This window comes from Rhizobium mongolense USDA 1844 (genome assembly GCF_000419765.1).
In the GTDB taxonomy this organism is placed as follows: Bacteria; Pseudomonadota; Alphaproteobacteria; order Rhizobiales; family Rhizobiaceae; genus Rhizobium; species Rhizobium mongolense.
Window position 1 is genome coordinate 1 of record NZ_ATTQ01000026.1, and the last position, 56,771, is coordinate 56,771.

A 56,771-nucleotide genomic window follows, 5' to 3' on the forward strand; every position below is an offset into this window, starting at 1 on the left:
GGCGCCGGGGGACTACTTGCCGGGCTGGGCCTTTTGGCCATTCCAGGCGTCGGGCCTGTCGTCGCAGCCGGTTGGCTCGCCGCGACCGCGGCTGGCGCCGCCGCTGGCGCAGTTGCTGGCGGAGTTACAGGCGGCCTGATTGGAGCGCTCACCAGTTCGGGAGTCTCGGAAGAGGATGCTCACCTCTATGCGGAGGGCGTGCGTCGGGGCGGGACGCTCGTGACTGCAAGGGTGGAAGAGGGTCGGGTCGCTGAAGCCGAAGCCATCCTCCAGCGCTCCAACTGGGTGGATCCGAGCGAACGCCGCCGTGCCTATATGGAGGAGGGCTGGACACGGTTCGACGACAGTCTCGATCCCTATAGCCCCGAGCAGATCGAACAGGAGCGGAACCGCTACCGCCGTAACGCACTCTAAAGAAAGGGCCAGATCGAGCACACCATTGACTTGGTGACCGCTCTGCTCATGGTGTCCCGCGATTGCGTTAAGCGGGACGCCTTTTCGAGGCCCTGGCTACCCGCGTTGCTGTTTGGGACGACCGCGCCAAGACAGCCAGTGTCATGAACCTTCATTCATTCGGATGCAGCCGTCGACGAAGAGATGGGCGCATGCGCGGGCTCTGGCTATAATCTCGTCGTCGGAGATGTCGGAGACCTGTCCCAGCATGACAGCGCGCTGGGGTTCCATGGCCATCATTCCCCGCAGCATACCGGTCGCCAGCGGGACGTCGTCGAGACGGACAGCCTTCAGCTCCACCTGTCTTGTCAGCCAGTCTTCCATCGCCTTGCTGGTGCGCTTGATCGCTTGTTCGTAGAACACGGACGCGATCTCCGGAAAGCGATCGGACTCACTGAGGACAAGCCTCGTGATGATGATCGTTTCGGACGACAGGGTGAGCCGTCCGTAGGCGGCCAGAAGACGTTCCAATCCTTCCTGAAGAGATAGTCCAGACAGGCTCTGGGAGTCGAGTCCGAGAAAATACCTGCTGATCTTCGTCGAGATGACGTCGGAGAACAGGTCCGCCTTGGCGGGGAACAGCCTATAGAGCGTCTTGGTCGAGACGCCCGCGGTCTGAGCGATCGTGCTAATGCTGGCGGACGCATATCCAGCTTTCTTGAACTGGTCGTTCGCCGCGTCGATGATGACGCGTCTCGTCTCCTCGTCGGACCGGACCTGCGGTCTGCCGCGCGAACGTTTCTCTACCTGGGCATTTTGCTGCATCTTCAATTCCAATGTTGCCGTTGGCACACCATAGTCATAATTTAGGAAAATATCAAGTTTCCTAAATTGTCGAATGTTCGATGCGAGGGCAATCCATGTCGGTATCGTTTCCAGGCGGCTGGAAAGCCGTCAGCACCGAGCGGGATCGTAAAACGACGGCCGGCCGGAACCCAAGGCGCTGCCATGGCTGCTGCTAGTGAAGCCGACCGCCGATGTCTGGATACTGATGATGATTTGCCTGTTTGCTATCCCTAGTGGCGTTACCCTGGGCTGGCGGCTTCACGGCATGTTGGACAAGAGTCAGATCTATCGCGCTTGCTACGGATTGTTAACTTTAACGGCGGTGAAATTGCTGTGGGACGGCGTTTCCGGATTTTTCGCGTGAGCGCGAATGCCATAAGGAGATCCAGGCCTCGTTCCTTCCTCCAGATTGGATCGGATCCTTGGGTCTCCTGATCGGAAGTCCCGATCGGAATGCCGATGCTAAAACCCGGCGCCGGAGCCACAGTTTCGGGCCGTGCGAGCGACCAAGCGAAGGCCCACCAGCGCTTTCGAGCCGAAGGCTATGCCTGAGCCGTGCTCGCGATCGCACCCATTTCCTGTCCGGCCATCCGGGACTGCGGACGGTCACTTTTATTTTGGAACATGATAATTTTCCAAATTCTTCTTGACATCGCAAAGATAGCGCATATTTTGGAAAATAGAAATTTTCCTTAATGGGACCAAGCGGCTGCGGCCCAAGCGACGGCAACCGAAAATCAGGAGTGATCTCAATGGACGAGAACGTTATCGCACTGACTGGCAAGCCCGACCGCAAGGCTACCGTATCCGAAATACCGGCACAGCCTGCAACTGCGGAAGCCGCGCAGCCGGCTATCGCGACACCGGTTGCCGCGCCGACTGCTTTGATCGACGCCAAGAAAAAGGGCGGCGGCATCAAGAAGCTCGCAATGAGCGTCTCGCTCTTCGCAGTCATCGCAGGCGCTGCCTACTACGGCCACAACTACTGGACGGTCGGACGCTTCGAAGTCGCGACCGACGACGCTTATATCAAGGCCGACAACAGCGCGATCGCGCCCAAGATTTCGGGTTACCTTGCCAAGGTTCTCGTCGGCGACAACCAGACCGTCGAAGCCGGGCAGGTCCTTGCGACGATCGACGATCGCGACTACGCGACGGCGCTCGAGCAGGCGAGGGCGGACGTCGATGCGGCGCGCGCCACGGTCGACGCCAAGAAGGCTGCGCTCGAAACACAGCAGTCCGTGATTGCGGCTGCACAGGCGTCCGTCGAAGTCGACCGCGCCAACGAGACCTTCGCCGAGCAGAACGACAAGCGCTATTCGCGGCTTGCCACCAACGGCTATGCTCCGGTCCAGACGGCGCAGCAGGCGTCGGCCCAGATCGCTGCCAACCGAGCCACCACGGCTCGCGACGTTGCGGCGCTCGAAGGAGCGATGAAGCAGGTTGACATCCTCAAGGCCGAACTGGCCCAGGCGGCCGCTGCGCTGGCACGCGATCAGGCGATCCAGCATCAGGCCGAACTCAATCTTTCATACTCGAATGTCGTTGCTCCGATCGATGGCGTCGTCGGCAACCGCACTCTTCGCGTCGGCCAGTACGTCCAGGCAGGCACGCAGCTCATGACGGTTGTCCCGACAAAGGCCGCGTATGTCATCGCGAACTACAAGGAAACGCAGTTGACGGACGTGCACCCCGGACAGCCGGTCGACATCGACGTCGACATGTTCCCCGGTCATATCTATCACGGTCGCGTCGAAAGCCTGGCCCCTGCCAGTGGGCAGGAATTCGCTCTCCTTCCTCCGGACAACGCGACGGGCAACTTCACAAAGGTCGTGCAGCGCATTCCGGTGCGCATCGTGCTCGACGTGGAAAGTGCAGCCTCGGGCGATCTCCGCCCCGGCATGTCCGTCACCCCAACCATCGATACCAAGACCGGCAACGAATAGCCGCCCGGGGAACCGACAAGGATCCAGGAGGATCAAGTCATGACTAACGTCACAGCGTTGCCGACATCAGCCGCAATACCGGTATCGGCCGGCTCGCAGAAGGCCGGCGCCAAGGAATGGATCGCCGTTCTCGCAGGAATGATCGGTGCCTTCATGGCAATTCTCAACATCCAGATCACAAACGCCTCGCTTCTCGACATCGAAGGCGGTATCGGGACGGGAGTCGACAACGGAGCTTGGATCTCGACCTCGTATCTGATCGGCGAGATTATCGTCATTCCACTGACGGCATACTTCAGCAGCGTGTTCTCATTCCGCAGATACATTCTGGTGAACACGATCCTGTTCCCGCTTTTCTCGATGGCGTGCGCCTTCACCCACGACCTTAATTCCATGATCGCGATGCGTGGCCTCCAAGGATTCGCCGGTGGCATCCTCATTCCCATGGCATTCACCATGGTCCTGACGAAACTGCCGAAGCCGCAGCAGCCGATCGGCCTTGCGATCTTCGCACTGTCGGTCACCTTTGCACCTGCGATCGGCCCGACGATCGGTGGCTACCTGACCGAGAACTACGGGTGGCAGACGATCTTCTTCATCAACACGATCCCCAGCGCGATTATGGCGGTCGCGCTCGCCGCGACCCTCGACAAGCAGCCCATGCGTCTCGACCTTCTACGCGAAGGCGACTGGGCGGGCATCTTCACCATGGCAATCGGTCTGGCCGCACTGCAGACGGTACTCGAGGAGGGCAACAAGGACGACTGGTTCTCGTCGCCGTTCATTCTGAAGCTCAGCGTCGTGGCGTTCGTATTCCTCGCAGCGTTCATCTGGATCGAACTGACTGTCGAAAAGCCACTCGTGAAGCTGCGGCTGCTCAAGCAGCGGAACTTCGGTATCGGCGTTGCAGTCAACGTGCTCGTCGGCGTCGCTCTATTCGGCACAGTCTACATCCTTCCCCAATATCTTGGGCAGGTGCAGCGCTACAACGCGCAGGAAATCGGCAACGTCCTGGCATGGACAGGCCTGCCGCAACTGCTGCTTATTCCGCTGGTTCCGATCATGATGAAGCGTTTCGACGCCCGCTATATCGGCTTCCTTGGCATCAGCATCTTTGCGATTAGCTGCTTCATGAACGTCATGCTTTCGCCGGACAATGGGGGCGATCAGTTCTGGATCCCGAACATCGTGCGAGCCATCGGCCAGGCACTCGTGCTGACGCCGATCACCGCGATCACGACGGGCAGCATCGCCCAGGCGGACGCTGCTGCGGCTTCAGGTCTGACGAACATGCTGAGAAACCTCGGCGGCGCCGTCGGCACGGCCACTCTGGGAACCGTCCTCACAAAACGCGAACAGTTCCATTCGAACATCATTGGCCAGTCCATCACGGCCAGCCGAGACGAGGTCAGGCAGCGCCTCGACCAGCTTACGGGCTACTTCCAGGCCCACGGTGTCTCGGACCACGCCAAGGCTACGGGCCAGGCGGTGGTCACTTTGGGCAGGATCGTCAAGCGCCAGGCCCTCATCATGGGCTTCAGCGACACGTTCGCGGTCATCGGCGTCGTCCTGGCGATCGCAGCGGTCGCGCTTCTGCTTACTAAGCGTACGAGTGGCGGCGGCGCCGGAGCGCACTGAGGCCGCCACCCGCTATACCTCTGCATATTGTGATGGCACGGGAGATGGTCGCTCTTCGGATTGGACCTGCCGTCTCCTGGGCTGGCCTGGCCGGACCGAGGGAACAAAGAAATCTATCGGCTGGCGCTCTTTCAGACGGGATGCGCGACGACGGGCCCATGATCTTGGACGCAAACGCAAACCGAACGCAACGCTGACTCTCGTATCTTCTTCATATCCGATCTCCGATCGGCTGCAACCCAGAATAATTTACAGCTGCTCAAGGCACCTACAACTCCATGCCGTCATTGGGACGGAGTGAGGCTTGTCGCGCGACGCCCTGTCGTGGGCGCGAATTGTACTTCTATTGCGCGCGGTGATTTTTGTGTATGACGGTTTTGCGACAGAAACTGTCGCGATGATCCTTGGAGGGAAGAGGGAACGTGAGCGAAAAACGGAAACGAGTTTACGAAGCGCTTTTGGATGGCGCCACAGAAGGTCTTTCCAGCAAGGCGCTCTACGATTTCGTGCTGCGCCGCTGTCCTAAAGCCACCAGCAAGAAGATTGTGCGTGCCTCGCTTCTTGCTCTTTCGGATCCTCACGTGAGGGATAGGAATGTTCTGCATACCATTTACGCGCTTGCGATAGCGCACCGAATGGATGAGGTCGGGTCGGCGAGTGATCCCGATGATGAGGAAGATCCTGCGGAAAAGAGCCCGGTTCTGCGCAAGCTGAAGAAGAAGGCCCCCTCCGCTTCGGCGCCTCGTGAAGCAACTCCGAATTGAACTTGGCACCTTGATCGTCCAGCACCAAGAACAAGGTATTCACCAATAGCTGCTATATTCGGGAGGACTGATCATTCTCCTCGCCAATTTCAAGCTATAAGCAACAATCACTGTTTCATTTCGGGAAGCGACCCGGAACTGTCACGGTAACCGAATACAGTGCTTACATCTGGTTGGGCGTTTTTCCCCCTTGACCAGACCGCTCTCTTGCCCGCCGTCGGCGGGCTTTTTTCACCATTCAACGCCAGAACCGTTTTGCATCCACGACGTCGTCGAGCGCGGTCTGTGCTTCATCGATCAAGTCTTGCTTGTCGGCATGCGAGATGACCGAGCTCGCAGCCGGATGATCTTCCAGACCATGCTTCTTCAAGACGCTTGGCCCTGTTGCGAGGTCGTTCAGAGCGCCAAGGTGATCCTGCAGGTCGCCCATCGCCGAAATGAACCGCTTGTGGCGGCGCACGCCGCGTTTGTCGGGAAAGAGCGAGCCGAAGAACTCGGCTGCATACCTCAGTTTCTTAGCATCCTTACGAGCCTCGTGACGTTGTTCGTCGTCAACCTTTGCAAGGGCACGGCCATGCTTCTTGAGCTTCTTGCGCATCCGGTCGAGCGCCTGACAGGCGAAATCGACGGCCGTCCCATTGGGATCATCGACGGTCTCCGGCCGGTCGAGGTACTCACCGCAGTGAAGCCATTCGTTGAAGTCGAGCATCAGGGAACGGGCGCGCGAGGACTGAAGGGCGTCGATGACGTTGTCATAGGCGGCGTTGCGTGCACTCTTCAGCCGGTCATGCATGTCGGCATCCTTGGCCTTGACGAGGAGAACGTCCAGGTTTCGGGCGTCGCCTAGTGTTCCCGCCAGCCATCGGAGCTCATCCTTCAGGCGCTCTGCTTCTGCATCAGCAAGCAGCGGCTTGTAGAGTGAAAAGGCAGAGCGGAGGCGTCTGAGCGCCACGCGTGACTGATGGAGAGCCTCCGCATACCTTCGGCAAAGGAGGACATCCTCATTCAGCCTGAATTGCCGGAAGCAGGATTGAGCGATGGCTTGAAAGGATCTGACCGCGTTCATGTTCCGGTCCAGATCGACGGGTTCCGCCTTGAACATGAACTGCTGCGGCCCGATGAGCTGATAACCACGGCCCGCCTTGGACTGAACGCCGAAACGAACGGGCGCAACGGCTTCGATCCGTCTTGCGAGAACGAACAGATTTTGGCTGTCACCGTCCTTCAGCTCAAGCTCGACCTCGCAGATTGGTGTTCTTCGCTCTCCCGAAATCACGGTTCCCTGGTCCACGACCACCTCGATCTGTGATCCGTTCTCGATTGGGTTCCAGACCCGTCTGTCAACCTGGACAGCGAACTGGGGAGCGACGTCAAGGTCAGGTCCGAACTCGGTCTGCAGCGGACTGGAATGATCTAACTGGGGCGTGTTCGCGGTCAAAGGAGTCTCCCACTCCGACCGTGCGAAGAGCGAGGCGCTTGATCCTGTCGCCTTTACCGTCTGCATCAAGGCCTCGCCGGTGCGGCGGATACGCAGGGTGAAGCCTGCCTTGAAGAGTTGATGATCGGGCGTGTCGAAGTATGTCGAGTGCTGGCTGAGGACGTCTTCGGGCTCTCCGAGAAAATCGGAAGCGAGCAGCTCTTTGACTGCTTCAGGTGACAGCTCGAGTTTCAATTCGATTTCGGCAGCCAAGGATGATCTCCAAGGTTCGTTCGAAGCCAGCAGATAGTTCAGCCGTGTCACGGTATCATGAGGGCGAGATGTGAGCATGTCATTGTAGTGGAAAAGATCGATCTTGCCGAGGCTGGATTCGAGTTGACCCGTTCACCAGGGTGCCGTCCGCTTGACGAGCATGCGCCCATCGAAGGACGACGATGCTACAGGATCGATCGCTATCGCAGCCGGCCCGGATTGCAAAAGCTGCTCCAAAAACTTCGATGATGCGCAACAATGGTGCTTCGCGGCCAGAAATCAGCCAGAAGTATAAGTCACGTTCAATCATGCTTTGATTTCAATGAAGGACGCCACTTTTTCTTCGGGCTTCCTGAACGCGCGACCAGCGGCACAGAATGTGATCTCGGTCGAGGACCAGAGAACGCGACTTATGCCTGTTGGTCATCCCGAGCGAGGCAGGATTTTCGTACAAATGAAACCACTGCCGACTGATCGTCGCCGGGACACCAGCAGCCTCCAATTGTTTTCCCAGAACGAGGGAGAGCTAATGCGGATTTTGGTCCTGCGTTTCAAAGATCGCACGTCGGTATTTTGCGAGACGCGCCACACTTTGCGGACATCAATAGGTCAAGGTCGGTGGAGGATGGTCCGAACTTCTCATAGAGGCGCTTTGCCTCTTGCTCATCGAGCCGGTATTTCCTGGCAAATTCGTTCACACTGTACGGACGGCCGCGCATAACCTTTCGCAGCGGCTTCTCCGCATTCAAGACATTGGTCATGATGTCCTCCTCTGACATCCCCGAGGGTGCGCATATCGGCGGTGAAAGAGTTGACTGACGCCAATGCCAGCCTGAACTTCACCTACGGGATGAAGTCACCAACGCATTCGCTGACTGATTGTTTCGTCTCATGCGTTTAAGGCCGCCTTGGAATCTGCCCTTCTCCGCGACTTCATTCAGGGCGTTCTTCTGCAAACTGACGACCTTGTGCATTGCAACAAGCCGCACAGATGTTTCTGTCGTTAGGCGGCGAGCCTTTGGACATCAATGCGTCGATCGTCGGCGGAAACGGTGATCTCGAAGTGGTCGGCCTGCACAACGTTGCGAATGTTCCGCGGCCGGTGTGCGACAATGTTCACGCCGGCTCTGCGCCGCAGGCTGTCATAAAGGATGCCGGCCGCGCCGTTCGAACGCACGTGCTCACCAAGCGCTTGCGACGCGGCGTAGCAGGTGCCGTCATAGATCTCGGGCCGCAGCATCTGCTCTCCACGAATGTCGAGGTAATCTCCAAGCAGGATGGCCGTGTAGCTTCGATAGGTGCGCGTCATCGTTGCCACACTCCGCGCAACAGCTTCGCGCCGAAGATGATGGCCAACCTCGGCTGCGGCTGTGCGGAGATCGTCGGCGGCATACCATGCGCCGAGATCGGGGCCGTTAAACCGCATTCCTCCCGGCGCAACATGGAGAAATGCCGCCATCACAATACTGGAATTGGGAGTGCCGTAGACCCATTCCCCCTGGGGGAGTCGTTGGATGCGGTCGGCAACAAGACGGTCATTGGTCCAGCCGGCAAGCTCCATCACGGCTTCGAGATCGGCCGCCGTCGCAACGGTATCAAACAGCCCGATTGGCGGAAATCGTGATGGGATCAGCCGGTACGAAGGATGCGGCGCCTGAGCAAAACGATCAGTCACCGGAAGACGACGTCCCCGTCTTCGTAAGGTGTGAACGTTTCGTCCAGGATGTTCGGATGCATGTAGATGCCACCCCTTGCCGCATCGAGAAATCGTCGAATCGTCATCAGGCCGTCCTGCGTTCCGCTCGTCAGGACGTCGAGCGGGGGCTGGCCGCCGAAAACAAGCGCTTCATGCGGCCTCCGCAGCCACGCGACGCCGAGGCGTTCATCGGGAAACAGGATCCCGAGCGCCTGATGAATCCCGAGCACGGCCGAGATCCGAATGAGGGTGTCGACGTCAAGCGTGAAGGCACCATGTTCGCGCGCTTGCTTGGCCCAGTTGTGATAAGTGGACCGGGACGGGTAACCTAGCACAAGCAAGCGCTGCTCTTCGCTCAGGCCCCACAGATCGGCGATCGCCAGAAAGGTTCGCAGAGCCGGGGCACTCAACCTTTTGCGGGTTGCCGGAGCAAACCGGTCGGTTTCCAGGCGCTCCGGCTGATGCCTGTCCTGTCGCTCGGTGCGTCGTGCGTGCGGCATTATAGCCTCCAGTCTTGAACTAGACATAGCCCAAATCTGGACATACGGCAAGGTCCATTTGGAGCGTCGGTCCGATGAATGCCTGCCCGACGATATTGGCGTTGAGGAAGTCGCCATCACCTTCGGCCCTTCCGACGGCGCGCGCCCAACGGGCGGCAGCCGGGTCGACTAGGTTCACACAGCCCAGGCGAACTGATGCCGAGGAAGAACACGCGCCTAACAGGCCTATCCGCAAAGCTGCCTTTTAATTCGGGGGTTGCAAAGTTATGTATTTCCCAATTGGATATGCAGGAGATGCACCCTGACCAGCTCCACGGTTTTCATCAGTAATCGCAGCCAGCCGGTCCGGCTTCCCAAAGCCGTCGCCTTTCCCGAAAACGTGCATCAGGTCGATATTTTCAAGATCGGCCGCAGCCGGGTAATCGTGCCGCAAGGCAAGCGGTGGGACGATCTGTTTCTGAGCGGGGCCGCGCGTCAGCGAGGATTTCCTGAGCGAACGTAAGCAACCGGCAGCGGAAGAACGTGAGCCTTTCTGATGCTCACCTACACTACATGCTCGACACCAATCTCTACATCTAGGTGATGAAAAACCACCCGCTGGCGCTTCGGCAAAAATCCAACACGCTGGCCGAACAGCTTTGATATCGAGCATCACGCTCGCAGAACTGCATTACCGGGCGGAAAAATCGGCTGGCCGGGGGATAGCCTGCGATAGCGGCGGGAACCGCGAAGATCACGGCGATGGCAAAGCGCAGGATCGGTGAGCGCAGCGCAGCATAGAGGTAGGCAACGAAGCCTTACGACGTCACGCCAGCGAGAAGCCCGACAATGCCCGCGCCGACTATTTGGCTCAGGCGACAAAGGCGAATCAGTTGCTCTTAATTAAGGCGCTATAAGTCGCCAGCGATGTCACCTTGGCCAGGATCCTAACTCCCCTGGAAGCTGCGAATTTTCTCCAGGATCTCTGGGGCGATCTCAAACCGTCGCGCCTTGCCGCGCCCCATCGAGTTCTTCACGAAGCTCTCCGTCAGGAGACCGCGCCCGACCAACGGGTCTACCGTTTCGGTTACGCCGGTGCGCGTCAAACCCGTAGTTTCGACGATATTTGAAAGCGTTAGCGGCTGATGCCCCTGGTGCATGATGTAGAGGACACTCATCATGCCGATCTGCTTCAACCGCGACTGAGGCGTTTCATCCTCCAGCGGATTGTCAAAAATCTCGTGGAAGATGAAGGCTGAAAAGGCAAGGTTGTGCCATTGAACGTTGAGGGCTCTTGTCATCTGTTTAACTGCATAATATAAGGCTGTATAAGTTTCCAGACGACACAGACGCCGGCGGGCATCGTTGGCGTGTTGATTTTGGAGGGACGGCTCATGAAAAACCTTCTGATCAGGACGTTCGTGGCTCTTCTCAATGCCTCGCCATCATATCTCATTTCAGGGAGTCATGCGCGGGCAGATGATTGGGGATGCGAGGTTATCCTATGCCTTTCCAATCCCGGCGGCGCAACGCAATTTACCGAATGCCGCCCGCCGATTGAGAAACTATGGCGAGAACTTGCAAAGGGGCACGCATTCCCGAGCTGTAACGGCCTTGGTTTTACGGCATCTGCGCCCGGTTACGCCCCTTACTATTGCGACAAAGGCTACCGCTTAACGACGCGATATAGTGATCGCGGACGGCAGGTAAGCTGCATCTCGACCACACCGCAGACTGTCTCAAACAATGAATGTTACTCAGACAGCGATCGAGGAGTTCATTCATCCGCCTGGCACTGGAACGACGGGCAGCGACAGTGCCGGCGCTACGTGACAATGCAGCCGCATATGCGCGCGAGGCCGCACTACGTCGACGTCACCATTGACGGGATCGGCAACCAAAGGGTGTGGTACTAAGCAATGCCAGTCGCCTTCGTAGATCTTGCGCAGGCATGCGCTCCCAACATTGCGATCGAGACGATCGCTGCAGTTGTTAGCCTGGAGAGCAGTTTTCATCCCTATGCCATCCGCATCAACAGTGGCCCGCCGCTTTCGGATCAACCGGCATCGAAGGCGGAGGCAATTGAGCTCGCCACTTCGCTCGTTGCGGCTCACCAGGACATCCAGATCGGTCTTGGCGGTCTCGGCTTGGAGGAACTGCACAAGCTGAAGCTTTCCATATCGGATGCGTTCGATCCCTGCCTTAACCTCAAGGCCACCGCCACTCTTCTCCATGGGTACTATCGCCTTGCCTTGCGCGTAGGCGCCGATGCGGCACAAGCGGAAAACATCATGCTTCAGTCTCACTACGGCCGAGACGATCCGTCGTTGGGCAAACTGGTGCGATATGACGAGCAGGTCCGCGAGGAAATGGTCCGGCTGTCCCCCAAAGTGGCGTCGCTTTCCATTGCCGAGCCGCGCATGGAAGCGCGCTTCGAGAAGCCCGCAGACATTCAGGACGTGTCAGCGGTCGCAAAACGCCTTCCCCAAGCTGATGAGACCGCCTCATGGGACGTCTTCAATTCCTGGCGGCGGTCTTCGGTTCTCGTGTTTCAGAATGATCGATCGGAGCAAAGTGAATGACTTCAAAATCCAGCCTTCGCCCTGTCGCTGCCTCTGCCTTGATGGCCGCAACTATCGTTGCCTGCATGGTCGAACCGGCCTTCGCCCAGGCCGCAGGCATCGAAACCGTCCTGCAGAACATCGTCGATATGCTGACCGGCAACATCGCCCGCCTGCTTGCGGTCATCGCCGTGATCATCATCTGCATCGCCTGGATGTTCGGCTACATGGATCTGCGCCGTGCCGGCTACTGGATCATCGGCATCGGGGGGATCTTCGGCGCCACCGAACTGGTGAACACCATCGTCGGGAGCTGAGCGACATGGCGACAGCTCCCGACATCGAAGAAGACACCCTGTTTCTTGCCTGTACCCGGCCGGCGATGATTGCCGGTGTGACCATGGAGGCGATGGGCTTGAACATCATGCTGACGACGATCCTCTACATCATGGCGGGATCGATTGCCTATGCGCTTGTCGGCGTCGTCTTCCATTTCTTGTTCCGAACGCTCGTCAGGCACGACCATAACATGTTCCGGATCCTGGTTTCCTGGATCGAGACCCGCGGTCGATCGCGCAACACCTCCTATTGGGGCGGGGCCACGCTCTCGCCGCTCAAGCTCACCAGATACCATGACGAAAGGGACCTAAGCCTTGCCTAGGAACGCAACGCTTCGATCCCGCGAACTCGGGCCGGAGACCTTTATTCCTTATGTGCGCCATATCGACGAGACGACGATCGCGTTCGGTACCAGAGCGCTGATGGTGATGATCGTGCTCGAAGGCGTCTCCTTTGAAACAGCGGACGTCGTCGACCTCAACAGCCTGTACCGCAACCTCAACACGCTCTACCGGAATATCGCCGATGAGCGCCTCGCACTTTGGACACATGTCATTCGCCGTCGCGACAACGGCTATCCGGAAGGACAATTTGCCAATCCTTTCTCCGATGCACTGAATTCAAGATACCGCGCGCGCATGATCGATGAGGATCTGTTTCGCAACGATCTCTATCTTTCACTCGTCTGGCATCCCGCACGCGATCCCGCCGAAAGGGCCGTGAACCTTCTTTCGCGCCTGCGCAGGGCACGCAAGAGCGATGTTGAGCTCGACGAAACTGCGCTAAAGCATCTGCGCAGCAAGCTATCCGACATCACCGCAGGCCTGAAACGCTTCGAGCCTCGGGTGCTGTCCCTTTACGAGCAGGACGGCATCCTGTTTTCCGAGCCCAGCGAAGTCCTCCACCAAATCGTGGGTGGCCGGCGCGAGCCAATTCCGTTGACTGAAGGAAGGATTTCATCGGCGATCTATTCGGATCGGGTGATATTCGGCCGCGAGACCATCGAGATCCGTCACGAGGCCGAAAGCCGCTATGCCGGGATGTTCGGGTTCAAGGAATATCCGGCAACGACGCGCAGCGGCATGCTCGACGGCATCCTGACGGCCCCGTTCGAGCTCATCCTCGCACAATCCTTCGCCTTCACCTCGAAAGCGGATGCGCGCATCATCATGGGGCGCAAGCAGAACCAGATGGTGAGTGCCGGCGACAAGGCGTCGTCCCAGGTCGAAGAACTCGACGCTGCGATGGACGATCTCGAATCCAACCGCTTCGTACTCGGCGAGCATCACCTCACTCTTTCAGTCTTCGCTTCCTCGGTCAAAGCGCTCACTGACGATCTGGCGGAGGCCCGCTCGCACCTGACCAATGGCGGCGCGGTCGTCGCGCGCGAGGATCTCGGGCTTGAAGCGGCCTGGTGGGCACAACTGCCCGGCAACTTTCGCTACCGCGCGCGGTCTGGCGCCATCACATCCCGGAATTTTGCAGCACTTTCGCCTTTCCATTCCTATCCAACCGGGCAGAAGGACGGAAATGAATGGGGACCAGCCGTTGCCCTGCTGAAGACCGCGTCCGGCTCGCCTTTCTACTTCAACTTCCACCACCGCGACCTTGGCAACACCTTCATCTGCGGCCCGTCGGGTGCCGGCAAGACCGTCCTTTTGAACTTCATGCTTTCCCAACTCGAAAAGCACGATCCCCATATGGTCTTTTTCGACAAGGATCGTGGGTCGGACCTTTTCGTTCGGGCGGCGGGTGGTGCTTACCTGCCGGTGAGGAATGGCGTTGCCACCGGCTGCGCGCCGCTGAAGGCACTTGAGCTGACTGCGGAAAACAAGGTGTTTTTAACGCGGTGGGTTGGCAAGCTCGTCGGATCGGCGAAACGTGAACTGACGGTCACGGAGCTGCGCGACATCGCCTTGGCCGTCGACGGCCTGGCGGACCTTCCGGTCGAACGGCGTTCCATCGGCGCCTTGCGCACTTTCCTCAACAACACCGACCCGGAGGGTATCGCCTCGCGGTTACGGCGGTGGGAAAGGGGAGGGCCGCTTGGCTGGGTATTCGACAACGAGGCCGACGAGATCGGGATCGGCGCCAAATTCATCGGATTCGACATGACAGATTTCCTCGACAACGAAGAAATCCGCACGCCGTTGATGGCCTATCTATTCTTCCGCATCGAGCAGCTGATCGACGGGCGCCGCATCATCATCGTGATCGATGAATTCTGGAAGGCCTTGCAGGACGAAGGTTTTCGCGACCTCGCCGAAAACAAGCTCAAGACGATCCGCAAACAGAACGGGCTCATGCTGTTTGCGACCCAAAGCCCGCGCGATGCTATTGTCTCGCCGATCGCCCACACGATCATCGAGCAGTGCCCGACGCAGATCTTCCTTCCCAATCCGCGTGGCGATCGTGCCGACTATGTCGATGGTTTCAAACTCACCGAACGGGAGTTCGAGCTTGTCGCTCGCGACCTGTCGGCCGAAAGCCGCCGCTTCATCGTCAAGCAGGGACACAACAGCGTCGTCGCAGAACTGAACCTCAAAGGCTTCGATGACGAGCTCGACATATTGTCCGGCCGCACCGCCAACGTGGAACTCGCCGAGGCGATCAGGGCAGACGTCGGTGACCGGCGAGAGGACTGGCTGGCGGTATTTTGGCAAAGAAGGAGAGCGGGATGATCCAAAGAAAAAGCGCAGGGTTTGCTCTTATGGCAGCAGCCTTGCTGTCGGCCGCAATGGCATCCGCACAGGGCATTCCGGTCATCGACCGGACGGCGATCGTAAAGCAGATCGAGAGCATCACACAGCTGAAGTCGCAGCTGGACACGCTGAACCAGCAGCTCCAGCAAGCCCAGCAGCTTTATGGGTCGTTGAACAAGATCACCAACATGGCAGATGTCGCAAGCCTGCTGAACGACCCTTCGATCCGCAAGGCACTGCCACGCGACTTCAATGCCGTCGAGGGCCTGTTCAAGGGGTCGGGTACTGGCGTCTTCGGCAATTCCGCTTCGAAATTCCTTGAGAGCAACTCGACTTATCGCACCGATGCTAATGATTTCTACGCCCGGGAATTGTCGCGCGTCCAGAACCAGAATGCAGGGCAGATGAGCCTTGGCCAACAGATCTATGATGCAGCTACCAAGCGCATCGAGGGCATCGATCAGCTGCGCCAGCAGATTTCCAGCGCCGCCGATGCCAAGGACGTCGCCGATCTTCAGGCACGGCTGCAGGCCGAAACGGCGTTTCTTCAAACCGATCTGCTGCGCATGCAGGGTTTGCAGATGGTCCAGCGGGCGCAGGTGCAGGTCGATGACCAGCGAAAGGCGGAGGATTGGCGCAAGCGCATGGACGCAATGGGAGCGGCGCTCAAATGAAACATGCCCTTCCTGCAGTGATCGCCTCCGCCCAGCCGGTTTGTGCCGTTCAGGCGGATGCTGGTGATGAGGCCTTGCTCGCCAACGTCATGGCCGGGTGCTGCAACGATCCGGTCAAACACGCTGACACGCCCAACACTACAGAGGCGGCGGGGCCGCAGCTTCTTCGGATTCGCAAGTCACCCGGAGGCTAAGAGATGTATCAGGTCTTCAGTTTCGTGGACGGGCAGTTCAAGTCGCCCCTGGAGACGTTCATCTCGTCGGGCACCGCAAACATCGCCGCCTGGGCAAGTGGGCCGCTCACCGCGGCGCTGACGCTCTACGTCGTGCTTTATGGCTACCTTGTGCTGCGCGGTTCCGTCCAGGAGCCCATCCTTGAGTTTGCGTTTCGGGCAATGAAGCTTGCCATCATCGTCATGCTGGTAAGGAATGCCAGCGAGTACCAGACCTATGTCGCCGGTCTGTTCTTCGAGACGCTGCCCAAAGAGATTTCTGAGGCGCTCAACTCGGGCACCGCGCCCAGCGCCTCTACCTTCGACAGCCTGCTCGACAAGGGTCAGAAGGGCGCCCAGGAAATCTGGGCCCGTGCGTCCTGGCCGGTCGACATCGTCACCGGTATCGGCGGGATGATGGTCATTGGCGCGAGCTTTATTGTCGCGGCGATCGGCTACGTCGTTTCCCTCTATGCGCGGCTGGCCCTTGCCATCGTGCTTGCGATTGGCCCGATCTTCATTGCGCTTGCAATGTTCCAGCCCACTCGCCGCTTCACCGACTCCTGGATTTCGCAGCTTGCCAATTTCGTCATCCTCCAGGTCCTGGTCGTTGCGATCGGTTCGTTGTTGATCACCTGCGTCGACACGACATTCACGGCGATCGAGAGCTATTCCGATGTGCTGATGCGCCCGATCGCGCTCTGCGCCATCTGCCTTGCAGCGCTCTACGTTTTCTATCAGCTGCCCGGTATTGCCTCGGCTCTCGCCGCCGGCGGGGCATCCTTGACCTACGGCTACGGCGCTGCTCGAGACGCTCACGAAGGCACGATTGCCTGGGCAGCCGCGCATTCGGCAAGAGCTATCGGGCGAGGAGCCCGCCCGGTTTCGCGCCGCCTCAGACCGGGAGGGGAAACATGACGGCCACTCACCTCAAGAAATGGACAGGTTGTTTGCGCATGCTTCGCATCGTTTCATTATTTCTCATCGCCGGGGCACTTCCCGCCTGCAGCTCGATGACACACCCGCTTCCCAGATGTGACGGCTACTTCCGCCGGCCGCTGAACCGGGCCATGTGGCAACGGGAGGACGACGGCATGCTGAAGCAGCCTTCGTCCGCCCCGGCAAGCCACGCCGCCTCCTACGCGGAGGAACACGCCACGCCAACCGCGTTTACGCATTTCGATGTCGAAGGTTCTTACCGTCCGTGCAAGGGCAAGTGACATGGTGACGCCGGATAATCTGAAGAGCTACTTCGACAAGGCGCGCCGGTTCGATCAGGATCGGCTGATCCAGGTGGAGCGTTCCGCCCGCATCGCCTGGTTCGTCGCTGGTTGTGCCGGCATCGTGGCCGTTGTCTCCGTCTTCGCCATTGCCGGGCTCACGCCATTGAAAACGGTCGAGCCCTTCGTGGTCCGCGTCGACAACTCCACCGGCATCGTCGACGTCGTCTCCGCATTGACGTCTGCCGCCGGGAGCTATGATGAGGCCGTCACCAAATACTTCGCCGCCAAGTATGTGCGCGCGAGAGAAGGCTATGTCTGGAGCGAGGCCGAGGAGAATTTCCGCATCGTTGCCTTGCTCTCCACGCAGCCAGAGCAGACGCGTTTTGCGACTGTCTACCGAGGCAGCAACCCGCAATCTCCGCAAAATGTCTACGGCCGCAGCGCGACGGCGCGCATCAGCATTGTTTCGATCTCCCTGATCAATGCCAACGTGGCCTCCGTACGCTACATGCGCACCAACACCCGCGGAGACGACGTGCGCACCACGCACTGGGTCGCAACGCTCACCTTTTCCTATGTCAACGCGCCGATGTCCTCCACCGACCGGCTGGTCAATCCCCTGGGCTTTGCCGTCAGCGAATATCGCGCCGATCCGGAGGCCGTCGATTGAAACAGATATTACTGATCGCCTCTGTTCTGAGCTTTGGACTTTCATCGACGGCGGTTGGCCTTGAAATCCCCCGTGGCGCATCAAAGGACAGCCGTATCCGCTTCGTCGATTATCAGCCTTACAACATCACACGGATCGTCGGGACGTTGCGGTCGTCGGTGCAGATCGAGTTTGCCGCCGACGAGGAGATTGCCCATGTCGCGCTTGGCAATAGCGTTGCATGGGAGGTGGCGCCGGCCGGCAACATCCTGTTCCTGAAGCCGCGGGAACATCAGCCGGTGACCAATATCTCGGTTGTGACGGCCAGGCGCGACGGATCGACCCGCAGCTATCAGATGGAACTGACGGTGCGGGACGGAACGGTCGAAGCCGGACAGAACACCTATTTTTACGTGAAGTTCCGCTACCCGGCCGATGAGACGGACCGCCGCCGTCAGGAGGCCGCCGCCCGTGCCCAGGCTGCTGAGGCCGGTCGGGCGGACCAGGTGCTCGCACTCCACGAGGCCTATGGGCCGCGAAACTGGCGCTATTCGGCGCAAGGTTCCGTGTCACTCGAACCGCAGGCCGTCTATGACAACGGCAAAGTCACCACTTTCGCCTTTGCCGGCAATCAGGAAATGCCGGCGATCTACATGGAAAACTCCGATGGCACCGAGGGCCTGGTTCCAAAATCCGTCGACGGCAATCTTGTGCTGGTTCATGCCATCAGCCGCAAGTTCATTCTGCGCCGGGGAGGGGATGTGCTGTGCGTGTTCAACGAGGCCTATGATCGTGTCGGCATCAACCCTGAGACCAACACGACGTCGCCGTCCGTCGAGCGTGTCGTCAAGACGCAACCCGCTATCGCGCAATAGGAAGTGTCATGGCTGCGGAAGACAACACACCGATCCCTGGAGAGCGCGCGGAAACATCGACCGGGCGGCGCCCGCTCGACAACAGCCCGATCCTGAAACGCGGCGCGGTTGCCGTTGCGATCATTGCCTTCGTTGCTTTTGCGCTCTGGTCGATGCGCGATCAGGACAAACCGCCAGAAGGAACCAACCCCGAGCGCGTCGTCATCCGCCAGACGTCGGATTTCGAGCCTGCCAGGGAGCCGGTTCAGCCAATCGTGATGCCGGCGGAGGTGCAGCTGCCAACGCCTGTGGTGACCGAGGAGACGCCGGCCGAGGAGGATAAGCTCCTCGACGCTGCCCGCCGCGCGCCGGTGATCGCTTATGGCGGCGATAAGGCGCCGGCTACCGACCGGCAGAACCAGAGTTCGGATGCTCCATCGAACGACTTTCCGTTCGACGCCAGTCCCGGCACTCTCGGTTCGCAGGCAGAAAACGAAGACCAGCGGTTCAACAAGATGCTGACGCCGACGCAATTGCAGGGCTCGCGCGCCGGCATGCTTGGAAATCGCGATTTCGTCGTCGCCATGGGAACGTCCATCCCTTGCGTGCTCGAAACAGCGCTTTCCTCGGACCAGCCAGGCTTTGCAAGCTGCGTCATCAACCGTGATGTGCTGTCGGACAATGGCCGCGTCGTACTGATGGAGAAGGGTACCCAGATCGTTGGCGAATATCGCGGCGGTCTTCGCCGCGGTCAGAAGCGCCTATTTGTTCTGTGGAGCCGTGCCAAGACGCCGAAGGGCGTGATCATGACGCTCGCGTCACCTGCGACCGATACTCTTGGACGTGCCGGGATGGACGGCTATGTCGACACCCACTGGTGGGAGCGCTTCGGTAGCGCGATCCTGCTGTCGATCGTCGGCGATGCGACCTCCTACGCGAGCAGCCGGCTGCCCGAAGGTAATGTCGAGGCGCAGAATACCACGAGCGCCGGCCAGCAGGCCGCGGCGATCGCGGTGGAACAGTCGATCAATATCTCGCCGACGCTTCTAAAACACCAGGGCGACCTGGTCTTGATCTTCGTGGCCAGGGATCTCGATTTCTCTGGCGTTTACCGGCTTCGCGTGACGGAGCCTCGCAACAGGATCTATGACCGCGCCGTTCTCGGGGATTTCAGTCCGGCTTCCACTCTGCTCACCAAATAGGTACGCCGATGTCGGAAGGAGCAGATTGCGGTGTCGTGCGCGAGCTTCTTGCGCCAATCTCCGCCTTTCTGCGCGACATGTCGCTTTACGAGATCATCGTCAACTGGCCAGGTCAGGTGGTGACCGAGGGGACGGCCGGATGGCAGACCCACGATCTGCCGGATCTATCGTTCGACAAACTGATGCGTCTCGCACGCGCTGTCGCAAGCTATTCCAATCAATCGATCGACGAAACACGGCCGATCCTGTCCGCGACCCTGCCAGACGCTGAGCGAATCCAGATCGTGATCCCACCGGCAACGACGAAGGGAACGGTCAGCGTTACGATCCGAAAGCCGTCGTCCGTTTCGCTAAGCCTCGACGATCTCGATGACGGCGGCCTGTTCGACGATGGCGTCAAAGCCGAAAGAGACGGCCACGCGTCGGGCCGCAAGCTCTTGGAGTTCTACAGGACCAGGGCCTACAAGGCTTTTCTGCGCGAAGCCGTCCAGGCGAGAAAGAACATCATCATTTCCGGCGCAACGGGCTCCGGCAAAACGACCTTGTCGAAGGCGCTGATCCGTCATATTCCGTCAAGCGAGCGGATCATTTCGATCGAGGACACGCCCGAGCTGGTCATCCCGCAATCGAACCACGTTCGGCTCTTTTATTCCAAAGGAGGTCAGGGCCTGGCGAAGATCGGCGCCAAGGACCTGCTGGAATCTAGCCTGCGCATGCGGCCGGACCGAATTCTGCTGCAGGAACTGCGAGACGGAACGGCATTCTATTACATCCGCAATGTCAATTCGGGGCACCCAGGTTCGATCACGACAGTGCATGCCGACTCCGCGCAGCTCGCCTTCGAACAGCTGACATTGCTGGTCAAGGAATCGGAAGGCGGCAGGGACCTCGACAGGCATGATATCCGTGAGCTTTTGATGATCGCCATCGACGTCATCGTCCAGTGCAAACGCATCGATGGACGGTTTCGGGTGAGCGAGGTTTATTACCGGGACGCGCAAGAGACCACTGCCGGCAATTGGCATGGCCTTGAACATGCGGCGGAGAGGGTGCGGAAGAAGTGAGATTCACGCCGATCCGACAAATGAATATCGTTCTCGATATCGAGGGAGCCATAGAAATCTAGGAACCCTCGCGTGGAGCAGCGACGACCGTCCGGCCTATTTCGAATACTCGGCAGAATTCCTTGCCGCGCCTTTGCTGGTGTCCCCTTCAACATGAAAGCCAATCCGGGCCACCTCACGGCGCCGCGCGATCCGTTTGACGGTCTCCATGGATTGTTTGACGACAGTCTGCCCGACGGATGGGGACGACCCCTGCTCGATCGCCGTCTTCAGAGGGCTGGTATCGACTATCACCTCCTCACTCCACTGGATCGCCTCTCGGCGGTGGGGAAGATGGAATGGGAGCGCTGGCGTACATTCCCGAGCTACCCGACGAGAAGAAACTTGCCGATAACATGGACTGGGATTGGTTCGTCGAGCAGGGAGAGTTGACGACAGTTTCCTCATCTCATTCTGCACAGTTTCGGACGCTTTAGATGACGCCGCAGTGGCCACCCGTGGTTCGCGCTTCGACAGCGAGAAGTCGCGCAAAGTACTACCCGTTGCCTCGTCGATCTGGATCGCGTTGCCGATCCTGGCACGCTCATGGCGACGCGTAGGGACGGGCAGGACGGACGTGGTCGCAGCGCGAGAGCGGCATGCGCTTAATCAGATATTGATCATGGACACGTTGCCCCAAGTGGCTCGACATCCGCGAACCGGCGGTCACAACCATTGAAGCGGTGCGGGTGGCGGCTGAAAGAGAGGGGGGAGGGGGATTCCGTGACGGGTTGGCAAAGGTCGGAGAGAGGCTCCGGCCGGTCCGTCGTGGAGAAATGACATGGCTAAAGCCATTCAGGAAGTTACTCTCAATCGGTCGGAGGACATCCCCTTCGACAAGCTTGAACTCTCGCAGCAGAACGTCCGCAAAATCAAGGCGGGTGTTTCGATCGAGGATCTCGCCGAAGATATCGTTCTTCGCAAGCTTCTACAGAGCCTCAATGTCCGGCCGATCCTTGGCGAGAACGGCGAGGAAACTGGCAGGTATAATGTTCTTGCCGGTGGCCGGCGATACCGTGCGCTCGAACTGCTGGTTAAGCAGAAGCGCATGGCGAAGACGGAACCGGTCCCTTGCATCGTCAAGCGCGGCGGCGACACATCCGCCGAGGACGATTCCCTGGCCGAAAACGTCCAGCGTGTCGATCTTCATCCTCTGGACCAGTTCCGAGCCTTCCAGACGCTCCGCAAGCAAGGTCTAGGCGAGGAAGAGATCGCTGCCCGCTTCTTCGTCTCGATCGCAACCGTGAAGCAGCGACTGCGGCTTGCTTCCGTCTCGCCGCGTCTTCTTCATCTTTATGCCGCCGGCGAGATGGCGCTTGAACAGCTCATCGCATTCTCGATCACCAACGATCATGTTCGCCAGGACCAGGTCTGGGATACGGCATCGCGGTCGCATGCGCGGGAGGCCTATTACATTCGCCGCCTGCTGACCGAAACGGCGATCCGTGCCAGCGACCGCCGGGCGGTCTACGTCGGGGTCGAAGCTTACGAGGCTGCCGGCGGCATCGTGATGCGCGACCTGTTCGAGCAGGATCAAGGTGGTTGGCTCCAGGAGCCGGCACTGCTGGAAAAATTAGCGGTCGATAAGCTCAAGGCCGACGCTGAAACTCTCAAAAGCACCGAGGGGTGGAGATGGGTCGAGGCTGCCTTCGATTTCCCGTACGGCCATGCCTCCGGGCTTCGCCGCTTCTACGGCAAGCAGGCGGACATGACCAGGGACAAGCTTGCCCGTTACGACACTCTCAAGGCCGAATACGACAAGCTCCAGGCTGACTATGCTGCCGCTCAAGGCTCCTCCGAGGAGACGGAAAAGCAGCTCGTAGACCTCGGTGCAGAGCTCGACCGGCTCAAAGATCGGCCCTTTGTGTTCGATTCCGAGGAAGTAGCCCGCGGCGGTGTCTTCATCTCGCTTAGTGCCGGTGGAGAGTTGAAGATCGATCGTGGCTTCGTCCGGCCGGAGGATGAACCGAAGGCAGAAGCCGAAGCAAGCGGCGACAATGTCGACGGCGACATAGAGTCCGCGACCGGAGGTGCGGTTTCAACAAATAGCGCTCCACCCGCTGGCGATCAGGACGAGGAAGAAGGCGACGGTCCGGACGCTTCCTGACCGGCCGGTGCTCGATCTTACCGTGGCGCGCACCATCCCCCCGCGCAATGCCCTTGCCGCCAGTGTTCGTTCACCGGTCTCGCCGGTCGGCACCGGCCCGCCCAGCCTAAAGGCGCGCGGCCTGATCGCTTCTGCGCCTTTTATCAACCCGCCCGGCATTAGCAGAACGCGATGACCGGCCTCATTCGTTCAAGGAGCTTCACATCATGAACCTGTCAGCAGCCTCTTCTCGCCCTGTTACCTCCGGCTACGGTGTCGATATCTCACGTGGCAACCGCATCGGCCGGGTGTCGTCGGAATGGTTTTTCCGTCCCGACGACGAACGCTATCTCTCACTCGGTGACCTTTACGAAGCGGTCAAGTCCCGCAGTGAGCGAGCGCACGCCCGCACCGTCGAAAGCTCTACAATCCGCCTCGACGCCACACACGACAATGCCGAACGTCTCGAACTCATCGTTCCCGGCCAGCGGCAGCCGATCGCGCCGACGCACTGGAGCTATGGCCAATTGTGCAGCCTGGTCGGCGCTCCCGCCACCTATATGCGCCAGCTGCCCGCCCCACTTGCTGCGATCAATCTCCAGCATGGTCTGCTCAACCATCGCGCCGAGCTGGTGAAGACCCTTGAAATGGACGACGGCCGCATCGAGCTTCGGGCGGTGACAGGCCCCGAATACGGGCGGATCTGGGACCACGAGCTCGTCGCGGCCGTGATGAATATCGCCGGTAATGGAACCGGCGACACGATCTGGAAGGTGCCGGGGGTTCTCGACTGGTCGACGATGACGCACAATCCTTTTGTGGACGTGACCAAGGACACCACGACGCTCTACGCCAGCGATCGTGATGTCTTTTTGTTTTTGGTCGACGATACCCGTCCGATCGAAGCAGGCCGGCTGGCGAATGGCGAACCGGACCTTTATTTCCGCGGCTTCTATGCCTGGAACTCCGAAGTCGGATCGAAGTCCCTCGGCATTGCTTCCTTCTATCTTCGCGCGGTCTGCGCCAACAGGAATCTCTGGGGCACGGAAAATTTCGAGGAGATCAGTATCCGGCACTCCAAGTTTGCCGGTCAGCGTTTCGCGCACGAGGCGGCGCCGGCACTGACAAATTTCACGAATTCCTCCCCCGCGCCCTTCGTCGCCGGCATCCGGGCGGCCCGCGAGCGGATCGTAGCCAGCAACGATGAGGATCGCCAGGCCTTCCTGCGCCGGCGCGGTTTCTCGAAGAGCGAGACCGGCAAGATTATCCAGACGGTCCTGTCCGAAGAAGGCAGGCCGCCGGAATCGATCTTCGATTTCGTCCAGGGCATCACGGCCTTGGCGCGCAATAGGACCCATCAGGACGCCCGCCTCGAACTGGAAGGCAAGGCTGGGAAACTGCTCGAGCAGGCGTCCTGACCATAGGCCAGTCTGGCTGGCTAACCCGAAAACGTCAGACATCTCCCCGAGAGAACTCGTTGCCCGGCGATCTGCCGGGCTTTTTCCCCTTCGGCTGACATCGGCGCTGGCTTGCATTCGGGCGCTAGCGGCGAGATCGAGGCGCTTCGCGCAAGCTTGTTCGGCAGGAGGGGCCGATCGTCACTTGGTTTCTGGAATGCTGGTATTACAAGATTACAACTTGCGGCTTTGCGCGCTTTCAGCTAATTTAGCTGTCGCTGTATGTTCGTTGAGGGGCGGCTTCTCTGCCGACGTTCATATGTCCTACGATCTTTCAGTCAATGGTAAGAACTACACCGTCGATGTGGATGGCGATATTCCGCTTTTATGGGTGCTGCGCGACACCATAGGTCTCACTGGAACGAAATTCGGCTGCGGCATCGCCATGTGCGGTGCCTGTACGGTGCATGTCGATGGTGTGCCCGTGCGGTCGTGCGTGATGCCGGTCGCCGAAGCGGCCGCCAAGCCGATCACCACGATCGAGGCGATTGGCGAGACTGACGAAGGCGCTCGGGTACAAAAGGCCTGGCTGGACATCGATGTCGTGCAATGTGGTTACTGTCAGTCTGGACAGATCATGTCCGCCACCGCGCTACTTGTTGCCAATCCGTCGCCCACCGACGACGATATCGATGCCGTCATGGCCGGAAATATCTGTCGATGCGGCACGTATCCGCGCATTCGGGCGGCGATCAAACTGGCTGCCAAGGCGAGGTGATGCGATGTCCGTCCACGACAAAGTCAACCTTGCTGTTTCGCGTCGGCATTTTCTGATCGGCGCATCGCTGAGCGGAGCCGGCCTGGTCATCGGCCTTCGGCCGTCGCCGTCATGCGCTGCCGCAGAGGCGTTTGAAGCAAATGCCTTCATTCGCATCCCTGCGGAAGGCAAGATTGTTTTTATCATGCCCTCCGTGGAGATGGGGCAAGGCATCTATACCTCGGTGGCGATGCTGCTGGCCGAAGAGCTGGAAGTCCGCCTCGATCAGATCACGCTGGAGCATGCACCTGCTGATCCTGCGCGTTATGCAAATCCTTTGATAGGTGACCAGATCACCGGCGGTTCCCTTGCCATCCGCGCTGTTTACGAGCAGATGCGCAAGGCAGGTGCCACGGCCCGGATCATGCTGGTAAACGCTGCTGCGCATGGCTGGAACGTCGCAGTGGATACGTGCAAGGCCGAGGCCGGGCATGTCGTTCACGCTGCAAGCGGCCGCAGTACCGACTACGGGAGCCTGATACAGGCTGCAGCGTCAGAGCCCGTTCCGCAGGAAGTTCCGCTAAAATCTGCGTCCAGCTTCAAAGTGATCGGCCAGTCCATCCGGCGTCTCGACAGCCCCGAGAAGGTCAACGGCACGGCAAAGTTCGGTATCGACGCCCGCCCGGAAGGCGTATCCTACGCGGCGATCGCGATCTGTCCCCACTTCGGCGGGAAACTGCGATCGGTCAAGGATGGACCGGCAATGGCGGTCAAGGGGGTCCGACAGGTCGTCCGGATCGAGGACGCAGTCGCCGTCGTGGCCGACAATACTGGTGCCGCACGCAAGGGGCTTGCAGCACTTTCCATCGAGTGGGAGCAGGGCGCCGATGGTGCTCTCTCGCTGGCCGATCTCGAGAAGCGCGCGGAGGACGCGATCGGCGGCAACGCCTTGCCCCACATAAACGAAGGCGATGTCGCAAAGGCGGAATCCCAACACAAGCCCGCTCTTGAATTCGTCTACCGCCTACCGATTCTCACGCATTCGGCGATGGAGCCGATGAATTGCACGGTTCACGTCCGCAACGATAGCTGCGACGTATGGGTTGGCACCCAGGTGCTGGGCCGGGCAAGACAAGTGGTTGCTGACGTCACAGGCCTCCCGTTGGATAAGGTCGTCGTGCACAACCACCTTCTCGGTGGCGGTTTCGGACGGAGGCTCGATGTCGACGGCGTCATCCTGGCGGCGAAGATCGCAAAGCAGGTGGATGGCCCGGTGAAGGTCACCTGGAGCCGCGAGGAAGACATCCGCCACGACTGCTACCGCTATCTAAATTACAGTAAGATCACCGCGACGCTGGGTGCCGATGGCATGCCCGTTTCCTGGCGGCATCGCGTCATCGGCCCATCCGTGATGGCGCGTTGGCTACCGGCCTTGACGCGGGATGGCATAGACCTCGACATCATGACTGGTGCGGAGACGCCCTATGCGATCCCGAACAAATATACGGATTTCGTGCGCCACGAGGCTCCGGACGGGATGTTGACGGGCAACTGGCGCGGCGTCGGCGCCACGCGCAACGTCCCGGCAATCGAAGGCGGCATCGACGAACTGGCTCACGCCGCGGGCATCGACCCGCTCGATTACCGCAGGCGGCTGCTTCAGCATAAGCCGCGCCTTCTAGGTGTCCTCGAACTAGCGGCGGAGAAGGCGGACTGGTCGACCACTCTCCCCCAAGGCAAGGGAAGGGGTATCGCCCTTTTGGAGGATTTCGGAAGCTTTGCCGCGATGATCTCCGAAGTAAGCGTAGGGGAAGATGGCAAGCTCAACACCGACCGCATCGTCTGCGCTGTCGACTGTGGCCAGATCATCAATCCGGACACGGTAGAAGCCCAGATACAGAGCGGCATCATCTACGGCCTCAGCGCTGCACTCTACGGACGCATCACGGTCCAGAACGGTGCCGTAGTGGAGGGCAACTTCGACGATTCTCCCGTTCTGCGAATACACGAGACGCCGAAGATCGAGGTGCATATCGTGCCCAGTTCCGAGGCACCAGGCGGCATAGGGGAGGTTGGCACACCCGGTGTTGCACCCTCGCTCTTCAATGCGATCTTTGCGGCAACCGGCAAGCGGCTGCGATCACTGCCGATCGATCAGAACGAATTGCGGAGAGTGTGATCATGGCCAAGCGGTTTCTCGCTATCCCGCTCGCCGCTGTTCTCGCTACGATCGGCAGCGTTGCTGGCATAGGACCATTGGGTTATGCCGAAACATCGGATGGTGGAGCGCTGAAGACCGTCTCCGATTTCGATGCGATAACGGAGACCAGCGAGCGCTCAAAAGCGATCTTCGAAGAAGCCAGCCGTGTCATGACGCATCCGCGCTGCATAAATTGCCATCCGGCAACGCGCAGCCCGACGCAGGGAGAAGACATGCATCAGCATGTGCCGTTGATGAATGCCAGCCAAAGCTCGCTGGGTCCGGCTGGGCTTGTCTGCAGCACCTGCCACGGTGCGGAGAATCGTCCGATCGTAGGCAGCCGCATGAAATCCATCCCGGGCAACGCACATTGGTCATTGGCCCCGGCCAGCATGGCCTGGCAAGGGCTGACCGTGGGTGACATATGCCGGCAGGTAAAAGATACAAGCCGGAACGGCAATCGTTCGCATGCCGACCTCATACGCCATATGGGCGAAGACCATCTGGTCGGCTGGGCCTGGCATCCGGGGGAAGGACGCAGTGCCCCTCCAGGCTCGCAGGAGACCTTTGGCGCGCTTGTCGCCGCCTGGGTCGAGACTGGTGCCGAATGTCCAGATTGAGAAATGGCACTCTGCGAGACAGTCGTTGGCGAACCGCCACCCTTGTGGCATTTGCCAAAGTATCTTCGAAATTTTAACGGCAGTTCACGGAGCCTGCATCCCCTACGGGCCTACTCTGATGTGGTTCGTCCAGCTGCGCCGTCGTGGCAAACTGGCAGCGGCGGCATGTCTCCATCGGCAATGCGCCAGATCCAGGGCGTCATCTCCGGCCTCGCGGCCAACATCTCGGCAAGTGTACGTTCATACTCCTCATCAGCGCCGGCTGGCACGACGCACATCGCCACCGGCACCGGGCATTGTTCAGGCAGCGTTACGCAAACGACCGGCTGATCGCGAGACAGGTTGAATCGCAGACTTTTGACACTCTTGCGCCGGAGATCTGCCAGCCGGTCAAGCAACCGCTGTTCATGTACGGTTTCGAAGGGGATCCAGTTCTGGTTGACGACCATCAGGGCAATTTCCTCGACCGAGGCAATGCCGGCCCCCGAAATGCCGAAGGTGGCGATAGCAACCAAATGAAACGCCTCGTTCGATCGCCAGATCTCCAGCTCGGTCGCGTAACGGGTATTCAGGCGCCGCCAAGCTCCATCGTCAATCATGAACGGAAAGGGCATGTGTCGGATGCTGATCTTCCAGCCATCGCGCGCCGGCGTAGAATCCTTCACCTCCCCGACGAGAAGCATGAGCGTCCTTGGCCCAGAACCCGCCGCTTGCAAGCCGGACAGTGCGGCTGCCCGCCTGGCGGCAATCCCCTCCCTATCTTCAGCATGAAATACCTCCGGCACGAAGAGGATGTCGCTCAAAGGTTTGCCGCGTGTCGTCATCTGCTTTGCGGCATTGATGAGGCTTCCGCGGACCCGCCCCCAGCCGCGCCTTCCCGACCACAGCGAGGTCCATTCCGTCAGTTCCCCGACTTCCCAGAGATAATGCAGCACGGCCCGTAGCGAGAGCTTTTTTGTTTCGTTCCGGATCGTATCAGACGGTTCGCCGGAAGGGGCTGCGGCGGCCCGCGATCCCCTTTTCGACAGCGAAAAGTCAAATGCAAGCGCCGCTGTTCCGGTCGTTTCGTCAAGACGGATCGCATTGCCGACGAGGGGGCCAAGGCCGGAAAGCTCGTAAGGCGGTTCGTAGGAGGGGCAGGCGGGATCGTGATCGCGCCCGGTAAGAGGCATGCGTTTGACGACATACTGCCCGTCGAACCTCGCGATATACATCGGGACCGCTGGCTCCCGGCACTGGCAGGAGGGCCGGAGTTTTTGCTCGTAAGCGCAAGCAAGCAGCGCCTGCAGCTCGCAAGAGCCCTCATCAACTGAACGGTCGACGATCAGAAACTGCCGCACGTCGTTCCTTCCGTCTGTCTGCCCGCTAAGGGCGATCGCGCCGAATTGATTTCTGGAGTTGTAGCACGATACCATGAGTTTTACTATCGCGAATAAGTCAGTATATAGGATGTCACCTCAGATGAGACGGTGGACGGGACGATGGTTGCGTGATGGAGGGAGAGAGGGGCCTGGGAAGGGTTGGCCTTGCGGGACCAGGAGAGCGCCCGGGTGGGCCGGTCCCTCCTGCTCTCGAGAGGTTTCCCATGAAGACGGTCTCTTCCCCGGCTGCGGCCGCTCCAGCCACTGTTCCGTCCCTGTTTTCGTAGATAGCCAGTTGGAAGATCGGCTCTTCATTCCGGTGATGGAGGACGGATCGGCAATCCTCGCGCGTCCGATGCAGCGTCATCGCATGATCGACGTTACGAGGCGATCGAAAGAAAGGCTCCATCATGTTGTCCGCCTCTGAACTGGCGGACCGTCTCGCGCGCAATGCCGAGGCCGTCTGCCGCCGTTACCTCTCAGCCGGCCGGCGCATCGGTAACTACTGGATCGTCGGCGACGTCGCCAACAGCAAGGGCCGCTCGCTCTATGTCCATCTCACCGGCCTGCGGGCCGGCAAATGGACAGATGCGGCCACCGGCCAGCACGGCAACCTGCTCGATCTCATTCGCGAGACATGCGGACTGGTCGATTTCCGCGACGTGGCCGATGAGGCAAGGCATTTTCTGAGCTTGCCTCAGCCCGTTCCAGTAGCGTTGCGAGAGGATGACGACATCGGTTCCACACCGGCCAACCGGCCAGCCGCCGAACAGGCCCGACGCCTCTTTCGCATGTCGCAGCCGTTGGCAGGTACGCTCGCGGATCGGTATCTGCGACAGCGCGGCATCTTGCATGCATCCGCACATGCCTCGCTGCGCTTCCATCCGTGCTGCTTCTACCGGGATCTGCTGACCGGCAGCAGAACCAGCTATCCCGCCCTCATTGCTGCTGTCACCGACGCTGCCGGGGCAATCACCGGCGTACATCGCACATGGCTCGACAAGGATGGCGACGGCAAGGCGAAGGTCGAAGATCCGCGCCGCGCGCTTGGTCATCTTCTTGGCAATGCCGTTCGCTTCGGTTTTCCGGTCGATGGGTCCGTGCCGATCTTGGCGGCAGGCGAGGGTCTCGAATCCATGCTGTCATTGTTCCAGGTGATGCCTGGCATGCCGATGGCGGCGGCGCTCACCGTCAATCACCTTACCGCCTTCGTGCCGCCGCCAGGCTGCCAACGCCTCTATATAGCGGCCGATGCGGATGCAGCCGGCCGGCATGGGATCGAAGGACTGAGCCGCCGGGCTCAGGCTTTCGGGATCCTGCCGCTCGTCATTGCATCCGAGCTCGGCGACTTCAACGAGGATCTGCGGCGGCTTGGGCCGGATCGGCTGACGGCAAGTCTGCGCCAGCAGCTCGCGCCGCCAGATGCGATGGCCTTTCTGCGCGCGTGATTGGCGGGCAGGGGGAGGCGAGGGGTGTCGTGTCAGGCAAGGCGGCCCCCGCAGGTCTCTCTTCCCGGCGGGCGCGCCCGCGGGCCTGCCGGGAGCCGACCCTTGCCACGCGTAGCCGGGCCTTCAGCGGGTCAGTCAGGTTTCTTCCCCTGGCCGGCATTTCTACGCATCGGCTGTTCCGAAAACCGGTCCTCCGGTTTTCGTGCCGATGCGGCCGGCCATTCCTCGCGGGACAAGAAACCTTCGTTCCGCCGCCCGGCGCTGCGCTGGGCCGCGGCGCACGGCGCCGCGGTTCCGGCCCGTCATCCGCGTGAACGGGGTCGCCGCCAGGCCGCGAGAGGCGCGGCCGCAACCGGATGGAGACCACCATGGACCTTACCCTTGACCTCGACGACGGCTTCGAGCCCCGCCACGCATCCTCGCCCACCGATCGCTTCATCTACGAAATGCAGATCTATGGTTATCGCCCATTTGAGCACGAACCCGATCCGCGGCCGCTTCCCGAAGAGCCGGTCGTCCAGTCGTCACTTTCCGCAATCTTCGACGCCATGTCCGAGATGCTCGGCGACACGCGGCTCGAACCCGATCTCGAAAGCCTGCTCTGGGCGACTGTCAACCTCTTCCATCGCGCCGGCGAGCGCATCGAGCGCGAACTCGACCGCAACGAGGAGGCGCAGCGCACCGGCCAGCGTGAGCAGGACGGAAGCGAGGTGAAGAGCGTCGCGCTCGAACGCCTCATCGCCGAAGGCATCACGCTGCTGGAGCGCCGCAACGCCTTCGAGTTCATGCGCGACTTTGCCGCCGACCTCTTCGAGGCTCAGATCGGATCGTCCTGGCGCCCACGCACCGGCTCCAAGGTCAGCCATGCCAACATGACCGCGGCATTGATCGACAGCCGCGACTTCCTTTCAGCCCGCCGCCGTGCCGAAACCGAGGTGCTGATCCCCGCCGGCACCAAGATCGCCTTTGGCGGCGGCATGGACTACAACGATCATGAGCTGATCTGGGAGAGGCTCGACCAGGCGCACGCCAAGCACCCTGACATGATCCTGCTGCACGGCGGTTCCCCGAGAGGTGCCGAACGCATTGCCGCCTGCTGGGCCGAGACCCGTAAGATAACGCAGATCACCTTCAAGCCGAACTGGGCAAAGCACGCCAAGGCCGCACCGTTCCGCCGCAACGACGACATGCTCTCGGTGATGCCGGCAGGCGTCATCATCTTCCCTGGCTCCGGCATCACCGGCAATCTCGCCGACAAGGCCCGCCGCCTCGGCATTCCCGTCTGGCAGGCATCAGGAGACGGCGCGTGAGCGCCGTTTTCATGCAAATATGGAAAATATGGATATTATGGCGCGGCTAAGGAGGTGACGCCGACTATGAAGCAGTTTACCACGGGCGATCTCAACAAGCAGGTTGGCGATGTCACGGATGCGGCGGCGCGTGAGCCGGTCGTGATCACCCGGTATCGCAAGCCCCGTTATGTGCTAATGAGCTATGAGCACTATGAGCGCATACGCGCCGGCGCCGATCCACGCCGAACCGTCAAGGCGAGTGAGATACCAGATGAGCATGCCGAACTTTTCGCCGGCGCGCTCGATCGACTGTCACGCGGCGAAGGATATGACGATGAGTCGTGAATATCGTCCCGGCGAAATCGTCACCTATCCCTATCGCTGGGCGTGGCAGAAATGTGCGATGAGTACCAATTAATAGGCTCGCGCTTGCATAGAGTTAAGCTGCCCTGTGGCATTCGGTCTTGCCTAATTCCGGAAGCGCTCATTCCCGGGCATTTGACAAAAGGCGCTCCTTCCCGGATCGTCTGTGCTCGACGGCAAGCTTGGAAGCCGTGTCGGAGAGGTTTCAGTTCGAACGGGAGGATGACATGAACGACCACGTTTACAAGAAGGTCGAACTGATCGGCAGTTCGAAGACCTCAGTCACGGAGGCGATCGAGACGGCGATTTCGCGGGCCTCAAAGACGATGAGAAACCTCGAATGGTTCGAAGTCGATCAAATCCGCGGACACATCAAGGATGGTGCGGTGGCCCACTACCAGGTGGTCATGAAGGTCGGGTTTCGCATCGACGACTGATGCGCCGACGGTCGCCGGTTTCAGATTGGAGCGCACGAGGAGCTTAAGCGTGCGACCGGCAAACATATGGTCACCATGTCCAGCGATCAGGCCTTGCAGCCACATGTGAATCCCGCCGCTTTTGCCTTGGTACCTTTCGTTTCCAACAGGCGAACGCATTTTTCAATTTCATGGATCGTCACCGCTGAAAGATAGATCGCTTCCAGTTGGTCTTGCTCATTGACCCAATCGGCAAAGGCGTCTGATGCACTCGCCCGTTGGTCGAGACGAAAGCTCACAGATCAACCTCGCCGGAGGAGGCCGGATTGCGGGCGAAAACATCGTCGTCGAGGTCGGAATTGGCCCGAAAGGTCTTCAGATACTGGACCAGGCTAGGCCGATCCTTCCGGAGTACCTTCCTTGCGGCCTCTGCAGCTCCTACGCTGTCGAGGACGGCGGCGGCGGGACCGTGGCGCGTGATCGTTACAAACTCGCCAGCGGCAGCTTGATCGATATTATGAGAGAACGACGCCCTTGCGTCCTTCAGACTAACTGTTGACACTGCGTGTCCCCTGAAAAGGGTCATTTGTGGCCCTTTTTTGAGATTGACCCGTGACAAAATCAAGAAAGAAATTCAACCACCTGCCATGTTGGGTTGAATTTTCTCGCAGTTGGCGACCCGCACTCCCGCTACATGGTTGAACTCGGAGCAACGATCAGGCGGCGGGGCTTCGCCTGTCCGGCGATCACGTCGTAACGTCCGATCAGCGTCCCCCTGGCGGTGAGGGACGCGCGAATTTCCGCGCCGTACCGCGCTTGACCCAAAAATCGTTGTGTGAGGTCGAAATTGCTACAGAAAACGTGATTTTCCCGCAAAATCCCCGCCGTCCGCTTCAAGCGAGGATAATGGCACGCAAACGTAACGTGCTGTAAGATGTCGTTGAGGCTCACTCCCAGGAAGATCTGTATGGAGCGCCGTCTAGCAGCAGTCCTGATTGCGGATGTCGTCGGCTACAGCCGAATGAGCGAGGTCGACGAAGAGGGAACGCGTGTCCGCTTCCACGCCGACCTGCACCAACTCTTCGAGCCGAAGATCGCCACGCATCACGGTCGCCTGGTAAAGACCATGGGCGACGGCGTGCTCGTCGAGTTCCACAGCGTGGTGGATGCCGTGCACTGCGCGGTGGAACTTCAACGCGAGAAAGCCGAGCGCAACGCAGCACTGCCGCCCGAACAGAGGATGGTTTTCCGCATTGGCGTCAATCTCGGCGACATCATCGTCGAAGGCGAGGACATTCACGGCGACGGTGTCAATATCGCCCACCGCATGCAGGTGCTGGCGGAACCCGGTGGCATTGCAATATCCGGAACCACCTATGACCAGGTGAGATCGAAGCTTACGGTCGGTTACCTTGCGCTGGGCGAGCGGATGGTCAAGAACATCGCCGAGCCTATCCGGGTCTATCGCGTGTTGCTTGACCCCGCAGTGGAACGCAGCACGATCGGCGCAACGAGTACCCCACGAGCCTGGGCTATTTTCGCAGCCGCCATGGGTATCGCTGTTTTTCTATTAGCGGCATTGGCGTGGTGGCAGCCTTGGCAGGCGGAGGATGATGCCTCCGTTGCTCTTGTCGACACCCGGCCGTCGCTCGTCGTGTTGCCTTTCGACAACCTCAGCGACGACAAGGAGCAAGGCTACCTTGCCGATGGCATCACCGAGGATTTGACAACGGAGCTGGCACGCATTCCCGGCCTGTTCGTCATTTCGCGCAATGCTGCATTCACCTTTAAAAACAGGGCCAGCCTACCATCAGAGGTTTCGACCCAATTGGGCGTTCGATACATCCTGGAGGGCAGCGTACGTCGTGCCGGGGCCGAGATGCGCATCAATGCGAAACTCATAGACTCGACGACCAGTGGCAACGTGTGGGCGGAGCGGCTCGACGGGGCATGGAGTGACGTGTTCGACCTTCAGGACAAGATGGTTGGGGAGATCGCAACCGCCCTCAAGCTTCGCCTGGTCACGAGCCATCAAGTTGCATCGATTGCTGGTGGAACAAATAACCTTGCCGCATACGAGGCATATTTGCGCGGTCGCGAACTGGAACTGAGGGAAAGGCCGGAGGACTGGGTGGAAGCCGTAAAGTACTATGAGCGGGCTCTGGCGCTTGATCGCGCATTTGGCAATGCTGCGGCGGCACTCGCCTGGATGTATCGGGAAGCGCATTGGACCGAGGCACGGTCGAAAGTGTTGGGGCTTACGCAGGATGAAGCCCGCAGCAAGGCAGACGCCTACTTCACGCAGGCCGCCAAGAATCCCTCTCCGGCGTATTACAGACTCCTCACAGCAAAGCTGAACCAGATGCAAAGGTCCGATGAGGCGATCGCCGCCGCGGAGCGGGCCATAGCCCTCGACGCGAGCGACCCTTCCAACTACGAGTGGCTGAGTATGGCCATGATTTTTAACGGCAGGGCCGAGGACGGTCTCGGCTATCTCGATGCCGCAACACGTGTGGACCCCGCTTGGTCACGCTGGCGCTACTTGCTTGCCGGACTCGCCTACTTCTCGATGGACCGCTTCGAGGAGGCTGTCGTCGCCTTCGAAAAGATTGCTCCGGAATCGAAGGAAACCTCCTATTGGGACTTTTGGTCCAATTATGAGGGCCTGATGTTGCTCATCTCCGCCTATGGGCAACTGGATCGACACGCAGATGCTGCCGCCGCCCGTGAGAGGTTGAAGCCCTACCTGGCCCAAGCGCAGGAACCTGAATATACAGGGCTGATGGCTGCGGTCGAATTCCCGTTCAAGAATTACGTGGATCTCGAAAGGGTGCTCGCGGGCCTGCGCAAGGCAGGTGTGCCGGAACTGCCCGACGGCTTCAATCCGAAGCCGGAAGATCGCCTCGACGGCGACGCAATAAGGGCTCTGCTCTTCGGTCACGAAATCCAGGGGCGCAATATCGAGACAGGCGAGGCATATCGGCGGGTGACGGCAGAAGACGGCACGACACTTATCACCGTCGGCGCATGGTCCGACCAGGGGCGCAGCACAATCGAGGGCGATATGCTCTGTTCCATCTACCCGACGCGGTGGCGTTTCTGCGGCGTCATTTCCCGCAATCCCGACGGCACCTCCGCCCAAAAAAACAAGTATCGGTTGATTCTTCAGTGGGACAGGTTCGAATTCTCGATGGTGAAGTGAGCTGCGGTCTGACTGAAGTACATGTCGGTGGCAGGTGCAGCCTAACTCCGCGAGATTGCGCTCCTATACGCCCGGTAATAGAGCTTGTGCACGACAATCGCGGAGAAGCCGACGGGTCGTTTGGCAATCATCAATCGCGCGGCCGTCGATCTTCCAACGACTTTGCTGAATGAGTGGCGGCGGATCCGGTTCATAGCCTTGATGGATGTGCAGCCTGCCGCGCCCAGACAGAGTTCGGCGATGGTGTCCTCGATATTGGCAAGCGCCTGCGCGCGACGATGGAGGTCGGTCTGTCCCGCGTGGTCGGAGCCTGGTGGAGCTTCCGCGCCCTGTTGAAACTTGGCGAGACCCTTGGCTGAGACTGGGATTGGTCAGCGCGGGGTTCCCGCCGGTTGCCGCGCCAGGCTGGCATCGAGCGAATACGTCCCTGTGGTCGGGTGGCGAGGCGGCGCAGCGATGCCGCCGTGAGGCACTGAAATCTGGCGATGAGGCATGCCAGGCTCGCCTGTGAGCGAGGATGGACGACGAGGCGTTGATCCGGACGGTGCCGTGTATCATGGGCGCGGGCGGTCTGCAGCCGGGACAAATTGGATGGCCACAGATGGACGTCTCGCCCATCGGCCGCATCGAGGACCATTCCCGTTTGTTATGCCGCCTTTTAAGGGGCCGGCCGCCATCAGCGTCAACCCGCAAGGGGTTCCCCTGCGCTTGCGCTCCGGTGACGCCTGCGGCTCGGCCCCTTCTTCGGGCGCCATCGGGAATGGTCCCGAGCAACCGAAGGAGACAATACCATGGCCACCACGATCGCAACCCTGACGCAGAAGACCGACGGCACCCTCGAAGGCGTCTTCGCCACCATCCGGGTCAATGCCCCGATCGCCATCATCCCGAACGCCAACAAGGCGAGCGAGGAAGCCCCGGACTACCGCGTCATCCATCGCAAGACCGGCTTTGAAATCGGCGCCGCGTGGGCCCGCATCGCCCGCCAGACCGGCGAGGAATACCTCTCCGTCAAGCTGGAAGCACCGGAAATCGGCGTGATCTTCGGCAATCTCGCACCCGCTCCCGGCGGCGAACCGAACCGCAAGGTCATCCTCTGGAACAATCCGGCCTGATCCGGAATGCCGGCCCTGGCAACGGGGCCGGCCCCACCAATAAAGACACTATAATCGCCGGCACCACATACCTATGGAGACCAGCATGCCCCGCACAGGTGGTTCCTATTCGACAAGCGATCTTTCCCGGAAATCTGGCGATATCATCGCCGAGGCATTGCGCCATGCAGTCACGATCACCCAACGCAACAAGCCGCGCCTCGTGCTTCTCATTTCGAACGCCTGATGCGGCAATCCGATGCCCGTTCAGTCGGCATGCTTGAAACCATGCCGCACGAGTTGCTCGACGAATTCGAGGCTGCGGTCGACGCCTATGCGGAGACCGACGAGGCCAGCCGATGAGCAGCTATGACGACATACAGACCGCGACGGTCATCCGCTATCCCTATTCTGGGGTAGAGAGGCCGGCAAGGATCGGCCGGTTGCCGTTGGCGTGAGGCTCCCCCGTTCTGATGGCGATCTAGTACTGTTTTTCCGATCACCACGAAGCAGCCGGAGAAGGCTCGATTCGCCGCGGAAATCCCCGCCATTGAGAAAGGGCGGGCAGGCCTCAATGCAGATTTGCGGCTCTGGATCATCCTAGATGAATTCAACAGCGATGTCCTCGGCCGCTCCTTTTACCTGGAGCCCGAACCACCCATTGGGCGGTTCAGCAAAGCCTTTTTCCTTCCCCTTCTCCGCGAGTTCATCGCGCGACACAAGTCGTTACCGAGGTCAGCCGGTCCAGATAATGCCCGGAAATTTGCCCCCGCTTGAACTGATCCCCGAAGTTGGTGTCCAACCTTCGGGGTCAGTTCACAACGGGGCGGGGCGGGACTCACCCTCGGCCTGGAGGACCCCGGCGTGCGGATGAACTCTTAGGAGTACGGTCGCGACCCCTGGTCGGGGTCCCGGGTTCTCTTCTTTCTGCCCTCCCATTCTACGGCTGCTCAGCCCGCGTCAAGGACGAGCGTAGGCCCCCGGTTTTATCTCCGCTCCGGTTCCCTGCGCTCCGACAAAGCCGGCACCCCACTCGCCGGCCCCGCCGGTCGCGTTCCGCGATCCCTGACACGCGCTTCGTGCGCACGTGGTCCCGTTGACGTCATCAAAAGGAGACGATCAACATGACCACTATCGATCAAGTCAACGAACTGCGTGCCGAACTTCGGAGCTGCTACTTCACCAAGGAAGAACGGGCCAAGGCTGAAGCCGAACTCGCCGCCCTGATTGCACAGGCGCGGGCCGGGGACGAGCAGTTCGAACGCGAGATCGAAATAATTCTCGCTAACCTCGAATGACGTCAGTGAAGACGAGGGACAGTGAACCTCGGGGAACCTCTCCTCGGCGCTGGCTGCGCAGCGCGGCCGACGTGCTGGCCGTCAATGCTCCTATCGCCAATGACTTGCCGTGGCGACGTCGGCGAGGATTTTCTCCGATAACTGAAGAAACAGTGCCAACCGGGTTAGTCAGCTGAAATCTCCCGCGCTTGAAAAATGTAGATAAACTGATATACATTAATAGTTTATTCCAGCTACATGTGAGCGCCATGCCGATCAATGTCAACAATCCGGACGCCGATGCGCTCACGCGCAAGTTCGCACAAATGGCAGGGGTTACGATCACAGAAGCGATCGTCATCGCCATGAAGGAAGCGATAGAGCGCCGGCGCAATACCGAAACGCCGCTGCAGACCGCGAGACGGCTGCGGGAGAAGCACCGGATCGCCATCAATGACGGAACGAGGAAACCGCTTCCACGCGAGGCCTTCGATGAGATGTGGGACGAAGGCTGATGTTTATCGATGCCTGCGCGATCATCGCCCTTCTATCGGAGGAACCGGAGGCGGAGCGGGTCTCAGAAGCGATCGCTTCGACGAAAGGCCCGATGACATCGCCGATCGCCGTGCTGGAAGCTGCTCTGGGGCTTGCCCGTCCGGACAAGTTCAACATTTCGGTTCAAGCCGTAGAGCCACTGCTGCTCGAATTTCTCGACGAGCGAGGGGTCGAAATTCGCGAGCTGCCGCCGGCGATGGAGACGACCCGGCTTGCATTGTCGGCGGCGCACCGTTACCGCTCAGGACGCCATGGTCTCAATCTCGGTGATTGTCTCCATTACGCTTGCGCCAAATATTATGACGTGCCGGTCCTGGCGACAGATGACGAATTTCGGCAGACCGACGTCGAAACGGTCCCATGACAAGCCTTCGCGATCTCCAGGTAACTGGTTCCATCGAGCCAGCCTACTTCGAGCCCGGCACGTCTCTGAAGCTCAGGCGTCCGAAGACGCTTGGCGGTTTTGAGTATCGCAAAGCGGCAGAAGAGCGGCAAGAGCACCGGAACCTGACAGTCAGAGATAAAATGCACCGAAATACGGTCTTGACCATTCGTCGATATCGCGTACCCGGTCAGAGGCTTGTTTTGACGAAACGGTTAGCCTTGGCCGCCTCATTCATGTCCTTGCGCCGAAAATAGATCGCTCGCCCGCAGCGGATCGGACTTTGGCCTTGGACGATAACGATCTGTTCGTCCTTTCGCATCGACTGAGTGATCTCGTGCGGCATGATCAGCGGCCTTCGCTGAAAATTCACGCTCTCCGATTGGCGAGATCCCGTGGTAGAGCTGCTCCAGCCGACATTGCGCGACCGGCCCTTTACCTCGACGGTCATTTCCCCGCATTGGGCCGAGACGCTACGAGCCGTGTCGAGTGCCTTGACTGCGGCATAGGAGGCAAACGCGCAACCGTCGATCCATGAGGTCGCTCCGTCCTTGCCGAAGTGTCGTTCCAACTGTCCAACCGATTGGTACATGAGCATCAGCGAGATTCCGTATTTGCGGCCACGGTCGCGCGCTTATTCCAGCACGCGCATGTAGCCGAGGAGGTCAACCTCATCGAGCATGAACAATGTGCGGCGGTCGAATGCGCCATCTGCCTGCACCATGGCCTTGATCAGCGAGCCGATGATCACCCTTCCGATGCCAGGATACGAGCGCAGTATGGCGGCTGGGACGTTGAGGAACACGTCCTTTTTGCCAGAGACGATATCGCGGGATCTGAAGGCGTTGCCGCAGACGAGACCGGCGTAACTGGCGAGCGACAGCCACTGCGTATCCTTCGAGGCCGTCGAGTAGACGCCGGAAAACGTCTGCTCCGTCATGTTGGTGAAAACGCCGAGGGTTTCGCGGATGAAGTCGGATTGCGAATTCTCCTGAACGTCGCGCAGCATGGCGAGCACCGATGGCTCCGGCTCGGAAACGATCTGGCGCAAACTGCGCAGGGTTCGCCTTCCGGCATATTCTGGCGAGAGCATTACATGCGCAAGCAAGCCGGTCAGCAGATTGTGCGCCTGGTTCTGGAAGTAGGCGCCACTTGACGATTCGAAACGTGCGCTTTCCGACAACAGCATATGTGCGATGCCGACGATGTCCTCTTCCTTGCGGGTCGACGTTTCAATGCCGTCGAGGACGTCGAAGCCGGTTGCCGGATCGGCAGGATCGAGCACCATCACGTCACGGCCGAGAACACGCCTGCGGTATTCGACTACCATCGGCGCAACCTCTGTCGACGGGTCGAGGCAGATGAGCGGACCGGAATATCGAAGCGCCGTCGGCACGACATTGCTGGTTGTCTTGAACCCGCCGGAACCGGCAAAGAACAACATATGCGTGGAGTCAAAATCCTGCTGATAGGTCAGGAGCGGCGCCCTGCCGCCTTGTCCCCACGTCGAACGATCGTTCGGGTCGAAGGAAAGCTTATGCACGAGTTCGCGATCGACGCGATAGCGCTCGCCGACGACAATTTCGCCGTCAGGCGGGAAAAGTCTTGCGGCCGCACGCATCGAGAGCCAGTCGGCGTCGCCGAAGGCTCCACCCTTGGCGCGTTTAACCGGATCGGCGACGACGACGGAGATGCGCGCTGACACCGCAACGATCAGAAAGCCGAGAAACGATCCAGCCACGGCGAAAAGGTCGAGATAAGAAAGCGCCTTATCCCAGGCGATGATCCCGCGCTCAACGGAGGGAGCAAGACGTCCATATTCCCGCAAGGCGTAGAAGCTGGTAACGACGACAAAGCCGAGAAGGCTTGCGATCGCGATCGGCCGGCGTCGATGCAACGGCAAGGGCCAGACCGTCAGAAGTCCTGCGAGCGGCCCGAGCAAAAGTGCCGGCACGGGTGTCGACCGCAGGAACCAGTACTGCGTCTTTCCCGACATGCCGGCTGCCAATCCTGGCCATCGCCAGCCGGTCACGTAGACGGCAAAGGCGGTAACGGCGAGAGGGACGAGAACAAGCAGAAGGCTCGGATGCAGTCGATGCTTCAATGCCATTCCGCTTTCTCCTGAACAGTATCCAGCGAAGGGCCTTCAATGAACGCCGCTTTGCCGATGTCGCGCAGCCGGTGGTGTTCCGAAGAGCCCGGAGCGATCCGGGGCAGTTCGAGCAGACCGCCGAGCAGGAACGTCCGGTCGGCCTTCGATAGTCTGGCTTTGACGACGATGCCGCCGAGTAGAAATTTCTGCCGCGCCTCGCGCTTGCGCTCAGCCGTCATGTGAAACCGCCGCCGGCGCTCCAGGCGCGCTATCTGCTGATCGACCTGCTTGAGAGGATGGGCCACTAGCCGTCTTCCTCTCCTCTTTGCGAAATCGCGCAGCGATCTCGGCGACGATCCGATCGAGCTCTTCGTCGGGTAATTCCATCTCCGCCAGACCCGCCTTTGTCGCGGCGCGAGCAAAACGTTCGGCAGATTTTACTATCAAAAGTCTTCTGCGCTCCTTCAGCTTCTCGATCTGCGCATCCAACTCGGAAATCGATGTTTTTGTGGACATTGACGATGCTCCATTGTGCTAGGTCACTATGATGCCCGCATTTATACACACTAGAACAAGATAGTTAAATGGGTTTAGCTTGCGCAGAACCCAAGAATCTGGAGCGGAGTTCTCGCCGGTGACCGAGTTCCGCAAAAGCGGCATCGGCCCAGTCGGGCCGAGCCGATCGGTTTGAGGGCGCAATATACGTCGCTTGCGCGACGTGCCCGGGAAGTCAGGAGACGGTGGTGGCGATCATGTTCGTCAGAGCGCAGGTGATCGGCAGGGGAGCGGGACGCAGCATCGTCTCGGCTGCAGCCTATCGCCATCGGACGAGAATGACGGACGAGCAGGTTGGCACGTCCTTCACCTATCGCGGCGGTTTGTCGGATCTGGTGCATGAGGAGCTGGTCTTACCGGATGCGACGCCGGCGTGGCTGCGCAAGGCGATCGACGGACGCTCGGTCGCCGGCGCCAGCGAGGTGCTGTGGAACGCCGTCGGTGCCTTCGAGAAGCGGGCCGACGCGCAGCTTGCCCGCGAGCTCATCATTGCTCTGCCGGAGGAACTGACGCGGACCGAGAACATCGCACTGGTGCGAGAGTTCGTCCGGGACAACCTTACCTTAAAGGGAATGGTCGCCGACTGGGTCTATCACGACAAGGACGGCAATCCTCACATCCACCTGATGACAACGCTGCGTCCTTTGACGGAAGAGGGGTTCGGGCCGAAGAAGGTGGCGGTAACAGGAGCAGACGGTGAGCCGCTGCGCGTCGTCACGCCGGACCGGCCGAAGGGCAGAATTGTCTATCGAATCTGGGCCGGCGACAAGGAAACGATGAAGGCGTGGAAGATCGGCTGGGCGGACGCGGCCAATCGGCATCTCGCACTCGCCGGTCATGAGATCCGTCTCGACGGCCGCTCCTATGCCGAACAGGGGTTGGACGGGATCGCACAGAAGCATCTCGGTCCGGAAAAAGCGGCACTGGCACGCAAGAGCAGGGAGATGTTCTTCGCGCCGGCGGAGCTTGCCCGCCGGCAGGAAATGGCAGATCGCCTGCTTGCAGATCCCGAACGCCTCTTGAAGCAGCTTGCCAATGAGCGCTCGACCTTTGATGAGCGCGATATCGCCCGTGCGCTCCACCGCTATGTCGACGATCCGGTTGACTTCGCCAATATCCATGCGCGGCTGATGGCATCGAACGATCTCGTCACGCTGAAGCCGCAGCTGTTCGATGCGCAAACGGGAAAAGCTGCAGATCCGGCAATCTTCACCACGCGCGACATCCTGCGCATCGAATATGACATGGCTCAGTCGGCGCGGGTTCTCGCAGAGCGCGGCGGGCACGCCGTCTCCGATCGGCGGATCACCGCAGCGATCGGAAGCGTGGAGACGCGTGATCCACAAAGGCGCTTCCGGCTCGATGCGGAGCAGGTGGACGCCGTCCGGCATGTCACGGGGGACAGCGGCCTTGCCGCGGTCGTGGGGTTTGCTGGCACCGGCAAGTCCACACTTCTGGATGCCGCGCGCGTCGGCTGGGAAAGCGAAGGTCGCCGGGTCATCGGTGCTGCGCTTGCCGGAAAGGCTGCCGAAGGCCTGGAAGAGAGTTCCGGCATCAAGTCGCGGACGCTTGCATCCTGGGAGCTCGCCTGGGCCGACGGCCGCGACAAGCTTGGACGCGGCGATGTGCTGGTGATCGACGAAGCCGGCATGGTGTCGTCGAAGCAAATGGCACGCGTCCTGAAGATTGTGGAAGAGGCAGGCGCGAAAGTCCTCCTGGTCGGAGATGCCATGCAGCTCCAGCCAATCCAGGCAGGTGCTGCGTTTCGGGCAATCACGGAGCGGATCGGCTTTGCCGAGCTTTCCGGCGTGCGCCGCCAAAGCGAGCAATGGGCACGCGACGCGTCCCGGCTGTTTGCGCGCCGCGACGTCGAACAGGGTCTCGACGCCTATGTGGAGCGAGGCCATCTTGTCGAAGCGGAGACACGGGAGGAAGCCATCCGACGCATCGTTTCCGACTGGACCGATGCTCGTCGTGAGCTGCTTCCGAAATCCGCCGATGAAGGAAGCCCGGGCCGTTTGCGCGGCGACGAACTACTCGTTCTCGCTCATACGAACGTGGATGTGAAGCGTCTGAACGAGGCGCTGAGGACCGTGATGACCGCTGAGGGCGCGCTTCGTGACGGTCGTACCTTCCAGACCGAACGCGGGGCGCGCGACTTTGCCATTGGCGACCGCATCATCTTCCTCAAAAACGCCCGCTTCTTCGAGCCGCGCGCCGAGCATCACGAGGCCCAATATGTCAAGAACGGCATGCTGGGCACGGTTGTTTCGACGACCGATAAACGCGGCCGGACATTGCTTTCGGTGCGCCTCGACAATGGCCGCGACGTCATTTTCAGTGAAGACAGCTACCGCAATATCGATCACGGCTATGCCGCGACGATCCACAAATCGCAGGGCGCCACGGTCGACCGGACGTTCGTTCTTGCGACCGGCATGATGGATCAGCATCTGACCTATGTGGCGATGACACGCCATCGCCACCGTGCCGATCTCTACGCTGCCAAGGAGGACTTCGAGGCAAAACCGGGGTGGGGCGGGAAGAGCCGGGTCGATCATGCGGCCGGCGTCACCGGGGAACTTGTCGATGCCGGGGAGGCGCAATTCCGCGAAGGAGAGGACGTCGATCCGAGCCCCTATGCCGACGTCAAAACGGATGACGGGGATACGCATAGACTCTGGGGCGTGAGCCTGCCGAAGGCACTGCGGGAGGGTGGGGCCGACCTCGGGGACACGGTCACTCTGCGCAAGGACGGGGTTGAGAAAGTCAAAGTTCAGGTTCCTGTCATCGACGCGGAAACCGGAGAGAAGCATTTCGAGGAAAGGGAAGTGGATCGCAACGTCTGGACAGCCAGACAGGTCGAAGCCGCTGTGGCCCGCCGGAAGCGCATCGAGCGCGAAAGCCATCGGCCCGAATTGTTCAATCAGCTCGTCGAGCGACTGTCGCGTTCCGGCGCCAAGACTACGACGCTCGATTTCGAAGATGAGGCCGGCTACCAGGCTTTTGCTGGTGATTTCGCGCGACGCCGCGGGATTAGTCATCTCGCTGAGATCGCCGCCGGGTTAGAAGACTACGTTGCCCGCCAGCTGGCTCGACTTGCCGGAATGAGGAAGGAACTGGCGGTGCTGTGGAAACGGGCAAACGTCGCTCTAGGCTTTGCGATCGAGCGCGAGCGGCACATCGCTTATGATGACCGGGTCCAGGCCCCATCCGTAGAGCAGACCAGTGTCGAGGACATGCGGTATCTTCTGGCGCCGGTGACGTCTTTCTCAAGGGGCGTGGACGAGGATGCGCGTCTGGCGCAACTGGCTTCACGGGGCTGTCAGGAACGCGAAGCGATCCTTCGCGCGCAGCTTGGGAAGATCTTTGTCGATCCGGGCCAGGCGCTTGCCTTGCTGAACGACCGAGCTTCACGCGCTGACGCCATGCCCCACCGGCTTGCCGACGCCATTACGCGTGCGCCGGCCAAGCTCGGACGTCTGCGCGGCTCGGACCGCTTGGTCGATGGGCGGGCGGCCCGCGACGAGCGCAATGCCGCGAATGCCGCTCTTTCTGAATTAAAGCCGCTGGTGCGCGCCCATTCTGCGGCGTTCCGGAAGAACGCAGAACGCTTCGCCGCACGTGAACGGACGCGCCGCACGCATATGTCGTTTTCGGTTCCGGCGTTATCAATGGCCGCCCATGCGCGTCTCAGCGAGATCGAGACCATCCGGCAAGCGGGTGGGGAGGAGGCTTATAAAACTGCGTTTTTGTTCGCCGCTGAGGATCGTTCTGTCGTGCAGGAAATCAAGGCGGTGAGCCAGGCGCTGACGGTTCGCTTCGGCCGGAGCGCCTTCACTGATAAGGCCAATGAGCATGTCGTGCGCAACGCCATGGAGCGTATGCCGGAGGATTTGGGGCAAGAAAAACGCGAGGAGCTGGTGAAGCTTTTTACGGCTGCGAGGCGGTTTGTCGAAGCGCAGCATCAGGCCGAACGCCAGGATCGCTCGCGGATTGCCGCCGCTGCCGCCTTTGATCCGGCGAGGCAGAAAAACTCCGCTCCGCCGCTCCTTGCCGCGGTCACAGAATTCAAGGCGCCGGTCGATGAGGACGCGAGAGCGAGGGCCATGTCGACGGCGCATTACCAGCAGCGCCGCGCAGCCCTTGCGGAAGCGGCGATCAGCATCTGGCGTGATCCGGCTGGAGCGGTGACGACGATCGAGACGCTGATCTCAAAGGGTATCGTGGCGGATCGCATCGCTGCAGCCGTCGCCGGCGATCCTGAAGCTTACGGAGCGCTACGCGGTTCGGACCGCGTGATCGACCGGCTGCTTGCTTCCGGGCGAGAGCGCAGGGATGCACTGCAAGTGCTTCCGGAGGTTGCCAATCGCCTGACCGCTCTTGCTTCGGCTTACTCGAATGCATTCGATGCGGCTCTCCGCACGCTCGGCGAAGAACGGCGACGCATGGGGATAGCCATTCCGGGGTTGAGCGGGGGCGCCCGCGATGATCTCGTGCGCCTCACCTTAGCGGTTGCGAAGAACCCGCGGGCGCTTGCCGGAATGATCACGGCGCTTGATCCGAAGGTCCGCGATGAGTTCGCTGCAGTGAGCAAGGCACTCGATTCGCGGTTCGGGCCTGGTGCCATCGAGCGCGATGAGAAGGACGCCCTCAAATTGGTGCCGCCGGCCGACCGAAAGGCGTTTGATGCGATGCGGACATCGCTCAAGGTCTTGCAGCGGGCCGTCCGGGTCGAAAGCAGACAGAAGATCCTGGCCGAGCGCCAGGCGCGGGCAATCGGTCGTGGCCGCGGTCTCAATCAATAGGGCGCGAAGTGTCTGGCCTCCAAGCCAATCGTCCCATCGTCATTTGGGCTCAAGGCGCTTGCAGCGGCCATGACGCGCGTTTTGCGTCGTAGCTATGACCCGTCGAAGCCGGCGCCCTACCACGGCAAAATCAATCTTATTGTTGCGTCGTTCCTGCAGGCGGCGTGACGGGAGCAGGCGCGGCATTATTGTCTGTCGGCGCGGCCGGGGTTGCTGGAGCCAGCGCGGGCTCGGATTTGCTGGTCGAAGCTGTGGTCTCTGGATCGGTGTCGGGTCCGCTAGACCACTGGGTGAGAGCGAAAGCGCCAATCGCAATCAATCCTACCGCTGCAATCCATGCGACCCAGTTCGTGCGGCGATAATCAACCGGGGTGGTCCTAAGGTCGGGATCACGGTTTGAGTTTTTAGGATTGTATGTCATTTGGATCTCCTTGTTTCGTGGAAAGAGAATGTCGTGACGCGCTATTGGTTCCAGGGGTTGATCAGGACATTAGCCGTGCCGGAATTATCGCCGAATATCCGGCACGATACGTGTTTCGGCTGTTTCAAATGGCGCTTGGCCCGATCCTCTTCAGCGTTGGGGCTCGAAACCTGCCAAGCGCTCAGGTCGCATTGATCACGACGTTGGAAGCGCCGCTTTCACCGTTATGGGTATGGCTGTAACGATCGTCCGAAAATCGAACTGTTCTGAGCGGCGCTCTGGGCCTTTGTACAACCACGTCATACCTTCTTGCCGAGTGGCGGCAACCATCAGGCTCAGGCAAACAACATGAGGACGCAAAGCGCGATGGCATTCGCTAGGCCAATTTTTCTCAGGGGCATTTCTGAGCTTTCTGAAGCCTACGACGGTTTCATCATCGATTTGTTCGGCGTCGTCCACAATGGCGAAACGGCTTTTGCCGGAGCAATCGACTGTCTTGCTCAGCTTATCGCGCGCGGCAAACGGGTCGTTCTCTTGTCGAACTCGCCGCGCCGCAAACAGGAGGTATCCGACCACCTCGTCGGGATGGGGATTACCGACGGGCTCTATGACGGGTTGATTACGTCTGGTGAATTGGTCTTCGAAGCCCTGTCTGGAACTGAAAGCGGCGGGCGCCTGCAATTGGGAAGACGTTTTTATCATATGGGTCCGAGAGTGCTGTCGAAATTAATGGCGGGAACAGGCAAACGCGCCGTCACGGCAGTGAATAGCGCCGACTTCGTGTTGGTCACCGGGACGCTCGAGGAGCAAACCCTTGCCGAAAGGGAGGCGCTGCTACATGCCTGCCACGAGCGCCGCCTGCCCATGATCTGCGCCAATCCTGATCTGCAGGTGCTGATCGGTGACCGGCACCTGGAATGCGCTGGCGCGATTGCCGCACGCTACGAGGCCATCGGCGGAAAGGCATGGTATTTCGGAAAGCCGCATCAGCAGGCTTATGCAAAGGCACTCGGCGTTCTGGCGCTGCCGCCGTCTTCCGTAGTTGGCATAGGGGACGCATTGAACACCGATGTCCTCGGCGCAAACCGCTCGCGAATTGACGCCGTGCTGGTAATGGGCGGAATTCACCAGTCAGAATTGCGGTCTCGTCAGGACGGTGACATCAATTGGGAACAGCTCGATAACCTGATTTTTCTGCACCAAGCATATCCTCGCTTCATCGCAAATTTGCTTTCGTGGTAAGATTACGGCGGGCCGGTCTCGTTTAACGACCGACATCATATTGGCAGGTTGCCGCCTCAAGCACACAAATTGAGGAAGAAATGCCAAGCGACAACTGCGGTTGATTGAGACAATGCTTCGTCAGAAATATGCCGATGATCCTCGCACGTTGATTTTACGTCTGAACGGCGCTGATTTAGGCACCCAAGGGATTCCAGGCGCTGAAAGACCTCGTCGAGTGGGCGATCAACGTCGGTGGTCGTACGTCTCGGATATCATGACACCATGTCTTGCTATCGATTAAATCCATGCCGAAAGCACCGGGAGAAAAGCTTAAAGCGATTGGAGAAATCCGGCTAAAACAGATGCTCATAACTCGATCCGTATGGCGCACCTTTCCCGCCCGGTTATGCTGCCGAAGCGCGCTCGACGAACCGGAATACCCTTAGTACGCTTGCGCGGCTCAATCCAAGCTCTTCGGCAATGCAGTCCGCCGACTTTCCCGCGGTCTCCAGCCGCAACACCTCTTCCGCCTTGCGTGTCCGCTTGTCCATCGATGTCACCTTTTCCGGGACGACGTCGCTGAATGGGGCGCGATCTGTGATGGAGGTTCTGGCGCATTCGACACTGGCGGAAGTCATCACCTGCTCCATTGCATCATTGAGAGATCACAATCAATGAGATCAAGCGTGTCTAAAGTAAATTCCAATTTAAGAGGTACCGGAGGCACGCCGTTATTGGTAGGCCTGTTGGTTTTAGTTTTCGTAGTGCCAGTGGCGATCTTCCGCACCGGCACCCTCCTTCTTCAAATCAACAACCGCTGGATTTGGCATTACAAATTCTTGTCTATCTACGGTCCAAGGGTCGGTCGGTTCTGACAGCGTTGACTGAAGAGTTGAAGGTTTTCTTGGCAACTTACGTGCCTATCGGGATCGAACGGCCCTGAGATGTCGCGCATATACCGACGACGTCCGATTCCCTTTGGCGAGACCGCGATTTTCGCGTCATCATCACCCGGCAAAGGAGATGTCGCTAGCTAGGCATCGGTCCAAGCGTAGTATTTCTGTGAGCGCTGGCGACGTGGAAACAACTACGGTTAACCCTGCGACGGAATATCGCCCTTTAGCCGGTGGCCCTCAGTCTTTCCTAGCGCTACAACGTCGCTCAATTTGAGGATATGGCGAATGGAATGGCAGTCGTACAGTGCTAAATTGATGATCGCGGTTATTGGTGCATTGCTGATAATCTCTGCGCTCTCGCTTCTGGTGGTCGTCGATTACGGTATCTAGAAGGTAGGTTCTCTTCCAGACGGCGATCAAGATCATCGCAGATGCGTATTGCATCTGGCACCGTCGCGAGGCGTTGCAAACAGCAGCCCCTCGATCACCGCAAAGGGCTTGCCGACACTTCGATACCAAGACATCACCACCCGCTCATCCGACGTCGTAAGAAAGAGACCACTCTCAAGCAGCAGCTGAAGAGCATGGCGGACGACGAGATTGCTCGCACCGACCCATAACAGGAGGCCTCCCTCGAAGACCCGGACGATTGCCTTGCCTTCGTCGAAGGTTAGTGTCTGTTCCGCCTCGTTGCCACTGACCCTCCGGGCGAGATGGGAGATCGGCAGGGAAATCCGCTCAATGAGGTAGCACGGGTTCGACGCCAAGACGCAGCTCTCGGCGGCATGCCCATAGGTTTCGGCTCTAATTGTCGACCGCGCTCTCGTTTCCACCAGACGTTTACCTCCTTGACTCGCTGAAACAGCCCATGCCTCCAAAGACCGCTGGATCGGGGCCTTGATGCAACCGTCGGCCTAACTCAGTGCACACTTTGCCGGCGCACTCGACTGCTAATTCTATTAGTCGCCTAAGGAAGGAGATTGGTATCCAATATGCAGCGAACCAATTTGTAATCGGAGCTTCTCATGCAGATATTGGCTGTCCGAGCGACCGCTTACGGCGAGTTTGCTGAGCTGATCGATTCGATGCACAGGCTGCGTACTCGAGTCTTTCGCGACAGACTGAATTGGGATGTAGAGGTCAGGGACGGCCATGAGGCTGACGAGTACGACCAACTCGATCCCACTTACATCCTTGCCGTATCGTCGGCTGGCAAGGTTGCCGGTTGTGCCAGGCTTCTTCCCGCGATGGGGCCGACAATGCTCGCCAACACCTTCCCGCAACTGCTGTCATCGCACAGTCTCGACGTGCATGCGCGCATGGTCGAAAGCTCACGTTTCTGCGTCGATACGTCCCTCGCCAAAAATCATACAGGCGGCTTCCTACACAAGACAACACTCATGATGTTTGCAGGCATCATCGAATGGTCGATCGCAAACGGCTTTCATGAGATCGTCACGGCGACCGACTTGCGTTTCGAACGGATTCTCAAGCGTGCCGGCTGGCCAATGCAGCGTCTTGGCGTGCCGTGTCCGATTGGAAATACCGTTGCCGTTGCGGGAACCCTTCCTGCAAACGCGGAAAGTTTCGAACGCCTTCGCCCCGTCGGGTACCGATCGGCACTTGGAAAGGGCGATGAAGTCGCGGCATGACGCGAGGCTTATGACTCGAGTGTTTTCGGAGTGGGAATAGAGGGCGCTCTGCGTTTCGCCACGTACTGTGGGTTTGTCGATTGGAAAGTGGTGCCAAGGGAGAGAGAATTGACGTCGAGGAGGCCTCAGATCCTCATCGGTTCAACCGACGCGGACTACTACCTGTTGCTTGTCCACATTTTGGAAGCCGAAGGATACGACGTGACCTTGGGCTCGGGCGTGGAGGAGATTGTCCATCTCGCGCGCGAAAATCACGTCGATGCGATCCTTCTCGATTGTCGCTCCGGCGAAACCCTTGCGCCAGAGACGTGCCTGAGGCTGAAACAGGAGCCACAGACCGTAGGAATCATGACGGTCGCCCTGGTCGGGCCGGGTGCGGAGGGCCGCTTCATCGATCTGCTGAAGGCTGGAATCGATGAGAATTTCGTCAGGCCGATTGCGCCAGCCAAGCTGCTCGGATTTCTGCGGAACCGGGTTCTGTTCCAGTCCGGCTCGCATCCTTCGGCGGGCGATGGACGCATTCTCGCCTATGCGGGAATTGAACTGAATACTGTCCGGCACAGTGTCAGGCGCTTTGGGATCAGCGTTCATCTCGGACCAATCGAATTCCGCTTGCTGCAATTCTTGATGGAGAACCGTGAGCAAGCTTGCAGCCGCGCACAACTCATCGAAGCTGGTTGGCCGGAGCGGCGCTACGTTGATGCCAAGACGGTCAATGTGCATGTCGGCCGCCTGCGCAAGGCGTTGAATGTGGCAGGCGGCTCCGATGTGATCCGGACGGTCAGGTCATCCGGATACATGCTGGACGCCTCTCGCCTGGATGATCCGCACGAGGCGGCGGATCGGTCGGGCGAGGACACCGACGGCTAACGCTGCATTATGGCCCTTAAAAAGGAGCATTCTTCATGGATATCGTTATCCGCAATGGAGCCCTCATCACCGGCGATGGCAAGGCGTTTCACAAAAGAGCGACCGTCTACATCAAGGACGGGAGGATTGCAGATATCCACATTGGGAGTGCTGGGACCAGCGACGAAATCGCGGCGCGAACAATCATTGATGCGACAGGCTGCATCGTCATACCAGGCATCATCAATGCACATGCGCATGGATGCATTTGCGGGCCGTCGATGCCGAGCGGCTCGCCGCCGCTCAGTGCAGACGACATCGCCTATTTTCGCAATCGGCATCTTCTTCAAGGGACAACTACTCTTTTGAATGTCTGTGGTCTGGCAATGGCCGATGAGGTCTATTCTGACGGCGTCCGCCATCAAATCGATATTCGCGTGTCCACGGCACATACGCTCAAGAACATCCAGGCGGCCCTTGCAGTGGACGGCAGAGGCCTGTCAGTGCCGCACCTGAGTGCGACGATCGATGAAATGCTTGCGTCCGGCGCGGTCGCCCTTGGAGAGGTTGGCGGCGGGCAGACATTGGGCGGCGGGGCACAGGATTACAGGTTCATTCCGGAAGCGGTCCTGCGGGAGACTGGGATAGAGGCGACACCTGAAACGGCGAGGCGCCTGAAGGATGCTGTTCTCGGCCGCTTTCTCGATCAAGCCGGTGGAATGTCGGAGTCGGTGCTGGAGGATGAGTTGGATCGTGCCGGCCTGTCCCCGCATGTCACAACTGAGCGCATCCGCGAGATCATCACACGCTCCGTAATGCCATCCGTCGCGCTTTCCCTCGACGGTTTCGATGAGATCGCTGAGGAGGCGGAGCGGGTCGGCTACCCCGCGATTTTCCACAACGCAGCGCCATCTGCAAAACGGTTGAGCGCGGTTGTTGAAAAACATCCAAACGCACGGATCGTCGCCGGACACAGCAATCATCCGAGCTTCTTGCCGGATGAGGCCGTTTCGATTGCCCTCGACTTGCGAAGCAAGGGTGCTGTTATAGACGTTTCTACACTGGACTGTATTAGCACGCAGTGGCGCAATGACGCCGCCAACCTAGATGCGCTCATCGACGGTGGTTGCGTGGATACGATTTCGACTGACTTCGCGGGTGGTCATTGGGATGGCATCCTCGAGGCGATTCACCGGATGGTAAGAAAGGAGCAGCTCTCGGCCCCAGCAGCGGTAGCGCTTGCCACCGGGAACGTCGCGGCCGTCTTCCCGCAAATGGCAGGGGATCGGGGGCTGATAGAAAAAGGCAAGCGCGCGGATTTGACCGTGGTTGACCACGTGAACCTTAGTCGGGTCCGGCATGTCGTAATCGATGGCCGCGTTGCTGTCAGGAACGGCGTGCCAGTCTGACGGAAGAACCTAAACAAAGCTTGGTGCTGACCAGTATCAATAATTTCAAAAAGTCTTTATTTGACAAAAACTTGGACCAGACCTGGAAGCAAACTGGGGTATGGGTCTGGTATCTGCGGTTTGTGATATTCCGTGATCATTCCGGCATATTCCCGCCGATACTCGTGATGCGGGAAATACACGCGGGATCACGAATTTCAAACGGATGGACATCAGCAAGCTCGCGACATTGGCGTCTAGGCATCACGGCACTTGGGTTATGATCTGCTATCCACATATCTCGTAAAACTAGTATCCCGGAAAAATTTCTCTTGAGATTGCATTGAAAGCACAGCAACCTGGAGTGAATAAGTGGCCCCCTCCACCATGTCTTATGTGTAGAGTGGGACGACATGGATAATGCCGACATCACGCCTTCAGGTACGCCCGTGGGGAACATTTTCAATCAGTTAACAGCTGTCCGCGTCGCCGCAGCGATTGTTTTCACACTTTCTCTGCCTGGTAGCGAGCTGACCCTGGCATCACAAACTAGCGACATTGTTCGGGTTGCCGAAGCGAGCGGCGAGCCGGACTTGGCTCACTCAATCTCAGAATGGTCGACGGTGCAGAGCTGCATCGATCCAAAATCCAAACTCGTCTTGGAACCATATTGGCAGGCGTTTAACGAAAAAAGCGACCTTTGGGTGTGCTTTTTTCGGATCATTGAAGACCTTCAAAGCGAAGACAAAATCAGAGCATGGCTTTCTCAATTCGATATGAAACTCGTGAAGTCACCTTATTCTCGGCTAGGTCCCGATGGGCATACGCTAGGATTCGTATGTTATAAAGTAAATCCGAAATGCAAAATAAAATGGAACACAGTAGAGGCAACTATTCCGTACATATACACTCCGTATGCATTCGGATTTATAGCTTATTATAAAGGAAGAAGATTAGAAGATTTTCAAGTGACGGTGGAAAGAGAGTAAACATCAATAAACATGGATTATTTGATGGCTATACTTAAGAAACCAGTCTTTGGTGTTCAATGAGACGGGATTTTGTTGAAGGTTAAAACGCGCAGAAATGCGGAAAGACATATGATCAAGCGAATTAAGCTCCCGCGAAAGAGCCTTTTGGGGCCACGTCTGTAGGAGTGATGATCCTTGGTTCACCTGTCAATGCGGCCGACATTGCCTATCATCGACTATCGAACGAGAAAGATTTTCCTTTCCTTATGAACGGGCGGCGGCGTACGACCTTCCTCAGGCAGGTGCCGGCTATCGAGATTCAATTAAAAGATTTCCTGACGTGCGCACTTGCCTGAAAAAGGGAGAACGCTGGAAAGCCAGACCCGATCTTTCACAGGTCGATTGGGCGGCAATGCGGCTTACGAAAGACTTCGACGTCTGCATCTTTCGCATTCTGAGTAGCATCGCGGACCTCGACGAGAGCCATCGATGGTTTGTGGGCCAGGGCTTCGCAGTTCGGCCGGTTCGGCGAGAGCCTGCATCGTCTGGGTGGTCGAAATCACCTCTGATCTCTCGATATTCGGTCTCGATCGAGAAACACCAATTCAACCAAAGATCGGATACCAGCTTAATTTGATTCAAGTTTGGGCTCTAAGAGGAGTGTCAGCACAAATCGCTGCAAGCGACAACGAAGAAGCACTCGACGTTACCTTAACGTTAACCTTTCTTTGATGGAGCGATAGATGGCAACGAAAGCCGCCGGCGGACGTTGCCGACTGAAGGCGCGAACGATTTCACTGAATTAACGGCATACGCAGGCATTGGAGGAAAGGAGCGGCGTCTCCTCTGTTCATTGCCGAAAGCCCGTTCAGAATAGTGCGTTGCGCCTTAGGAGAGAGTTTTTTCCGGGTCGCTCCGCGAAACTTGTCGACGAGCTCATCCCAATCCATCGGTCGCGCCTTGTCGCCGCGTGGCGCCGTGACGTCAGAGGTCACTGTCGGACCATCGCTTGTGTGCACGCTCAAATATGCGAGCGTTTCCGTGGGGAAGCGCCTGTCGATGTCGTGGTCGACCAACAAATGCACCTTTCGGGCGAAGTCGCATAGATCTGGTCTGGCGAGTTGGGCCTCGCCAATCGGCGCAAGTGCCGCAATTCCATCGATGGCGGCAATCGCGATGCAATAGGGGAGGCTGTATTGGATATCGGTCAAGGTCTTCGGCGAGACAGAATTGGCAAGCCGAAGCGCCCACTGAAACGTATGCACGTCTACTGAAACGATCTTCTCTGGCGTTAAGTCTATACGGCGGCAGGCCGCCGAAAGGGCGTCAAGAGCAGGATGGATGTAGCGGCAGCAGGAGTATGGTTTGAAATAGACATTCGAGATTTCCATCGGTTGCTCAAAGCTTGCAGCGATGACCAACGGATCGAAATGTGAATGGTGATCGAGCAGATCCAGCGGGCCTGTAAATCCCCGCTCCGCGAGCTGCAATGCAAGGAGCCCGGTTGTCACGCTCCACGGGATGCCTTCCTTGACGTCATTTCCAGTGCATTTCGCGTAGCCCGAGCTTCCGTTTGCCTCCTGGTTCGGGGCCAGTACTCCGGCAATCGAAAGAGCCTGGGCGAGTGCTGCCGGACCGGTGCCGTAGAGACGCCCGGCCGCGGCCACGGCGCCATACCCTGTCCAGCGTCCAGATTGCCGGCTCCTTATGGCATCCGGATTTTGCGCGACAGCAATACGGATACCGGCCTCATATCCGAGAGCAACGGCGGCTAGGATTTCGTCGGCGGGCGCATCGGTCTCACCAGCGACCGACAAAGCAACGGGTACGACGGCTGCACCAGGATGACCGCGCGCGCCGCGATGACCGTCGTCGAAATCGAGCGTGGATGCCGAGGCGGCGTTGCAGAAGGCCGCAGCCGTTGTCCCCAGGCTTTCACCGGTAAACCAAATCGGTGCGCGGCCGACTCCAAATTCTTGCCGGGCGATCGCGCGCGCCACCTGTGCACCGCCGATCTCGCTTCCGACCACTGCTGCAGTCACCGCGTCCAGAATGCAGCAAAGGGCGCTTTGTCTCGCTTCGGCGGGCAACGCGGCGGACGGATAGGTCATCAGATGATCTGCCAGGATCTGCGTCGTATACATTTGTGCCTCCGCGCATCACAGTTTCCACTTACCCGCGAACGGGCCTGCCGGAGGATGGCGCTGCGCCAGCGCCGGGCCGGAGCCAGGTTTCGTAGACGTGGGCGGCGACATAGAGGTCGAGCATCGGCAGACCGACGCAGGTGATTAGGATCGGGCGGTCCGGCACTTCTTCAACATCAGCGACGTCTTTAAAGCCCGTGATTCCGAGGAAAGGGCCAAGTTGTTCCAGCGTTGCGCCCATCCGCGAGAAATAGAGCGCAAGGCTTTGCGAGTTGCGCCGGGATACCATGGAAACGTCGTCGCAGACTGCGAGACCTGAGCGAAGAACCGTTTGAATGTGGTCGACAGGC

Annotated in this window: 52 protein-coding genes and 6 pseudogenes (1 of these 58 running past the window's edge); 40 read left to right on the forward strand and 18 right to left on the reverse strand. The window is 59.4% G+C overall.

The window, feature by feature from the left end; all coding sequences use genetic code 11:
- The coding region (locus A3C3_RS0131385; RefSeq protein WP_022718519.1) for a hypothetical protein at positions 1 to 414 on the forward strand (414 nt) is incomplete at its 5' end.
- Between the two features lie 141 nt (positions 415 to 555).
- Here A3C3_RS0131385 and A3C3_RS0131390 read toward each other — a convergent pair.
- The gene (locus A3C3_RS0131390; protein WP_022718520.1) at positions 556 to 1,218 is read right to left on the reverse strand and encodes a TetR/AcrR family transcriptional regulator; all 663 of its coding nucleotides are present in this window, start codon (positions 1,216 to 1,218) and stop codon (positions 556 to 558) included.
- Positions 1,219 to 1,390: 172 nt separating this feature from the next.
- Between A3C3_RS0131390 and A3C3_RS0131395 the strand changes: the two are divergent.
- The 4 genes and pseudogenes from A3C3_RS0131395 to A3C3_RS39720 form a co-directional block, all read left to right on the forward strand.
- A pseudogene (locus tag A3C3_RS0131395) lies at positions 1,391 to 1,603 on the forward strand (sulfite exporter TauE/SafE family protein); the annotation flags it as partial.
- A gap of 388 nt (positions 1,604 to 1,991) precedes the next feature.
- Positions 1,992 to 3,185 carry an HlyD family secretion protein gene (locus tag A3C3_RS0131405; RefSeq protein WP_051154540.1) on the forward strand — a complete coding sequence of 398 codons (1,194 nt, stop codon included), beginning with the start codon at positions 1,992 to 1,994 and terminating at the stop codon, positions 3,183 to 3,185.
- 39 nt (positions 3,186 to 3,224) lie between these two features.
- Positions 3,225 to 4,823: a DHA2 family efflux MFS transporter permease subunit gene (locus A3C3_RS0131410; protein WP_022718523.1), complete on the forward strand. Its 1,599-nt coding sequence runs from the start codon at positions 3,225 to 3,227 to the stop codon at positions 4,821 to 4,823.
- Positions 4,824 to 5,245: 422 nt separating this feature from the next.
- Positions 5,246 to 5,587: a hypothetical protein gene (locus A3C3_RS39720; protein WP_022718524.1), complete on the forward strand. Its 342-nt coding sequence runs from the start codon at positions 5,246 to 5,248 to the stop codon at positions 5,585 to 5,587.
- Positions 5,588 to 5,825: 238 nt separating this feature from the next.
- On the opposite strand, the gene A3C3_RS0131420 is transcribed toward A3C3_RS39720, so the two are convergent.
- The 4 genes from A3C3_RS0131420 to A3C3_RS0131435 all read right to left on the reverse strand — a co-directional run bounded on the left by A3C3_RS0131420 (position 5,826) and on the right by A3C3_RS0131435 (position 9,473).
- On the reverse strand, positions 5,826 to 7,277 hold the full coding sequence (locus A3C3_RS0131420; RefSeq protein WP_022718525.1) for a CYTH and CHAD domain-containing protein: 1,452 nt from the start codon (positions 7,275 to 7,277) through the stop codon (positions 5,826 to 5,828).
- A 551-nt stretch (positions 7,278 to 7,828) separates the two neighbouring features.
- Positions 7,829 to 8,038, reverse strand: coding sequence for a hypothetical protein (locus A3C3_RS0131425; RefSeq protein ID WP_022718526.1), 210 nt, complete (start codon positions 8,036 to 8,038; stop codon positions 7,829 to 7,831).
- Positions 8,039 to 8,280: 242 nt separating this feature from the next.
- On the reverse strand, positions 8,281 to 8,952 hold the full coding sequence (locus tag A3C3_RS0131430; protein WP_022718527.1) for an RES family NAD+ phosphorylase: 672 nt from the start codon (positions 8,950 to 8,952) through the stop codon (positions 8,281 to 8,283).
- Complete coding sequence (locus tag A3C3_RS0131435; RefSeq protein ID WP_022718528.1) at positions 8,949 to 9,473, reverse strand: MbcA/ParS/Xre antitoxin family protein; 525 nt, start codon at positions 9,471 to 9,473, stop codon at positions 8,949 to 8,951. The genes A3C3_RS0131430 and A3C3_RS0131435 overlap by 4 nt, the downstream gene beginning before the upstream one ends.
- A 301-nt stretch (positions 9,474 to 9,774) precedes the next feature.
- Between A3C3_RS0131435 and vapB the strand changes: the two are divergent.
- Positions 9,775 to 10,009, forward strand: a pseudogene (gene vapB, locus A3C3_RS44160) (type II toxin-antitoxin system VapB family antitoxin).
- 390 nt (positions 10,010 to 10,399) lie between these two features.
- On the opposite strand, the gene A3C3_RS0131445 reads toward vapB, so the two are convergent.
- On the reverse strand, positions 10,400 to 10,753 hold the full coding sequence (locus A3C3_RS0131445) for a MarR family transcriptional regulator (RefSeq protein ID WP_022718530.1): 354 nt from the start codon (positions 10,751 to 10,753) through the stop codon (positions 10,400 to 10,402).
- A 93-nt stretch (positions 10,754 to 10,846) separates the two neighbouring features.
- Here A3C3_RS0131445 and A3C3_RS47420 point away from each other — a divergent pair, with 93 nt between their 5' ends.
- The 12 genes from A3C3_RS47420 to virB11 all read left to right on the forward strand — a co-directional run bounded on the left by A3C3_RS47420 (position 10,847) and on the right by virB11 (position 20,932).
- A complete protein-coding gene (locus A3C3_RS47420) occupies positions 10,847 to 11,368 on the forward strand; it encodes a hypothetical protein (RefSeq protein WP_084797079.1) in 522 nt (173 codons plus the stop codon).
- A gap of 3 nt (positions 11,369 to 11,371) precedes the next feature.
- Entirely contained in the window at positions 11,372 to 12,034 is a 663-nt protein-coding gene (locus A3C3_RS0131450) for a lysozyme family protein (RefSeq protein ID WP_022718531.1), read from the forward strand.
- Positions 12,031 to 12,330: a TrbC/VirB2 family protein gene (locus A3C3_RS0131455; RefSeq protein WP_022718532.1), complete on the forward strand. Its 300-nt coding sequence runs from the start codon at positions 12,031 to 12,033 to the stop codon at positions 12,328 to 12,330. Before A3C3_RS0131450 ends, A3C3_RS0131455 begins: the two co-directional genes overlap by 4 nt.
- A gap of 5 nt (positions 12,331 to 12,335) precedes the next feature.
- Positions 12,336 to 12,674: a VirB3 family type IV secretion system protein gene (locus tag A3C3_RS0131460; protein ID WP_022718533.1), complete on the forward strand. Its 339-nt coding sequence runs from the start codon at positions 12,336 to 12,338 to the stop codon at positions 12,672 to 12,674.
- Positions 12,667 to 15,033, forward strand: a complete 2,367-nt coding sequence (locus A3C3_RS0131465) for a VirB4 family type IV secretion/conjugal transfer ATPase (RefSeq protein WP_022718534.1) — start codon at positions 12,667 to 12,669, stop codon at positions 15,031 to 15,033. The genes A3C3_RS0131460 and A3C3_RS0131465 overlap by 8 nt, the downstream gene beginning before the upstream one ends.
- Complete coding sequence (virB5, locus tag A3C3_RS0131470; protein ID WP_022718535.1) at positions 15,030 to 15,728, forward strand: P-type DNA transfer protein VirB5; 699 nt, start codon at positions 15,030 to 15,032, stop codon at positions 15,726 to 15,728. Before A3C3_RS0131465 ends, virB5 begins: the two co-directional genes overlap by 4 nt.
- Positions 15,729 to 15,925: 197 nt before the next feature.
- A complete protein-coding gene (locus tag A3C3_RS0131480) occupies positions 15,926 to 16,858 on the forward strand; it encodes a TrbL/VirB6 family protein (protein WP_022718537.1) in 933 nt (310 codons plus the stop codon).
- Between the two features lie 38 nt (positions 16,859 to 16,896).
- Entirely contained in the window at positions 16,897 to 17,160 is a 264-nt protein-coding gene (locus A3C3_RS0131485; RefSeq protein ID WP_028740165.1) for a hypothetical protein, read from the forward strand.
- A gap of 1 nt (position 17,161) precedes the next feature.
- The gene (locus A3C3_RS0131490; protein WP_022718539.1) at positions 17,162 to 17,833 is read left to right on the forward strand and encodes a VirB8 family type IV secretion system protein; all 672 of its coding nucleotides are present in this window, start codon (positions 17,162 to 17,164) and stop codon (positions 17,831 to 17,833) included.
- A complete protein-coding gene (gene virB9, locus A3C3_RS0131495) occupies positions 17,830 to 18,687 on the forward strand; it encodes a P-type conjugative transfer protein VirB9 (protein WP_022718540.1) in 858 nt (285 codons plus the stop codon). Before A3C3_RS0131490 ends, virB9 begins: the two co-directional genes overlap by 4 nt.
- A gap of 8 nt (positions 18,688 to 18,695) precedes the next feature.
- On the forward strand, positions 18,696 to 19,868 hold the full coding sequence (gene virB10 / locus A3C3_RS0131500) for a type IV secretion system protein VirB10 (RefSeq protein ID WP_022718541.1): 1,173 nt from the start codon (positions 18,696 to 18,698) through the stop codon (positions 19,866 to 19,868).
- Positions 19,869 to 19,876: 8 nt separating this feature from the next.
- Positions 19,877 to 20,932, forward strand: a complete 1,056-nt coding sequence (gene virB11 / locus A3C3_RS39725; RefSeq protein WP_022718542.1) for a P-type DNA transfer ATPase VirB11 — start codon at positions 19,877 to 19,879, stop codon at positions 20,930 to 20,932.
- 96 nt (positions 20,933 to 21,028) lie between these two features.
- Here the strand turns inward: virB11 and A3C3_RS48695 are convergent, their stop codons facing one another.
- A complete protein-coding gene (locus A3C3_RS48695; RefSeq protein WP_411741259.1) occupies positions 21,029 to 21,541 on the reverse strand; it encodes a DUF1173 family protein in 513 nt (170 codons plus the stop codon).
- A gap of 211 nt (positions 21,542 to 21,752) precedes the next feature.
- On the opposite strand from A3C3_RS48695, the pseudogene A3C3_RS41865 reads away from it, so the two are divergent.
- From A3C3_RS41865 to A3C3_RS0131540, 5 genes and pseudogenes are all read left to right on the forward strand, one after another.
- Positions 21,753 to 22,953 (forward strand): annotated as a pseudogene (locus A3C3_RS41865) (ParB/RepB/Spo0J family partition protein); the annotation flags it as partial.
- Between the two features lie 331 nt (positions 22,954 to 23,284).
- Entirely contained in the window at positions 23,285 to 24,475 is a 1,191-nt protein-coding gene (locus tag A3C3_RS0131525; RefSeq protein WP_022718545.1) for a hypothetical protein, read from the forward strand.
- 298 nt (positions 24,476 to 24,773) lie between these two features.
- Positions 24,774 to 25,232 (forward strand): (2Fe-2S)-binding protein, encoded by a 459-nt coding sequence (locus tag A3C3_RS0131530; RefSeq protein WP_022718546.1) that lies wholly within the window; start codon positions 24,774 to 24,776, stop codon positions 25,230 to 25,232.
- 4 nt (positions 25,233 to 25,236) lie between these two features.
- Positions 25,237 to 27,390, forward strand: a complete 2,154-nt coding sequence (locus tag A3C3_RS0131535; protein WP_022718547.1) for a xanthine dehydrogenase family protein molybdopterin-binding subunit — start codon at positions 25,237 to 25,239, stop codon at positions 27,388 to 27,390.
- Positions 27,391 to 27,392: 2 nt separating this feature from the next.
- On the forward strand, positions 27,393 to 28,031 hold the full coding sequence (locus A3C3_RS0131540; protein ID WP_022718548.1) for a hypothetical protein: 639 nt from the start codon (positions 27,393 to 27,395) through the stop codon (positions 28,029 to 28,031).
- Positions 28,032 to 28,141: 110 nt separating this feature from the next.
- Here the strand turns inward: A3C3_RS0131540 and A3C3_RS39735 are convergent, their stop codons facing one another.
- The gene (locus A3C3_RS39735; protein ID WP_022718549.1) at positions 28,142 to 29,371 is read right to left on the reverse strand and encodes a DUF1173 domain-containing protein; all 1,230 of its coding nucleotides are present in this window, start codon (positions 29,369 to 29,371) and stop codon (positions 28,142 to 28,144) included.
- Between the two features lie 431 nt (positions 29,372 to 29,802).
- On the opposite strand from A3C3_RS39735, the gene A3C3_RS0131555 reads away from it, so the two are divergent.
- From A3C3_RS0131555 to A3C3_RS0131575, 4 genes are all read left to right on the forward strand, one after another.
- Positions 29,803 to 30,840 carry a DUF7146 domain-containing protein gene (locus A3C3_RS0131555; protein WP_022718551.1) on the forward strand — a complete coding sequence of 346 codons (1,038 nt, stop codon included), beginning with the start codon at positions 29,803 to 29,805 and terminating at the stop codon, positions 30,838 to 30,840.
- Between the two features lie 368 nt (positions 30,841 to 31,208).
- Positions 31,209 to 32,150 (forward strand): DUF2493 domain-containing protein, encoded by a 942-nt coding sequence (locus A3C3_RS0131565; protein ID WP_022718553.1) that lies wholly within the window; start codon positions 31,209 to 31,211, stop codon positions 32,148 to 32,150.
- Between the two features lie 66 nt (positions 32,151 to 32,216).
- Positions 32,217 to 32,477 carry a type II toxin-antitoxin system prevent-host-death family antitoxin gene (locus A3C3_RS0131570; protein WP_022718554.1) on the forward strand — a complete coding sequence of 87 codons (261 nt, stop codon included), beginning with the start codon at positions 32,217 to 32,219 and terminating at the stop codon, positions 32,475 to 32,477.
- 245 nt (positions 32,478 to 32,722) lie between these two features.
- Positions 32,723 to 32,932 (forward strand): dodecin, encoded by a 210-nt coding sequence (locus tag A3C3_RS0131575; RefSeq protein ID WP_022718555.1) that lies wholly within the window; start codon positions 32,723 to 32,725, stop codon positions 32,930 to 32,932.
- Positions 32,933 to 33,018: 86 nt separating this feature from the next.
- Here the strand turns inward: A3C3_RS0131575 and A3C3_RS41870 are convergent, their stop codons facing one another.
- Both A3C3_RS41870 and A3C3_RS0131585 read right to left on the reverse strand, forming a co-directional pair.
- The gene (locus A3C3_RS41870) at positions 33,019 to 33,210 is read right to left on the reverse strand and encodes a PIN domain-containing protein (protein WP_028740167.1); all 192 of its coding nucleotides are present in this window, start codon (positions 33,208 to 33,210) and stop codon (positions 33,019 to 33,021) included.
- The gene (locus A3C3_RS0131585; protein ID WP_028740168.1) at positions 33,207 to 33,473 is read right to left on the reverse strand and encodes a type II toxin-antitoxin system Phd/YefM family antitoxin; all 267 of its coding nucleotides are present in this window, start codon (positions 33,471 to 33,473) and stop codon (positions 33,207 to 33,209) included. Before A3C3_RS0131585 ends, A3C3_RS41870 begins: the two co-directional genes overlap by 4 nt.
- A gap of 405 nt (positions 33,474 to 33,878) precedes the next feature.
- Between A3C3_RS0131585 and A3C3_RS0131590 the strand changes: the two genes are divergently transcribed.
- The 7 genes and pseudogenes from A3C3_RS0131590 to A3C3_RS0131625 all read left to right on the forward strand — a co-directional run bounded on the left by A3C3_RS0131590 (position 33,879) and on the right by A3C3_RS0131625 (position 39,403).
- Complete coding sequence (locus tag A3C3_RS0131590; protein WP_022718557.1) at positions 33,879 to 36,113, forward strand: adenylate/guanylate cyclase domain-containing protein; 2,235 nt, start codon at positions 33,879 to 33,881, stop codon at positions 36,111 to 36,113.
- A gap of 791 nt (positions 36,114 to 36,904) precedes the next feature.
- Positions 36,905 to 37,228, forward strand: a complete 324-nt coding sequence (locus A3C3_RS0131600; RefSeq protein ID WP_028740169.1) for a DUF736 domain-containing protein — start codon at positions 36,905 to 36,907, stop codon at positions 37,226 to 37,228.
- Between the two features lie 85 nt (positions 37,229 to 37,313).
- Positions 37,314 to 37,570 (forward strand): annotated as a pseudogene (locus A3C3_RS41875) (type II toxin-antitoxin system Phd/YefM family antitoxin).
- A pseudogene (locus A3C3_RS48260) lies at positions 37,567 to 37,959 on the forward strand (hypothetical protein). Before A3C3_RS41875 ends, A3C3_RS48260 begins: the two co-directional pseudogenes overlap by 4 nt.
- A 372-nt stretch (positions 37,960 to 38,331) precedes the next feature.
- Positions 38,332 to 38,505 carry a hypothetical protein gene (locus tag A3C3_RS46285; RefSeq protein ID WP_022718559.1) on the forward strand — a complete coding sequence of 58 codons (174 nt, stop codon included), beginning with the start codon at positions 38,332 to 38,334 and terminating at the stop codon, positions 38,503 to 38,505.
- 248 nt (positions 38,506 to 38,753) lie between these two features.
- Entirely contained in the window at positions 38,754 to 38,999 is a 246-nt protein-coding gene (locus A3C3_RS0131620) for a type II toxin-antitoxin system VapB family antitoxin (protein ID WP_022718560.1), read from the forward strand.
- Entirely contained in the window at positions 38,999 to 39,403 is a 405-nt protein-coding gene (locus A3C3_RS0131625) for a type II toxin-antitoxin system VapC family toxin (protein WP_022718561.1), read from the forward strand. The genes A3C3_RS0131620 and A3C3_RS0131625 overlap by 1 nt, the downstream gene beginning before the upstream one ends.
- 208 nt (positions 39,404 to 39,611) lie before the next feature.
- Here the strand turns inward: A3C3_RS0131625 and traG are convergent.
- The 3 genes and pseudogenes from traG to A3C3_RS0131640 all read right to left on the reverse strand — a co-directional run bounded on the left by traG (position 39,612) and on the right by A3C3_RS0131640 (position 42,029).
- Positions 39,612 to 41,531, reverse strand: a pseudogene (gene traG / locus A3C3_RS41885) (Ti-type conjugative transfer system protein TraG).
- Positions 41,522 to 41,752, reverse strand: coding sequence for a conjugal transfer protein TraD (locus A3C3_RS0131635; protein WP_022718562.1), 231 nt, complete (start codon positions 41,750 to 41,752; stop codon positions 41,522 to 41,524). The pseudogene traG and the gene A3C3_RS0131635 overlap by 10 nt, the downstream one beginning before the upstream one ends.
- Entirely contained in the window at positions 41,742 to 42,029 is a 288-nt protein-coding gene (locus A3C3_RS0131640) for a TraC family protein (protein ID WP_022718563.1), read from the reverse strand. The genes A3C3_RS0131635 and A3C3_RS0131640 overlap by 11 nt, the downstream gene beginning before the upstream one ends.
- Positions 42,030 to 42,256: 227 nt before the next feature.
- On the opposite strand from A3C3_RS0131640, the gene traA reads away from it, so the two are divergent.
- Positions 42,257 to 46,876 (forward strand): Ti-type conjugative transfer relaxase TraA, encoded by a 4,620-nt coding sequence (gene traA, locus A3C3_RS0131645; RefSeq protein WP_022718564.1) that lies wholly within the window; start codon positions 42,257 to 42,259, stop codon positions 46,874 to 46,876.
- A 136-nt stretch (positions 46,877 to 47,012) separates the two neighbouring features.
- On the opposite strand, the gene A3C3_RS47430 is transcribed toward traA, so the two are convergent.
- Positions 47,013 to 47,297, reverse strand: a complete 285-nt coding sequence (locus A3C3_RS47430; RefSeq protein WP_084797080.1) for a hypothetical protein — start codon at positions 47,295 to 47,297, stop codon at positions 47,013 to 47,015.
- Between the two features lie 366 nt (positions 47,298 to 47,663).
- Here A3C3_RS47430 and A3C3_RS39760 point away from each other — a divergent pair, with 366 nt between their 5' ends.
- Positions 47,664 to 48,539 (forward strand): TIGR01459 family HAD-type hydrolase, encoded by an 876-nt coding sequence (locus A3C3_RS39760; protein WP_167521956.1) that lies wholly within the window; start codon positions 47,664 to 47,666, stop codon positions 48,537 to 48,539.
- A 386-nt stretch (positions 48,540 to 48,925) separates the two neighbouring features.
- Here the strand turns inward: A3C3_RS39760 and A3C3_RS0131655 are convergent, their stop codons facing one another.
- Together A3C3_RS0131655 and rctB are read right to left on the reverse strand one after the other, a co-directional pair.
- On the reverse strand, positions 48,926 to 49,159 hold the full coding sequence (locus tag A3C3_RS0131655) for a helix-turn-helix domain-containing protein (RefSeq protein ID WP_022718566.1): 234 nt from the start codon (positions 49,157 to 49,159) through the stop codon (positions 48,926 to 48,928).
- Between the two features lie 680 nt (positions 49,160 to 49,839).
- A complete protein-coding gene (gene rctB / locus A3C3_RS0131665) occupies positions 49,840 to 50,250 on the reverse strand; it encodes an SMa0974 family conjugal transfer regulator (protein WP_022718568.1) in 411 nt (136 codons plus the stop codon).
- Between the two features lie 192 nt (positions 50,251 to 50,442).
- On the opposite strand from rctB, the gene traI reads away from it, so the two are divergent.
- From traI to A3C3_RS0131685, 4 genes are all read left to right on the forward strand, one after another.
- Entirely contained in the window at positions 50,443 to 51,069 is a 627-nt protein-coding gene (traI, locus tag A3C3_RS0131670) for an acyl-homoserine-lactone synthase (protein ID WP_022718569.1), read from the forward strand.
- Between the two features lie 108 nt (positions 51,070 to 51,177).
- A complete protein-coding gene (locus A3C3_RS39765; protein ID WP_022718570.1) occupies positions 51,178 to 51,939 on the forward strand; it encodes a response regulator transcription factor in 762 nt (253 codons plus the stop codon).
- 35 nt (positions 51,940 to 51,974) lie between these two features.
- Complete coding sequence (locus A3C3_RS0131680) at positions 51,975 to 53,327, forward strand: amidohydrolase family protein (RefSeq protein WP_022718571.1); 1,353 nt, start codon at positions 51,975 to 51,977, stop codon at positions 53,325 to 53,327.
- A 392-nt stretch (positions 53,328 to 53,719) separates the two neighbouring features.
- Positions 53,720 to 54,295, forward strand: coding sequence for a hypothetical protein (locus A3C3_RS0131685; RefSeq protein WP_022718572.1), 576 nt, complete (start codon positions 53,720 to 53,722; stop codon positions 54,293 to 54,295).
- 776 nt (positions 54,296 to 55,071) lie between these two features.
- Here the strand turns inward: A3C3_RS0131685 and A3C3_RS0131695 are convergent.
- Positions 55,072 to 56,421 carry an MmgE/PrpD family protein gene (locus A3C3_RS0131695; protein ID WP_022718574.1) on the reverse strand — a complete coding sequence of 450 codons (1,350 nt, stop codon included), beginning with the start codon at positions 56,419 to 56,421 and terminating at the stop codon, positions 55,072 to 55,074.
- 28 nt (positions 56,422 to 56,449) lie between these two features.
- A protein-coding gene (locus A3C3_RS39770) for an ornithine cyclodeaminase (RefSeq protein ID WP_022718575.1) crosses the window boundary here: on the reverse strand, positions 56,450 to 56,771 show its end. It continues 755 nt past the right edge of the window; 322 of the gene's 1,077 nt are visible here — the last part of the coding sequence; the start codon falls outside the window, past its right edge; the stop codon is at positions 56,450 to 56,452.

What these genes read in the sequence shown, in the direction of transcription:
- A3C3_RS0131390 (WP_022718520.1), bottom strand. Translation starts at nt 1,218, where the DNA reads ATGCAGCAAAATGCCCAGGTAGAGAAACGTTCGCGCGGCAGACCGCAG.
- A3C3_RS0131405 (WP_051154540.1), top strand. Translation starts at nt 1,992, where the DNA reads ATGGACGAGAACGTTATCGCACTGACTGGCAAGCCCGACCGCAAGGCT.
- A3C3_RS0131410 (WP_022718523.1), top strand. Translation starts at nt 3,225, where the DNA reads ATGACTAACGTCACAGCGTTGCCGACATCAGCCGCAATACCGGTATCG.
- A3C3_RS0131425 (WP_022718526.1), bottom strand. Translation starts at nt 8,038, where the DNA reads ATGACCAATGTCTTGAATGCGGAGAAGCCGCTGCGAAAGGTTATGCGC.
- A3C3_RS0131435 (WP_022718528.1), bottom strand. Translation starts at nt 9,473, where the DNA reads ATGCCGCACGCACGACGCACCGAGCGACAGGACAGGCATCAGCCGGAG.
- A3C3_RS0131445 (WP_022718530.1), bottom strand. Translation starts at nt 10,753, where the DNA reads ATGACAAGAGCCCTCAACGTTCAATGGCACAACCTTGCCTTTTCAGCC.
- A3C3_RS47420 (WP_084797079.1), top strand. Translation starts at nt 10,847, where the DNA reads ATGAAAAACCTTCTGATCAGGACGTTCGTGGCTCTTCTCAATGCCTCG.
- A3C3_RS0131450 (WP_022718531.1), top strand. Translation starts at nt 11,372, where the DNA reads ATGCCAGTCGCCTTCGTAGATCTTGCGCAGGCATGCGCTCCCAACATT.
- A3C3_RS0131455 (WP_022718532.1), top strand. Translation starts at nt 12,031, where the DNA reads ATGACTTCAAAATCCAGCCTTCGCCCTGTCGCTGCCTCTGCCTTGATG.
- A3C3_RS0131460 (WP_022718533.1), top strand. Translation starts at nt 12,336, where the DNA reads ATGGCGACAGCTCCCGACATCGAAGAAGACACCCTGTTTCTTGCCTGT.
- virB5 (WP_022718535.1), top strand. Translation starts at nt 15,030, where the DNA reads ATGATCCAAAGAAAAAGCGCAGGGTTTGCTCTTATGGCAGCAGCCTTG.
- A3C3_RS0131480 (WP_022718537.1), top strand. Translation starts at nt 15,926, where the DNA reads ATGTATCAGGTCTTCAGTTTCGTGGACGGGCAGTTCAAGTCGCCCCTG.
- A3C3_RS0131485 (WP_028740165.1), top strand. Translation starts at nt 16,897, where the DNA reads ATGCTTCGCATCGTTTCATTATTTCTCATCGCCGGGGCACTTCCCGCC.
- A3C3_RS0131490 (WP_022718539.1), top strand. Translation starts at nt 17,162, where the DNA reads ATGGTGACGCCGGATAATCTGAAGAGCTACTTCGACAAGGCGCGCCGG.
- virB10 (WP_022718541.1), top strand. Translation starts at nt 18,696, where the DNA reads ATGGCTGCGGAAGACAACACACCGATCCCTGGAGAGCGCGCGGAAACA.
- virB11 (WP_022718542.1), top strand. Translation starts at nt 19,877, where the DNA reads ATGTCGGAAGGAGCAGATTGCGGTGTCGTGCGCGAGCTTCTTGCGCCA.
- A3C3_RS0131525 (WP_022718545.1), top strand. Translation starts at nt 23,285, where the DNA reads ATGAACCTGTCAGCAGCCTCTTCTCGCCCTGTTACCTCCGGCTACGGT.
- A3C3_RS0131530 (WP_022718546.1), top strand. Translation starts at nt 24,774, where the DNA reads ATGTCCTACGATCTTTCAGTCAATGGTAAGAACTACACCGTCGATGTG.
- A3C3_RS0131535 (WP_022718547.1), top strand. Translation starts at nt 25,237, where the DNA reads ATGTCCGTCCACGACAAAGTCAACCTTGCTGTTTCGCGTCGGCATTTT.
- A3C3_RS0131540 (WP_022718548.1), top strand. Translation starts at nt 27,393, where the DNA reads ATGGCCAAGCGGTTTCTCGCTATCCCGCTCGCCGCTGTTCTCGCTACG.
- A3C3_RS0131555 (WP_022718551.1), top strand. Translation starts at nt 29,803, where the DNA reads ATGTTGTCCGCCTCTGAACTGGCGGACCGTCTCGCGCGCAATGCCGAG.
- A3C3_RS0131565 (WP_022718553.1), top strand. Translation starts at nt 31,209, where the DNA reads ATGGACCTTACCCTTGACCTCGACGACGGCTTCGAGCCCCGCCACGCA.
- A3C3_RS0131570 (WP_022718554.1), top strand. Translation starts at nt 32,217, where the DNA reads ATGAAGCAGTTTACCACGGGCGATCTCAACAAGCAGGTTGGCGATGTC.
- A3C3_RS0131575 (WP_022718555.1), top strand. Translation starts at nt 32,723, where the DNA reads ATGAACGACCACGTTTACAAGAAGGTCGAACTGATCGGCAGTTCGAAG.
- A3C3_RS0131590 (WP_022718557.1), top strand. Translation starts at nt 33,879, where the DNA reads ATGGAGCGCCGTCTAGCAGCAGTCCTGATTGCGGATGTCGTCGGCTAC.
- A3C3_RS0131600 (WP_028740169.1), top strand. Translation starts at nt 36,905, where the DNA reads ATGGCCACCACGATCGCAACCCTGACGCAGAAGACCGACGGCACCCTC.
- A3C3_RS46285 (WP_022718559.1), top strand. Translation starts at nt 38,332, where the DNA reads ATGACCACTATCGATCAAGTCAACGAACTGCGTGCCGAACTTCGGAGC.
- A3C3_RS0131620 (WP_022718560.1), top strand. Translation starts at nt 38,754, where the DNA reads ATGCCGATCAATGTCAACAATCCGGACGCCGATGCGCTCACGCGCAAG.
- A3C3_RS0131625 (WP_022718561.1), top strand. Translation starts at nt 38,999, where the DNA reads ATGTTTATCGATGCCTGCGCGATCATCGCCCTTCTATCGGAGGAACCG.
- A3C3_RS0131635 (WP_022718562.1), bottom strand. Translation starts at nt 41,752, where the DNA reads ATGACGGCTGAGCGCAAGCGCGAGGCGCGGCAGAAATTTCTACTCGGC.
- A3C3_RS0131640 (WP_022718563.1), bottom strand. Translation starts at nt 42,029, where the DNA reads ATGTCCACAAAAACATCGATTTCCGAGTTGGATGCGCAGATCGAGAAG.
- A3C3_RS47430 (WP_084797080.1), bottom strand. Translation starts at nt 47,297, where the DNA reads ATGACATACAATCCTAAAAACTCAAACCGTGATCCCGACCTTAGGACC.
- A3C3_RS39760 (WP_167521956.1), top strand. Translation starts at nt 47,664, where the DNA reads ATGGCATTCGCTAGGCCAATTTTTCTCAGGGGCATTTCTGAGCTTTCT.
- A3C3_RS0131655 (WP_022718566.1), bottom strand. Translation starts at nt 49,159, where the DNA reads ATGACTTCCGCCAGTGTCGAATGCGCCAGAACCTCCATCACAGATCGC.
- traI (WP_022718569.1), top strand. Translation starts at nt 50,443, where the DNA reads ATGCAGATATTGGCTGTCCGAGCGACCGCTTACGGCGAGTTTGCTGAG.
- A3C3_RS0131680 (WP_022718571.1), top strand. Translation starts at nt 51,975, where the DNA reads ATGGATATCGTTATCCGCAATGGAGCCCTCATCACCGGCGATGGCAAG.
- A3C3_RS0131685 (WP_022718572.1), top strand. Translation starts at nt 53,720, where the DNA reads ATGGATAATGCCGACATCACGCCTTCAGGTACGCCCGTGGGGAACATT.
- A3C3_RS0131695 (WP_022718574.1), bottom strand. Translation starts at nt 56,421, where the DNA reads ATGTATACGACGCAGATCCTGGCAGATCATCTGATGACCTATCCGTCC.